Annotated in this window: 52 protein-coding genes, 1 tRNA gene and 3 pseudogenes; 28 read left to right on the forward strand and 28 right to left on the reverse strand. The window is 50.1% G+C overall.

Annotated features, from left to right (window positions below; genetic code table 11):
* The 3 genes and pseudogenes from ACTHUM_RS04105 to ACTHUM_RS04115 form a co-directional block, all read left to right on the forward strand.
* Positions 1–172: pseudogene (locus tag ACTHUM_RS04105) on the forward strand (PspA/IM30 family protein); the annotation flags it as partial.
* 212 nt (positions 173–384) lie between these two features.
* A complete protein-coding gene (locus ACTHUM_RS04110; protein ID WP_440361221.1) occupies positions 385–1,050 on the forward strand; it encodes a YqiJ family protein in 666 nt (221 codons plus the stop codon).
* Between the two features lie 212 nt (positions 1,051–1,262).
* Positions 1,263–2,975, forward strand: coding sequence for a flotillin family protein (locus ACTHUM_RS04115; protein ID WP_004519001.1), 1,713 nt, complete (start codon positions 1,263–1,265; stop codon positions 2,973–2,975).
* A 372-nt stretch (positions 2,976–3,347) separates the two neighbouring features.
* On the opposite strand, the gene ACTHUM_RS04120 is transcribed toward ACTHUM_RS04115, so the two are convergent.
* The 11 genes from ACTHUM_RS04120 to ACTHUM_RS04170 form a co-directional block, all read right to left on the reverse strand.
* Positions 3,348–3,773: a F0F1 ATP synthase subunit epsilon gene (locus tag ACTHUM_RS04120; protein WP_004519002.1), complete on the reverse strand. Its 426-nt coding sequence runs from the start codon at positions 3,771–3,773 to the stop codon at positions 3,348–3,350.
* Positions 3,774–3,783: 10 nt separating this feature from the next.
* The gene (gene atpD, locus ACTHUM_RS04125) at positions 3,784–5,181 is read right to left on the reverse strand and encodes a F0F1 ATP synthase subunit beta (protein WP_003748111.1); all 1,398 of its coding nucleotides are present in this window, start codon (positions 5,179–5,181) and stop codon (positions 3,784–3,786) included.
* Positions 5,182–5,219: 38 nt separating this feature from the next.
* On the reverse strand, positions 5,220–6,095 hold the full coding sequence (gene atpG / locus ACTHUM_RS04130; RefSeq protein WP_004519003.1) for a F0F1 ATP synthase subunit gamma: 876 nt from the start codon (positions 6,093–6,095) through the stop codon (positions 5,220–5,222).
* 24 nt (positions 6,096–6,119) lie between these two features.
* A complete protein-coding gene (atpA, locus tag ACTHUM_RS04135) occupies positions 6,120–7,667 on the reverse strand; it encodes a F0F1 ATP synthase subunit alpha (RefSeq protein ID WP_003676111.1) in 1,548 nt (515 codons plus the stop codon).
* 10 nt (positions 7,668–7,677) lie between these two features.
* Complete coding sequence (locus ACTHUM_RS04140) at positions 7,678–8,211, reverse strand: F0F1 ATP synthase subunit delta (protein ID WP_004519004.1); 534 nt, start codon at positions 8,209–8,211, stop codon at positions 7,678–7,680.
* Positions 8,212–8,215: 4 nt separating this feature from the next.
* Complete coding sequence (locus tag ACTHUM_RS04145) at positions 8,216–8,686, reverse strand: F0F1 ATP synthase subunit B (RefSeq protein ID WP_003708446.1); 471 nt, start codon at positions 8,684–8,686, stop codon at positions 8,216–8,218.
* Positions 8,687–8,759: 73 nt separating this feature from the next.
* The gene (gene atpE / locus ACTHUM_RS04150; RefSeq protein WP_004519005.1) at positions 8,760–8,996 is read right to left on the reverse strand and encodes a F0F1 ATP synthase subunit C; all 237 of its coding nucleotides are present in this window, start codon (positions 8,994–8,996) and stop codon (positions 8,760–8,762) included.
* Positions 8,997–9,060: 64 nt separating this feature from the next.
* Positions 9,061–9,927 (reverse strand): F0F1 ATP synthase subunit A, encoded by an 867-nt coding sequence (atpB, locus tag ACTHUM_RS04155; protein WP_003748099.1) that lies wholly within the window; start codon positions 9,925–9,927, stop codon positions 9,061–9,063.
* Entirely contained in the window at positions 9,917–10,270 is a 354-nt protein-coding gene (locus ACTHUM_RS04160; RefSeq protein WP_049336018.1) for an ATP synthase subunit I, read from the reverse strand. The genes atpB and ACTHUM_RS04160 overlap by 11 nt, the downstream gene beginning before the upstream one ends.
* Before the next feature lie 280 nt (positions 10,271–10,550).
* On the reverse strand, positions 10,551–11,411 hold the full coding sequence (locus tag ACTHUM_RS04165) for a ParB/RepB/Spo0J family partition protein (RefSeq protein ID WP_039861871.1): 861 nt from the start codon (positions 11,409–11,411) through the stop codon (positions 10,551–10,553).
* A 101-nt stretch (positions 11,412–11,512) separates the two neighbouring features.
* Positions 11,513–13,297: a bifunctional chorismate-binding protein/class IV aminotransferase gene (locus tag ACTHUM_RS04170; protein WP_004519009.1), complete on the reverse strand. Its 1,785-nt coding sequence runs from the start codon at positions 13,295–13,297 to the stop codon at positions 11,513–11,515.
* A 166-nt stretch (positions 13,298–13,463) separates the two neighbouring features.
* On the opposite strand from ACTHUM_RS04170, the gene ppk2 reads away from it, so the two are divergent.
* A complete protein-coding gene (gene ppk2 / locus ACTHUM_RS04175) occupies positions 13,464–14,393 on the forward strand; it encodes a polyphosphate kinase 2 (protein ID WP_004519010.1) in 930 nt (309 codons plus the stop codon).
* 53 nt (positions 14,394–14,446) lie between these two features.
* Here the strand turns inward: ppk2 and ACTHUM_RS04180 are convergent, their stop codons facing one another.
* The 5 genes from ACTHUM_RS04180 to tpiA all read right to left on the reverse strand — a co-directional run bounded on the left by ACTHUM_RS04180 (position 14,447) and on the right by tpiA (position 16,824).
* Positions 14,447–14,881 carry a pyridoxamine 5'-phosphate oxidase family protein gene (locus ACTHUM_RS04180; RefSeq protein ID WP_004519011.1) on the reverse strand — a complete coding sequence of 145 codons (435 nt, stop codon included), beginning with the start codon at positions 14,879–14,881 and terminating at the stop codon, positions 14,447–14,449.
* 53 nt (positions 14,882–14,934) lie between these two features.
* Positions 14,935–15,492 carry a UbiX family flavin prenyltransferase gene (locus tag ACTHUM_RS04185; protein ID WP_004519012.1) on the reverse strand — a complete coding sequence of 186 codons (558 nt, stop codon included), beginning with the start codon at positions 15,490–15,492 and terminating at the stop codon, positions 14,935–14,937.
* 90 nt (positions 15,493–15,582) lie between these two features.
* Positions 15,583–15,668: transfer RNA gene (locus ACTHUM_RS04190), tRNA-Leu, on the reverse strand.
* Between the two features lie 15 nt (positions 15,669–15,683).
* Positions 15,684–16,043 carry a preprotein translocase subunit SecG gene (gene secG, locus ACTHUM_RS04195; RefSeq protein ID WP_004519013.1) on the reverse strand — a complete coding sequence of 120 codons (360 nt, stop codon included), beginning with the start codon at positions 16,041–16,043 and terminating at the stop codon, positions 15,684–15,686.
* 7 nt (positions 16,044–16,050) lie between these two features.
* Positions 16,051–16,824, reverse strand: a complete 774-nt coding sequence (tpiA, locus tag ACTHUM_RS04200) for a triose-phosphate isomerase (RefSeq protein ID WP_004519014.1) — start codon at positions 16,822–16,824, stop codon at positions 16,051–16,053.
* A 183-nt stretch (positions 16,825–17,007) separates the two neighbouring features.
* Here tpiA and ACTHUM_RS04205 point away from each other — a divergent pair, with 183 nt between their 5' ends.
* Together ACTHUM_RS04205 and ACTHUM_RS04210 are read left to right on the forward strand one after the other, a co-directional pair.
* Positions 17,008–17,664 (forward strand): protein-L-isoaspartate O-methyltransferase family protein, encoded by a 657-nt coding sequence (locus tag ACTHUM_RS04205; protein WP_039861872.1) that lies wholly within the window; start codon positions 17,008–17,010, stop codon positions 17,662–17,664.
* Positions 17,665–17,714: 50 nt separating this feature from the next.
* Complete coding sequence (locus ACTHUM_RS04210) at positions 17,715–18,044, forward strand: rhodanese-like domain-containing protein (RefSeq protein ID WP_440361236.1); 330 nt, start codon at positions 17,715–17,717, stop codon at positions 18,042–18,044.
* A 66-nt stretch (positions 18,045–18,110) separates the two neighbouring features.
* Here ACTHUM_RS04210 and ACTHUM_RS04215 read toward each other — a convergent pair whose 3' ends face one another.
* The 5 genes from ACTHUM_RS04215 to acpP all read right to left on the reverse strand — a co-directional run bounded on the left by ACTHUM_RS04215 (position 18,111) and on the right by acpP (position 23,189).
* Positions 18,111–19,541 (reverse strand): basic amino acid/polyamine antiporter, encoded by a 1,431-nt coding sequence (locus ACTHUM_RS04215; protein WP_049336020.1) that lies wholly within the window; start codon positions 19,539–19,541, stop codon positions 18,111–18,113.
* Positions 19,542–19,639: 98 nt separating this feature from the next.
* A complete protein-coding gene (locus tag ACTHUM_RS04220) occupies positions 19,640–20,527 on the reverse strand; it encodes a homocysteine S-methyltransferase family protein (RefSeq protein ID WP_039861922.1) in 888 nt (295 codons plus the stop codon).
* 141 nt (positions 20,528–20,668) lie between these two features.
* Positions 20,669–21,361, reverse strand: coding sequence for a hypothetical protein (locus ACTHUM_RS04225; protein ID WP_039861873.1), 693 nt, complete (start codon positions 21,359–21,361; stop codon positions 20,669–20,671).
* Positions 21,362–21,542: 181 nt separating this feature from the next.
* A complete protein-coding gene (gene fabF / locus ACTHUM_RS04230; protein ID WP_049336023.1) occupies positions 21,543–22,790 on the reverse strand; it encodes a beta-ketoacyl-ACP synthase II in 1,248 nt (415 codons plus the stop codon).
* Between the two features lie 162 nt (positions 22,791–22,952).
* Entirely contained in the window at positions 22,953–23,189 is a 237-nt protein-coding gene (gene acpP, locus ACTHUM_RS04235) for an acyl carrier protein (protein WP_003679644.1), read from the reverse strand.
* A gap of 254 nt (positions 23,190–23,443) precedes the next feature.
* Between acpP and ACTHUM_RS04240 the strand changes: the two are divergent.
* Together ACTHUM_RS04240 and ACTHUM_RS04245 are read left to right on the forward strand one after the other, a co-directional pair.
* Positions 23,444–24,098: pseudogene (locus ACTHUM_RS04240) on the forward strand (IS1595 family transposase).
* A gap of 274 nt (positions 24,099–24,372) precedes the next feature.
* Positions 24,373–25,848, forward strand: coding sequence for a DUF389 domain-containing protein (locus ACTHUM_RS04245; protein WP_049344980.1), 1,476 nt, complete (start codon positions 24,373–24,375; stop codon positions 25,846–25,848).
* Between the two features lie 44 nt (positions 25,849–25,892).
* Here ACTHUM_RS04245 and ACTHUM_RS04250 read toward each other — a convergent pair.
* From ACTHUM_RS04250 to ppk1, 3 genes and pseudogenes are all read right to left on the reverse strand, one after another.
* A pseudogene (locus ACTHUM_RS04250) lies at positions 25,893–26,084 on the reverse strand (aminotransferase class IV); the annotation flags it as partial.
* A 444-nt stretch (positions 26,085–26,528) separates the two neighbouring features.
* Positions 26,529–28,544 (reverse strand): prolyl oligopeptidase family serine peptidase, encoded by a 2,016-nt coding sequence (locus ACTHUM_RS04255; RefSeq protein ID WP_440361264.1) that lies wholly within the window; start codon positions 28,542–28,544, stop codon positions 26,529–26,531.
* 102 nt (positions 28,545–28,646) lie between these two features.
* The gene (ppk1, locus tag ACTHUM_RS04260; protein ID WP_440361263.1) at positions 28,647–30,704 is read right to left on the reverse strand and encodes a polyphosphate kinase 1; all 2,058 of its coding nucleotides are present in this window, start codon (positions 30,702–30,704) and stop codon (positions 28,647–28,649) included.
* A gap of 208 nt (positions 30,705–30,912) precedes the next feature.
* Between ppk1 and fabI the strand changes: the two genes are divergently transcribed.
* Complete coding sequence (fabI, locus tag ACTHUM_RS04265) at positions 30,913–31,701, forward strand: enoyl-ACP reductase FabI (protein ID WP_049344977.1); 789 nt, start codon at positions 30,913–30,915, stop codon at positions 31,699–31,701.
* Between the two features lie 448 nt (positions 31,702–32,149).
* The gene (gene mscL / locus ACTHUM_RS04270; protein WP_004519029.1) at positions 32,150–32,593 is read left to right on the forward strand and encodes a large conductance mechanosensitive channel protein MscL; all 444 of its coding nucleotides are present in this window, start codon (positions 32,150–32,152) and stop codon (positions 32,591–32,593) included.
* A gap of 121 nt (positions 32,594–32,714) precedes the next feature.
* On the opposite strand, the gene ACTHUM_RS04275 is transcribed toward mscL, so the two are convergent.
* Complete coding sequence (locus ACTHUM_RS04275; RefSeq protein ID WP_199900426.1) at positions 32,715–33,434, reverse strand: hypothetical protein; 720 nt, start codon at positions 33,432–33,434, stop codon at positions 32,715–32,717.
* A gap of 233 nt (positions 33,435–33,667) precedes the next feature.
* Positions 33,668–36,565 carry an Rne/Rng family ribonuclease gene (locus ACTHUM_RS04280; protein WP_039861875.1) on the reverse strand — a complete coding sequence of 966 codons (2,898 nt, stop codon included), beginning with the start codon at positions 36,563–36,565 and terminating at the stop codon, positions 33,668–33,670.
* 515 nt (positions 36,566–37,080) lie between these two features.
* On the opposite strand from ACTHUM_RS04280, the gene ACTHUM_RS04285 reads away from it, so the two are divergent.
* Together ACTHUM_RS04285 and ACTHUM_RS04290 are read left to right on the forward strand one after the other, a co-directional pair.
* Complete coding sequence (locus ACTHUM_RS04285) at positions 37,081–38,067, forward strand: RluA family pseudouridine synthase (RefSeq protein WP_039861877.1); 987 nt, start codon at positions 37,081–37,083, stop codon at positions 38,065–38,067.
* Positions 38,068–38,077: 10 nt separating this feature from the next.
* A complete protein-coding gene (locus ACTHUM_RS04290; RefSeq protein WP_070646253.1) occupies positions 38,078–38,728 on the forward strand; it encodes an HAD-IA family hydrolase in 651 nt (216 codons plus the stop codon).
* A gap of 65 nt (positions 38,729–38,793) precedes the next feature.
* Here the strand turns inward: ACTHUM_RS04290 and ACTHUM_RS04295 are convergent, their stop codons facing one another.
* The gene (locus tag ACTHUM_RS04295; protein ID WP_070695298.1) at positions 38,794–39,600 is read right to left on the reverse strand and encodes a DNA ligase; all 807 of its coding nucleotides are present in this window, start codon (positions 39,598–39,600) and stop codon (positions 38,794–38,796) included.
* A gap of 119 nt (positions 39,601–39,719) precedes the next feature.
* Between ACTHUM_RS04295 and ACTHUM_RS04300 the strand changes: the two genes are divergently transcribed.
* From ACTHUM_RS04300 to ACTHUM_RS04340, 9 genes are all read left to right on the forward strand, one after another.
* The gene (locus ACTHUM_RS04300; RefSeq protein WP_070695256.1) at positions 39,720–40,358 is read left to right on the forward strand and encodes an MBL fold metallo-hydrolase; all 639 of its coding nucleotides are present in this window, start codon (positions 39,720–39,722) and stop codon (positions 40,356–40,358) included.
* Between the two features lie 459 nt (positions 40,359–40,817).
* Positions 40,818–41,333: an outer membrane protein assembly factor BamE gene (locus tag ACTHUM_RS04305; RefSeq protein ID WP_049332857.1), complete on the forward strand. Its 516-nt coding sequence runs from the start codon at positions 40,818–40,820 to the stop codon at positions 41,331–41,333.
* A gap of 8 nt (positions 41,334–41,341) precedes the next feature.
* Positions 41,342–41,770, forward strand: coding sequence for a hypothetical protein (locus ACTHUM_RS04310; RefSeq protein ID WP_049332858.1), 429 nt, complete (start codon positions 41,342–41,344; stop codon positions 41,768–41,770).
* Positions 41,771–42,071: 301 nt separating this feature from the next.
* Entirely contained in the window at positions 42,072–43,286 is a 1,215-nt protein-coding gene (locus ACTHUM_RS04315) for an MFS transporter (RefSeq protein WP_049344972.1), read from the forward strand.
* A 164-nt stretch (positions 43,287–43,450) separates the two neighbouring features.
* Positions 43,451–44,110 carry an amino acid ABC transporter permease gene (locus tag ACTHUM_RS04320; protein ID WP_003748035.1) on the forward strand — a complete coding sequence of 220 codons (660 nt, stop codon included), beginning with the start codon at positions 43,451–43,453 and terminating at the stop codon, positions 44,108–44,110.
* Positions 44,100–44,768, forward strand: coding sequence for an amino acid ABC transporter permease (locus tag ACTHUM_RS04325; protein ID WP_049344971.1), 669 nt, complete (start codon positions 44,100–44,102; stop codon positions 44,766–44,768). The genes ACTHUM_RS04320 and ACTHUM_RS04325 overlap by 11 nt, the downstream gene beginning before the upstream one ends.
* Position 44,769: 1 nt before the next feature.
* Entirely contained in the window at positions 44,770–45,501 is a 732-nt protein-coding gene (locus tag ACTHUM_RS04330; RefSeq protein ID WP_049344970.1) for an amino acid ABC transporter ATP-binding protein, read from the forward strand.
* A gap of 74 nt (positions 45,502–45,575) precedes the next feature.
* Complete coding sequence (locus ACTHUM_RS04335; RefSeq protein WP_036492138.1) at positions 45,576–46,430, forward strand: amino acid ABC transporter substrate-binding protein; 855 nt, start codon at positions 45,576–45,578, stop codon at positions 46,428–46,430.
* Positions 46,431–46,645: 215 nt separating this feature from the next.
* Entirely contained in the window at positions 46,646–47,101 is a 456-nt protein-coding gene (locus ACTHUM_RS04340; protein ID WP_049335818.1) for a four-helix bundle copper-binding protein, read from the forward strand.
* Between the two features lie 61 nt (positions 47,102–47,162).
* Here the strand turns inward: ACTHUM_RS04340 and ACTHUM_RS04345 are convergent, their stop codons facing one another.
* A complete protein-coding gene (locus tag ACTHUM_RS04345) occupies positions 47,163–47,696 on the reverse strand; it encodes an acyltransferase (RefSeq protein ID WP_049335816.1) in 534 nt (177 codons plus the stop codon).
* Between the two features lie 281 nt (positions 47,697–47,977).
* Here ACTHUM_RS04345 and rpmE point away from each other — a divergent pair, with 281 nt between their 5' ends.
* The 7 genes from rpmE (at position 47,978) to ACTHUM_RS04380 (ending at position 54,154) form a co-directional block, all read left to right on the forward strand.
* On the forward strand, positions 47,978–48,193 hold the full coding sequence (gene rpmE / locus ACTHUM_RS04350; RefSeq protein WP_003681847.1) for a 50S ribosomal protein L31: 216 nt from the start codon (positions 47,978–47,980) through the stop codon (positions 48,191–48,193).
* Positions 48,194–48,428: 235 nt separating this feature from the next.
* Complete coding sequence (locus tag ACTHUM_RS04355; protein WP_049335814.1) at positions 48,429–50,087, forward strand: ArnT family glycosyltransferase; 1,659 nt, start codon at positions 48,429–48,431, stop codon at positions 50,085–50,087.
* A 148-nt stretch (positions 50,088–50,235) separates the two neighbouring features.
* Positions 50,236–51,123: a hypothetical protein gene (locus tag ACTHUM_RS04360; RefSeq protein WP_224783382.1), complete on the forward strand. Its 888-nt coding sequence runs from the start codon at positions 50,236–50,238 to the stop codon at positions 51,121–51,123.
* 222 nt (positions 51,124–51,345) lie between these two features.
* A complete protein-coding gene (locus ACTHUM_RS04365; protein ID WP_049344969.1) occupies positions 51,346–52,146 on the forward strand; it encodes an ABC transporter ATP-binding protein in 801 nt (266 codons plus the stop codon).
* A gap of 64 nt (positions 52,147–52,210) precedes the next feature.
* Positions 52,211–52,987: a lipid asymmetry maintenance ABC transporter permease subunit MlaE gene (mlaE, locus tag ACTHUM_RS04370; protein ID WP_070695255.1), complete on the forward strand. Its 777-nt coding sequence runs from the start codon at positions 52,211–52,213 to the stop codon at positions 52,985–52,987.
* A 49-nt stretch (positions 52,988–53,036) separates the two neighbouring features.
* A complete protein-coding gene (gene mlaD, locus ACTHUM_RS04375) occupies positions 53,037–53,531 on the forward strand; it encodes an outer membrane lipid asymmetry maintenance protein MlaD (protein ID WP_003748012.1) in 495 nt (164 codons plus the stop codon).
* Between the two features lie 32 nt (positions 53,532–53,563).
* Complete coding sequence (locus tag ACTHUM_RS04380) at positions 53,564–54,154, forward strand: MlaC/ttg2D family ABC transporter substrate-binding protein (protein ID WP_003681817.1); 591 nt, start codon at positions 53,564–53,566, stop codon at positions 54,152–54,154.
* The last annotated feature ends 137 nt before the right edge of the window (positions 54,155–54,291 follow it).

Below are 54,291 nucleotides of genomic sequence, written 5' to 3' on the forward strand. Positions count from 1 at the left end.
TGCCCGTGATGCCGAAAAAAGCGGCAATGCCTTCGACCGTGTGATGGGTCGCCAAAACTCGGTACACAGCAGCACCGATGCGGCGCAGTTGGCCAAGCTGAAAGAACTGGAAGACTTAAGCCGCAACAACCGCATTGCCGAAAGATTGGCGGCATTGAAAGCGAAATCATAAGCCATATTGAGAAAATCGCAGTTTCAGACGGCCTCTATCTTCACGGAGCCGTCTGAAAAAAGAAAACCATACACACCTCAATAACAAAAAGATGACGGATTGGGAAAAATCCTGTCAGTTACGACAAATTAATAAAAACCCATATCCAATCTGCTTAACTTTAAAATAAAATATATGCTGTCTGAAAATTAAAAAGAATAAGGAAATGCAATATGTGGAATCTAATCAACGCCCCCGAAACTGAAATCTTCGGCATTGCCATTGCGCTGATGGTTTTGCTCGGTGTGTTGGAAGTCATTTCCATGCTGGCAGGCGGTATCAGCGACTGGTTGGACAACCTGTTGCCAGACAGCCTGACCGAAACTGCACACGCCGAGGTAGGATTGGATGTGGCGGATGCAGGCATATTCGTGCGTTTCCTGAGCTGGCTGTATGTCGGACGTATCCCGGTATTGATGTTGATGGTGGTGTTTCTTGCCGTATACGGACTGACGGGTTATCTGTTTCAGACGGCCTTTGCCACTGTATTCGGCAGTTATCTGAATGGCACGCTGGCAGCAGTCATCGTTTGGTTTCTTTCCCTGCCCTTGGTGCGCGTAACAGCTAGCAGTTTGTACAAAATTATGCCGAAAGATGAAACCACGGCCGTTTCTCAGGAAAGTTTAATCGGGCGCGTCGGCACGGTGGTGTTGGGCGAAGCTCGGCTAGGCAATGCGGCGCAGGCGCGCGTAAAAGATGCTTACGGCCAACAGCATTATGTGATGGTAGAGCCTGACTCTGAAGATGTATTGAAACAAGGCGATGCGGTATTGCTGGTGTCGTTGGATGGAAATACATTTAAAGCGATTTTGAATCCGAGCGGCAGCTTGGTAGATTAAGGCCGTCTGAAACCGCTGATTTATCGATACGGTAAAAATAGATACTTTACCGCCCTATCCTCACCATCTAGAAATCCGAAATAACAATATAGAAAAACAACCACTCTATTATTTCAACCCATATTTTTAACCCTTTCAGACGGCTTCCTTCCCTCAAAGCTTTCTGAATCCACCGCCCCCAAAGGCATATTAACAAGAAGAAAGGAAAAACCATGAATTTGGTCTCCATCGGCACTATCGCCGGCGTCATACTCGTCGCGCTGTTTGTACTCGGCCTCATCCTGACCCGTCTGTATCGCCGTGCCAGCAAAGAAGTCTCATTTGTCCGCACCGGTTTTGGTGGCGAAAAAGTCATCATGAACGGCGGTGCGATGGTGCTGCCTGTATTGCACGAAATCATCCCCGTCAACATGAATACACTGCGCCTTGAAGTGCGCCGCGCAGCCCAACAAGCGCTGATTACCCGCGACCGGATGCGCGTTGACGTGATGGCGGAATTTTACGTCCGCGTTAAACCCAGCGCCGAGAGCATTGCGACCGCCGCACAAACACTGGGTATGAAAACCATGTCTCCCGATGAGTTGAAAGACCTCGTCGAAGGTAAATTTGTTGACGCCCTACGCGCCGTTGCCGCCGAAATGGCGATGGAAGAACTGCATGAAAAACGTGTTGATTTCGTTCAGAAAGTACAACAAGTCGTGAGTGAAGACTTGTTCAAAAACGGTCTCGAACTCGAAACCGTTTCCCTGACCGGCCTCGACCAAACCAGCTTCGAATTTTTCAACCCGCAAAACGCCTTTGACGCGGAAGGTTTGACCAAACTGACCGAAACCATCGAAGGCCGCCGCAAAAAACGTAACGAAATCGAACAAGACACCGATTTGGCAATCAAAACCAAAAACCTCGAAGCCGAGCAGCAACGCCTGAAAATCTCGCGCGAAGAAGAATACGCCAAACTCGAACAAGAGCGTGAGATTGCCGTCCGCCGTGCCGAACAAGAGGCCAGCATTGCCGAACAAGAATCTCAGAAAAAACGTGAAGCGGAAGAAGCCAAAATTGCGGCTGAACGCGAAGTGGATTTGAAACGCATTGCCGCCGAACGCGACATTAAAAACGAAGACATTAGAAAAGCCCAAGCCGTTGAGCAGGCCGAGGTTGAACGCCGCAAAGCCATCGAATTGGCCGAGCAAGACCGCGCCATCGCCGTTGCCGAAAAATCGCGTGCTGAATCCGAAGCCAAAGCCGAAGCCGACAAAGCCCGCGCCGCCGCCGTTCGCGAAGAAGAGAGCGTGATTACCGTACGCGAAACCGAACGCGCCGAGCGTGCCAAAGCGGTTGAATTGATTGCCGCAGAAGAAGCCGCGCAAAAAGATGCGATTTCGCTCACTGTTGCTGCCGAAGCCGAAAAACAAGCCGCACAAGACCGCGCAGAAGCCGTGCGTATTGCCGCCGAAGCCGAAGCCGAAAAACACCGCCTGCAAGCCAAAGGTGAGGCAGATGCCAAAATTCTGTTGGCGCAAGCGCAAGAGCAACAATACAAGGTTGATGCAGAAGGTACCCGCGCTGTAAACGAGGCTGCCAACGTCCTGAGCGTTGAACAGGTTGAAATGCAAGTCCGCCTTGCCCTCTTAAAACACCTGCCGGACATCATCCGCGAATCCGTCCGCCCGATGGAAAAAATCGAAGACATCAAAATCTTGCAAGTCAATGGTCTGGGTGGCTTTGCCGGTGGTGCAAACGGTGCGGAAGGTGTTTCAGACGGCCAAACCACACAAGCCAGCCTTGCCGATCAAATGGTCAACAGCGCCCTGCGCTACCGCAGCCAAGCTCCGTTGGTTGACGGTCTATTGAAAGAGTTGGGACTGAATGGTGGCGACATCAACGGTCTGACCCAAGGACTGGATAAAACCATCGACCAATCATAAATGAATACCGTAATAATGGTTTAAAGGCCGTCTGAAAAGTTTCAGACGGCCTTTTGTTTATACAAGGGCTTCCGCAAATTCTAATATTTTCAATACTGATCAATTCAGATCTGTTGCGGTTGCAATAAATTAGGAATTATCCACCCTGCTTTTTGTGGTTAAAAAAGATTGAGTAGGCTATTCTTAGCCAAATAACAAGACTAACTGCTTTGAAAATGATCCGCCAACAATTGAGTCATAAAAACCGGTTCTACCGTTCCGATTTCAAGTTTGCCATCTACTCATCTATCGACATTTCAATACCAAGCTGCTTATCTTCAGGCAAATAAAAAAGCACAACATTTCGTTGTGCTTTTTCTTGATGAACCCACATTACTTGTTTTTTTGCGAACGAAGGTAATCCAAAGTTTTCAGCTGGGCAATGGCTGCTGCCAATGCTTTGTGCGCTTCGGCCAGAGATTTATCATCTTTGGCTGCAGAAACACCTGCCTCGGCTGCTTTTTTAGCTGCTTCAGCACGCGCCTGATCCATTTCGGTACTGCGGACGGCAACGTCTGCCAATACGGTAATCTTATCAGGCTGTACTTCTAAAACGCCACCGGAAACGGCAACCAGCACTTCTTCAGCTTCACCCGGAACAGTCAAACGCAATGCGCCGGGGCGTACCAAACTCATAATCGGCTCGTGTCGTGGATAAATACCAAGCTCACCTTGAACGGTCGGAACCACCACAAAGCTGGCTTCGCCCGAATAGATGTTTTGCTCGCTACTGACCACTTCAACTTGCATGACGCTCATGCCGACCTCCTTAGTTTAAGGTTTTCGCTTTCTCAACTGCTTCTTCGATGCCGCCTACCATGTAGAACGCTTGTTCAGGCAGATGGTCGTATTCGCCGTTCAAGATGGCTTTAAAGCCGGCAATGGTATCGCGCAGGGCGACATATTTGCCTGGAGAACCTGTAAACACTTCTGCAACGTGGAACGGTTGAGACAGGAAGCGTTGAATTTTACGGGCACGCATCACAGTCAGTTTGTCTTCGTCAGACAATTCGTCCATACCCAGAATGGCAATAATGTCGCGCAATTCTTTGTATTTTTGCAGAGTAGACTGTACACCGCGCGCTACGTCGTAATGCTCTTGACCCAATACCATCGGATCCAATTGGCGCGAAGTAGAGTCAAGCGGGTCAACTGCCGGGTAAATACCCAAAGATGCAATGTCACGGCTCAATACGACGGTCGCGTCCAAGTGGGCGAAAGTTGTCGCTGGAGACGGGTCAGTCAAGTCATCCGCAGGTACATATACGGCTTGGATGGAAGTGATGGAACCTGTTTGGGTAGAGGTAATACGCTCTTGCAAACGACCCATTTCTTCAGCCAATGTCGGTTGGTAACCCACTGCAGAAGGCATACGGCCCAACAGTGCAGATACTTCGGTACCGGCCAGAGTGTAACGGTAGATGTTGTCGACGAAGAACAATACGTCGCGACCTTTACCGTTTTCGTCTTTTTCGTCACGGAAGTATTCGGCCATAGTCAAACCGGTCAAAGCAACGCGCAGACGGTTGCCTGGAGGTTCGTTCATTTGGCCATACACCATGGCTACTTTATCCAATACGTTGGAATCTTTCATCTCGTGGTAGAAGTCGTTACCTTCACGGGTACGTTCACCCACACCTGCGAACACGGACAGACCGCTGTGCGCTTTGGCGATGTTGTTGATCAATTCCATCATGTTCACGGTTTTGCCCACACCGGCACCACCGAACAGACCTACTTTACCGCCCTTAGCAAACGGACACAGCAAATCGATCACTTTAATACCGGTTTCCAACAATTCGGTAGTTGAAGACAACTCGTCGAATTTCGGAGCAGTTTGGTGAATAGCACGGCTCTTGTCGGTATCGATCGGACCTGCTTCATCAACAGGCGTACCCAATACGTCGACAATACGACCCAATGTACCTTTACCTACCGGTACAGTGATTGGCGCACCAGTATTGCTTACAGACATACCGCGTTTCAGGCCGTCTGAACTACCCATTGCAATAGTACGGACAACGCCGTCACCCAGAAGCTGTTGAACTTCCAGAGTCAGACCGTTCTCGTCCAATTTCAGGGCATCGTAAACATGCGGGATAGCGTCGCGTGGAAATTCCACGTCAACCACCGCACCAATAACTTGTACGATTTTGCCTTGGCTCATTATCGTATCCTAATTTCCTGTTCAGGCTTCAGACGGCATTAAACTGCCGCTGCACCTGCTACAATTTCTGACAATTCTGTGGTAATCGCGGCTTGACGCGATTTGTTGTACACCAAGCGCAATTCTTTAATGGCATTACCTGCGTTATCGGTTGCGGCTTTCATCGCTACCATACGCGCGGCTTGTTCAGATGCCATGTTGTCGCTCAATGCCTGATAAACCACAGACTCTAAATAGCGGCGAACCAAATATTCCAATACGGCGATAGGACTCGGCTCGTAGAGGTATTCCCAAGTAAATGAAGAATGACCTGTTCCGTCGTCAATAACGTTTTCACCGATAGGCAGCAAAACTTCCATACGCGGCTCTTGGCGCATTGTATTGACGAAACGTGAGTAAACCATATGGATACGGTCTAATTCATGCTTCTCATAACGTTGGAAGATTTCGGTCAGAGGGCCGAGCAGCAATTCCATTTTTGGGGTATCACCCAAATTGGTTGCGCTGGCAATAACATTCAAACCGATGCTTTGGCATGCAGCCAAACCTTTACTACCCAGGCACACGACTTCGACTTCGATGCCTTGTTCCTGATACTCTTGAACTTGCGCCAAAAACTTTTTCAGTACGTTTGCGTTCAAGCCACCGCACAAACCTTTGTCCGAGGTAATCAAAATGAAACCGGCACGACGCACTTCGCGGTGCGGCTCCAACAATTTGATACCATGATCGGCATTAGTTTGTGCAAGATGGCTCATCACTGTACGCACTTTTTCGGCGTACGGACGCGCTAAGCGCATCCGGTCTTGAGTCTTCCGCATTTTAGAGGTCGACACCATTTGCATCGCTTTAGTGATCTTTTGGGTATTTTGAACACTACGGATTTTGGTGAGAATCTCTTTTCCGACTGCCATTTCAGACTCCTTTCATCTCAATACTTATGCTTGGTAAGCGTAAGAAGATTTGAAAGATTTCATGGCTTCGGTCAATGCTTTTTCGCTTTCGTCAGACATTGCGCCTGATGCATTAATCGCTTCCAGAACCTCAGGATGTTGCGTACGTACGAAACTCAAGAATTCTGCTTCGAAAGCCAAGGCTTTGGATACCGGAACATCTGCGTAAGAACCGTTGTTGATCGCCCACAAAGTCAATGCCATTTCGGCAGTGTTCAATGTGCTGAATTGTTTTTGTTTCATCAATTCAGTAACTACTTCACCGTGTTGCAGCTGTTTGCGCGTTGCTTCGTCCAAATCGGAAGCAAATTGCGAGAACGCTGCCAATTCACGGTACTGTGCCAACGCCAAACGGATACCGCCACCCAGTTTTTTGATGACTTTGGTTTGTGCTGCACCACCTACGCGCGATACGGAAATACCGGCATTGATTGCAGGACGGATACCGGCGTTGAACAAGTCGGTCTCCAAGAAGATTTGGCCGTCTGTAATCGAGATTACGTTGGTTGGTACGAATGCTGATACGTCACCGGCTTGGGTTTCAATAATTGGCAACGCAGTCAGAGAACCGGTTTTGCCTTTTACTTCGCCATTGGTCAGTTTTTCAACTTCGTTTTCGCTGACACGGGCTGCACGTTCCAACAGACGGGAGTGCAGATAGAATACGTCGCCAGGATATGCTTCACGGCCAGGAGGACGGCGTAACAGCAGAGAAATTTGACGGTATGCAACGGCTTGTTTAGACAAGTCATCGTATACGATCAACGCATCTTCACCACGGTCACGGAAGAATTCACCCATGGTACAACCGGAGTAAGGAGCGATGTATTGCAGTGCAGCGGCTTCAGAAGCAGTTGCAGCAACCACGATGGTATGCTCCATCGCGCCATGCTCTTCCAATTTGCGTACTACGTTGGCAATAGAAGATGCTTTTTGACCGATAGCCACATAAATACAGATAACGCCTGTACCTTTTTGGTTAACGATGGCATCCAGTGCCACGGCAGTTTTACCGGTTTGACGGTCACCAATGATCAACTCACGTTGACCACGACCAACCGGAACCATAGAGTCAATGGCTTTCAGGCCGGTTTGCATTGGTTGGTCAACCGATTTACGCGCAATCACACCCGGTGCAATTTTCTCGATTGGAGCAGTCAATGTTGTGTTGATTGGACCTTTACCATCGATAGGACGACCCAATGCATCAACCACACGGCCAACCAGTTCGCGACCGATCGGCACTTCCAAAATACGGCCGGTACAGGTAACTGTATCGCCTTCTTTAATGTGTTCGTACTCACCCAACACTACGGCACCGACGGAGTCACGCTCCAAGTTCATGGCCAGACCGAAAGTGTTACCGGGGAATTCGAGCATCTCACCTTGCATCGCGTCTGACAAGCCATGAATGCGCACAATGCCGTCTGTAACAGAAACAACGGTACCACGGGTACGCACTTCTGCATTGACGGACAGATTTTCGATTTTAGCTTTAATCAAATCGCTAATTTCAGCAGGATTAAGCTGCATGAAAACTCTCCTAATTTGTCATAGTCGCATACAAAGCATTCAGTTTGCCTTGTACGGACAAATCCAAGACCTGATCACCCACTTCTACTTTGATGCCGCCGATTAATTCAGGGGCAACTTTAGCTACCACATCCAATTTGCTGTTGAAGCGTTTTGTCAGGATATCGGTAACATCGGCCAGCTGCTGAGAACTGAGCTCATACGCGCTGTAAATTACTGCCGATTTCGTATTGTTGTGTATCAAGGTCAAATCTTGATATTGGGCATAAATTTCCGGCAATACCAGCAAACGCTTTTGCTCGGCCAAAACGGTAATAAAATTTGCCAATTCGACATTTTTGATACCGACAAGACCTTTGAGCGTTTCTGCCTTTTCGGAAGCTCCCGTTTCCGGCTGCTCGATGAAAGCAATGACTTTCTCATCCTGAACAACCGCTGCGAGTTCTTTCAGTTCGCCCAACCAAGACTCGATTTGGTTTTTTTCCTGAGCCAGACTAAACAATGCTTTCGCATAAGGTCTGGCAATCGTTGCGAACTCTGCCATAAGATTACAGCTCCTGTTTTAAGGCACTGAGCAGATCTGCATGTTTGGAAGCATCGACTTCTTTACGCAGGATAGATTCCGCACCTTTAACAGCCAATGAAGCGACCTGTTCGCGCAACACTTCGCGTGCACGGTTAACTTCTTGCTCTACATCAGCTTTTGCTTGGGCTGCAATGCGTGCTGCTTCATGAGAAGCTTGCTCTTTGGCTTCTTCTACAATTTTTGCAGCACGTTTTTCGGCGTTGGCAACCATTTCGGTTACCTGATTACGCCCTTCGGCCATAAGTTCTGCAACTTTTTTCTCTGCCTGCTCAAAATCGCTCTTACCGCGCTCGGCAGCAGCCAAGCCTTCGGCGATTTTTGCGGCACGCTCATCCAATGCTTTGGCGATCGGAGGCCATACGAATTTCATCGTAAACCATACCAAGCCAAAGAAAACTAGGATTTGCGCAAATAAGGTTGCATTAATATTCACGTTACTTAACCTTCGTATCTGGGTTAATCAAACAGACGGCAAGCCTGTATCTGAACGGATCGCTCCGTCTTGATTACGCACCACTAAACGGGTTAACGAAGGCGAACAACAGGGCAATAGCCACACCGATCAAGAAAGCCGCGTCGATCAGACCAGCGATCAAGAACAGTTTGGTTTGCAGAGGACCGATCAGCTCAGGTTGGCGAGCAGAAGATTCCAAGTATTTAGAACCAACCATTGCAATACCGATAGAGGCACCCAATGCGCCCAAGGCAACGATCAAACCACATGCGATAGCAATCAAACCCATTTTTAAACTCCTTAAAATAGTAAAGGTTAAACTACAAAAAACAAACTACAAAAAAACTACTTGATTAGTGTGCATCATGCGCCTGTCCGATATATACGAACGCCAACGCCATGAAAATAAATGCCTGCAAGGTGATGACCAAAATGTGGAAAATCGCCCAAGCCAAACCGGCAATCAGGTGGAACACAAATAAAATCGGATCCAAAGTTTCGACACTGCCGGTTGACGCCCATGCACCGCCCAACAGAGCGATCAACAGGAACACCAGCTCGCCAGCATACATATTACCAAACAACCGCATACCGTGGGATACGGTTTTGGACAAGAACTCTACCAAGTTCAGCAGGAAGTTGGCCGGAGCAAGCCACGGACCGAAAGGTGCGCAGAACAACTCGTGAATCCAACCGCCAAGGCCTTTGATTTTGACATTGTAGTAAATACAGATCAGCAATACGCCAATCGCCAGAGCCAAAGTCGTATTCAAGTCAGCTGTCGGCACGACGCGCAACAGGGCATGATGATTACCGGTAATGCCTTGCCATGCCATCGGCAGCAAATCAACCGGCAGCATATCCATGGCGTTCATCAAGAGAATCCAGACAAATAAGGTCAGACCCAACGGGGCAACGGCTTTACGCGATTGTTCGTTATGGATAATGCTTTTACACATGTCATCCACGAATTCGAACAGAATTTCAACAGCCGCTTGGAAACGACCGGGAACACCGGCCGTCGCTTTTTTGGCACCGCGCCACAAAAGGAAGCTGCCGATTACGCCCAACAGAACGGCAAAAAAGATTGCATCAAGGTTAATGAACGAAAAATCAGCAATGTTTTTCAGTCCTTGACCCTGAGTAACATCCGACATACTGGTCAAGCTTTGCAAGTGGTGCTTGATGTAGTCGGCAGCGGTCATAGTTTCACCTGCCATAGTGTTTCACTCTCAACAATACTAAAAAAACCAAATGACTGACGCCAAGAAACGCCAATAAAAATGGGTAAAATACCAGTGATCGATGCCATATCGCAAAAACGACCAACATAGATACCAGCGACAGCACTACTTTTAAAACCTCTCCGCCGATAAACATCGAACTTTGCAGATCAGGATTTCGTCGGGAAAACTTTAAAAGTAAAACTGCAACTAGGGTAGGCAAAATGTACGAAAATCCTCCCGCAAAAGCAGAGAGGAAGCCGGGCAATCCGGAAAATAACGCACAAACAACTGAAATTATTAACAATACAATCACTTGCAATGGGACTATCTGATTCATTGTACTTCACACCCCAAAACGCAAGGTAAATTAATATAATCAAGAAGTTTATTAACGTCAAGCAATATGTTAATCTTTGTGAACCTTTCACAGATAAATGATTAACACATATAAAACAAATCTTTGCAGGAACGGAGTTTAACACAAATTACATGTTGCTACACAGATTTTACAGAAGATTTTGATTTGTATTGTAAACATTTATACGCTCTACGCTTTTTCAAAAATTGAGGCCGTCTGAAAAGCTTTTTTCAGACGGCCCGTTCTGTTTATAAAGCCGTTAGAACGCTTGATTGATGCCTAACTGCTTCAGCAAATATTCGAATGTTTCCGGCGTATCAAAATGCAGCACGATTTTGCCTTTTTTCTGATTACTGGTTTTGACTTCGGCATTAACGCCCAAATGCTCGGTCAATGCATCATTGATGCGGCGGATATCCGGGTTAATGGTTTTGGTTGCTTCCGGTTTGGCTTTTTGATGTGCCAACTGGCTGCGGCGCTCTACCTCGCGTACCGACCAACCGTTTTTGACGGCTTTTTGTGCCAACTCCAATTGGTCAACCACATGCAAGGTCAGCAACGCGCGGGCATGACCCATTTCCAGACGGCGTTGGTAAAGCATTTCCTGAACCGGCTCAGGCAGGCTCAACAGACGCAGGCTGTTGGAGATGGCACTACGGCTTTTACCGACGGCTTTTGCGATGGTTTCATGAGTCAGGCCGAATTCATCGGCAAGGCGTTTCAAACCTTGCGCTTCTTCAATCGGATTCAGGTTTTCACGTTGTAAGTTTTCAATCAAACCCATGGCCAACGCAGTTTCGTCGCTGATGGTTTTAATGACGACGGGAATTTCGGTCAAACCGGCCAACTGGGAAGCGCGCCAACGGCGTTCTCCGGCAATCAATTCATATTGAGACAAACCACGTTCGCGTACGATAACCGGCTGGATAATGCCTTGCGCTTTAATGGAATCGGCCAATTCCTGCAAAGCTTCGTCATCAATTTGCACACGCGCCTGATAACGGCCGGGCTGAATATCGGCGATGGCAACCGTTGTCAGGCGGTCGCTACTGCTGCTGTCCACTGCATTGGAAATCAGCGAATCCAAACCGCGTCCCAATCCACCTTTTGCTTTTGCCATATTGTTTTCCCTTTCAGACGACCTCATTGTTGAAATGACGTATTCTATCGGATATTGCCGCTTTACGACAATTTGAATCACGATGATTTGACTATTGCCATTTATTTACGGAGCGAAACCGCAAACACGCCCCTTAAAGCGTTACTCAAACGGATTTCTTCCGCATTTTCCAATATAGCGCGCGTGATGTGGGCTTCCTTGATTGTATCTGCACCTAAATATAGCTGAGACTGCTTCAATACCGCTTGGCGCATTACCCCGTTCAAAATATCCAAATCCAAAGACGGCGTGAGCCATTGTCCTTGATATTTGACGAACACATTGCTTCTTCCACCCTCTAACAAAAGGCCGTCTGAATTGAAAAACAGACTGTCAAATGCACCCTGCCCTTCTGCCGTTTTCCATGCTTGGTCAAAAATTTCACGGCGTGTGGTTTTGAAACGGCGTAGATAATCGCGTTGGTTTAATGTGTGTTCACTCAGGATGACGTATTGCTGCCCATCCAATTCAGAAACAGCCCCATGGCTCAATGAAAGGCCGTCTGAAAACAAAGCTGCTTTGACTCTAAATAACCCACTTGGCAACTCATCTATATAATGTTGAATTTGCTCTATTGCATTTTGAGGCCAAGACAGGTTGAGCGCTTGTGCCGATCTGTTCAGACGGCCTAAGTGCAAATCGAGCAAACGGCATTGTTTGTATTCCACGCGCATGGTTTCAAAAATACCGAAATCAGGCCGCAAGTCATTCAGAAAACGCGCCTTCCAACCGCACTCGCGATATTCGGCTTCAGGGTCGCTATCAATCACAATCCCCGAACCCACGCCATAAACACCTTGATAAAGGCCGTCTGAAACGGGCTTCAGGGATAAGGTGCGGATCACAACATTAAACACACCTTCAAACCCCAAACCTGTATCGCACGGATGCAAAAAGCCAATGCTGCCTGTGTACAAACCACGCGGTTCGGACTCAAGAGACTCAATAATGTGCATACTCATGCGTTTGGGCGCACCAGTAATACTGCCGCACGGGAAGGCTGCGCGGAGAATATCGGCAACCGAAACATCAGGCAGCGCCTGCGCTTCGATGGCACTGGTCATCTGCCAAACACTGCCGAAACGGGAAACTTTAAACGGTTCAGGCACGCGTACTTTGCCTGTTTGCGCGATTTTGCCGAGGTCATTGCGCAACAAATCGACAATCATCACATTTTCGGCGCGGTTTTTCGGGTCGTTTTGCAATTCAACGGCGCGGCGTTCATCTTGCCCATCGTGAAGAATCGGCGCAGTGCCCTTCATCGGCTCGGTTGTAATCAGGCCGTTTGAATCGATTTTGAGGAAAAGTTCGGGAGAAAAACACAAAGTCCACGCTTCCTGCCCTGCCCCGTCGGGCAGACAAGACAAAACAGCATACGGCACAGGCTGGCGCAAACGGCGGTAAAGCTGAATCGGATTGCCGTAAGTTTGCAGGTGCAGGCGTGCGGTGTAATTGATTTGATAGGTATCGCCACGGCGGATGGCCTCGTGGATTTGGCGGATATGCTCGAGATAATCGGCTTCGGATATGGAGAATCGGGGAGTGGAGATGCCTGCCGCCAGGCCGTCTAAATGATTGGCCAGCCAGCTTTCGGCATCGATTTCGGAACAATCGGCAAACCAGTGCAAACGCAAATTGCCACTGTGCGCGGATGAAATATCCATCAGTGGCAATCCGAATTCGTAGTCTGCAAACAACACTGCATGCAAACCCTTTTTCCAGCCGGCTTGCAAAATACTTGTTAACGAATCCAGTTCGTTATGATAAAACCGATGGCTTTCTACATGATTTTGATAGAGTTTTGCTCGGCCGCTCACGGCATCGTCAAACAGGGCGAAATAAGGCATGATTGCTGTACAAATAGGCTGATTATACGCTGCTTTTACATAAGTTAGCAGACAAATTCAAAAAAAGCACTCGAATGTAATTTTATGTAGTCGAACGAAGTATAAAAGGGTAGAATCAAACCATACCACACCATATCATTTAAAACTTAATCGATAAGGAGACTTTATGGCAGACCACCAATTAGAACCGTTCGAGAATGTTGAACTGGGCGAGAAACAAGACCAGCTGCAAGTATTCGAAAAGGCTGTTTTGGAACACGAAGGACGCGGCACTGACGAAGATTCCAGCAGCGCACCGCTTCCTGCCAACTACCCATACAAACAACGTATGCGCCGCTCTGTTTACGAAAAAGAAAAACAGAAGCTGCAAATCGAATTGTTGAAAGTACAAAGCTGGGTTAAAGATTCCGGTCAGCGTATTGTCAGCCTGTTTGAAGGCCGCGACGCAGCCGGTAAAGGCGGTACCATCAAACGCTTCATGGAACACCTGAATCCGCGTGGCGCGCGCGTGGTTGCTTTGGAAAAACCAACCACTACCGAACGCGGCCAATGGTATTTCCAACGCTACATCCAAAACCTGCCGACCGCAGGCGAAATGGTATTCTTCGACCGCTCATGGTACAACCGTGCAGGCGTAGAACGCGTAATGGGCTTCTGCGAACCTAACGAATACCTGCTCTTCATGCGTCAAACTCCTGAATTGGAACGTATGCTTGTTGCCAGCGGTATCCATCTGTTCAAATTCTGGTTCTCCGTATCCCGTGAAGAACAACTCCGCCGCTTCATCTCCCGTCGTGACGACCCACTGAAACACTGGAAACTGTCCCCTGTGGATATCCAGTCGCTCGACCGCTGGGACGACTACACCGAAGCCAAAAACGCCATGTTCTTCCACACCCATACCGGCGACGCGCCTTGGGTCATCATCCGCTCCGACGACAAAAAACGTGCACGTTTGAACTGTATCCGCTACTTCCTGCACCAGCTGGACTATCCGGGCAAAGACGTGAAAGCCATCGGCAAAGTGGACGAGAAAATCGTTTTGGTTCCTGATACACGTTACAAAGACAAAACTGTCGAGCTCGGACACGATTAATTTGTAACCTTACCAAAGGCCGTCTGAAATTTCATCTTTCAGACGGCCTTTTCTTAATCCTCGCGATTCCAGTACGTTTTTTGTGCGAATACCAATTTATTGTCAGTGAATTTTACATTATCCAAATTCAACGCCCAGACATCACTTTTCATCACTCGAGCAGCAGGATGCGCTTTGTAAAATAAAGACTGCGCCGCTTTCAAATCCGCTTCATTCTCAATCAAAGCGGCAGTCGCCGCAAACTGAATGCCGCTGATTTTTGTGATACTGTCAGGCTGACCGGCAATGGTACCGGCTACTTTGGCAGAACGGCTCATCATTCCGCCATGTTTCGTTTTCAAAGAAGTCAACACAATCAATCGGGCATTCGCCTCATCAAACACATAAAAACAACAAGCCGCCCAAACTTCGCCGTCTGCCGCAGCGGCAATACTGACGACATGATGATTGCTCAAAAATTTAACGATATTGGTAGGAATCGCTTGCATGATTTTATCCTCTTTCTCAGTGTATTCAATTTATTTTCAGGCCGTCTGAAACATCAGCCCTGCCAGCGCGGCGCATCGGTTTGAAAAATACCGAACAAGTCCAAAGCATGAGAGACACTGTGTGTAATCATATCTTCGATGGATTCTGGCTTCTGATACAGAGCCGGAACGGGAGGAAACACAATGCCGCCCATCTCTGTTACACGGCGCATATTGTCGATGTGTGCCAAGTTTAACGGCGCTTCACGCACCATCAACACCAGCCTGCGCCGCTCTTTCAATGTTACATCCGCCGCACGGCTGAGCAAATTATCGGCAAACCCGTGAGCAACCGAAGCCAAGGTTTTCATTGAACACGGCGCAATCAACATTCCATCCGTCAAAAACGATCCGCTGGCAATACTTGCCCCGACATTACGGACGGAATGCACGACATCCGCCAAAGCATAAACGTCTTCTTTAGTGTAATCCGTTTCCAAAGCACGGGTCATCTCCGCCCCTTGCGAAACCACCAAATGCGTTTCTACCTGATGCTCACGCAAAAGCTGCAAAGCCTTCACGCCATACTGAAAACCGCTGGCACCGCTGATGCCGACAACCAAACGCTTCATTGTATTTCCCTGTCTTGGCCTAAAGATAAATGAAAGGCAGATTCTCAAGACGAAAAAATAACCGCTAAAAAGCGGTTAGATTTCCTAATGTGGTGCCGACAGCGAGATTTGAACTCGCACAGCCTATGGCCACTACCCCCTCAAGATAGCGTGTCTACCAATTCCACCATGTCGGCATAAATTAAATTGTCTTACTGCTGCTGAGGATTCGGAGCAACAGGAGTTGTATTGTTTTGTGCAGGCGTTGCAGGCTTAGGAGCTTGCTGGGTCTGCTTCACATCGCTGAAGTCTAAACCATGCTTACTGGAGTGAGTGTGAATATACACCATCGCCATGCAAGTCGCAAAGAAAAATGTTGCAGCAACGGCAGTCGAGCGGCTGAGGAAGTTGGCATTACCGGCAGAACCGAATACGCCTTGCGCGCTACCGCTGCCGGAACCGAATGTTGCGCCGGCATCCGCGCCTTTACCGTGTTGCAGCAATACTAACACGATTACGAATAGAGCGGAAATAATATTAATAATCCAGATAAGGGTTTTAAAGGCTTCCATATGTTTTCTACGAGGCTTGTGCTGCGTTGATGATGGCGGTAAAGGAGTCATATGATAATGACGCGCCACCAACCAATGCGCCGTCTACATGAGGTACTGCGAAGATGTCGGCCGCGTTATCCGCTTTCACACTTCCGCCGTAAAGAACGCGGATTTTAACATCGCTTCCGCACAAAGACAAGATTTCTTTGTAGATAAATGCGTGCATGTCGGCGATTTGTTCGACGGTGGCGACTTTGCCTGTACCGATCGCCCAAACCGGCTCGTAGGCAACGGCGATGTTTTTGGTGTTCAAACCTTGCAGGATGGAAAGCTGGTGGGCAATGACTTCGTGTTCTTTACCGGCTTCGCGTTCTTCCAAACTTTCGCCGACGCACAACAATGGAATCAGGCCGACGTTGAGGACGTTTTCCATTTTGCGGCGTTGGATTTCGTTTTTCTCGCCAAAATAAAGGCTGCGCTCGGAGTGGCCGATGAGGACGATATCTGTACCGATGTCGGCAAGCATTTCAGCGGACACTTCGCCAGTGTACGCGCCATTATTTGGGAAACGGCTCACGTCTTGCGCACAGGTCAAGATGCGGTTGTTCAAAACAATCTGCATGGCGTTGTGCAGTTGCAACAGATAAACGGTCGGAGCAGCCAGGCCGATTAACACGCGTTCTGCGGTTGGCATGACACGGAAGCGGTGCATAAGTGCATTGTTGTTTTGGAGTCGGCCGTTCATTTTCCAGTTGCCGATAACCCATTTTTGGTCCCACATTCCGATTTGGTGATACATCTTTATTGCTCCGTGTGTTGGTTGTTGCTTGCTGTAGCGTCGTGTAATGTGAAAGTTTAGTGGATATATGTGCGCTTGGCAATTATTAACGGGCCTCCGGGGCCGTCTGAAAGATGGCACACTCTCCGACAAGGATTTATAATGTATGCTTCGATAAAATTAAGAATTGAACGGAGCACAAATATGGACTTTGAAAAAGCGCGTTTCAATATGGTTGAACAGCAGATTCGTCCGTGGGATGTCTTGGACTTCGACATTTTGGATGCTTTAGAGGAGATCGAGCGCGAACATTTTGTCGGCGAGGCTTTTCAAGGTTTGGCCTATGCAGATATGGAGCTGCCGCTGACCAACGGCCATAAGATGTTGGAACCCAAAGTCGTTGCCCGCCTGGCTCAAGGCTTGAAACTGAAAAAAGACGAAACTGTCTTAGAAATCGGTACAGGCTCAGGCTATGCAACCGCCCTGCTGTCCAAACTGGCCGGCAAAGTCGTGACCGACGACATCGACGCCGAGCAGCAGCAACGCGCCAAAAAAGTTTTGGACGAATTGGGCTTTACCAACGTCGATTATGTGCAAAACAACGGCCTGACCGAAGCATCGCAAGGCGCTCCTTTTGATGCGATTTATGTGGGCGGCGCAGTAGACAGCGTACCTGAAATCTTAAAAGAGCAATTGAAAGATGGCGGCCGCATGGTGGTCATTGTCGGTCGCAAACCGGTACAACGCGTGCTTTTGCTGACGCGTAACGGCAATGAGTTTTCCGAAAAAGTATTATTTGACACCGTCGTGGCACACTTGGAAGACAAATCGGCCAATCCGTTTGGCGATTTCGATTTTTAAACAACAGGCCGTCTGAAAATTCAGACGGCCTCATGCTTTTACCCAACCCTATGACCGACATCATCCAACTCTCGCCCACCGAATTGAAACAATGGCAGGACGAAGGCCGCGCATTTCATCTGCTCGACGTCCGCACCGATGAAGAACGCGCCATCTGCACCATGCCCGCCGCCATTCATATCCCGATGAACCTCATCCCCCTGCGCCAAAACGAGCTGCCCGACGATGATTTACCCATTGTTGTCTATTGCCACCACGGCATCCGCAGCCTGCACACGGCAATGTATTTGGAAGACGCCGGATTTGAAAACCTCTACAACCTGCAAGGCGGTATTGATGCTTGGGCAATGCAGGTAGACAGCAAAATGATGCGATATTGAATCGGTTTTATCAATAAAAGGCCGTCTGAAACTGGATTTCAGACGGCCTTTTTCAAACCTTTCTGCTTACACTTGTAAGCTAGCGACAAACTGCTGTACGGCCGGCACAGCCAAAATCAACAGCAATACCAATACGGCTTTTTCCATACGGTTGAACTGACAATTTCCGTAGTGTTTCTTTTGCGAATAGAAAAACAGTAATACGCCGGGCAAATAGAGCAAGACTGAAAGCAGCAAATATTCCGTGCCTGCCGCATAGACAATCCAAGCCGCATAAAGCGTTGCTGCCGCGCCGATAAGACGGTATTTCGCCGCGGCCTTTTGTGTCAGCGATAATTTGAGCAGATATGCACCAATTAACAAATATGGTATCAAAATCATGGAAGTCGATACCATCAGCAAGGCAGAATAATCCTCGCCTTTTAACCACACCAGCAATAGGCAAAACTGCACGGTCAAGGTGGTAAACATCAATGAACCCTGCGGCACTTCGTTTTTATTCAACGGGATAAACGATTTTGGAAATGCGCCGTTTCTCGCACCCATGTGCGGAATCTCGGTCGCATACAGCGTCCAGCTTAAATAAGACGACAGCACAGACACAATCAGGCAGGAAGAAATCAACACTTTACCCCAAGAGCCGACCATGTGCGCCAACACGCCCGCCATAGACGGATTAGCCATTGCTGCAATATCCGCACGAGGCAAAATGCCTTGAGCCAAGACGGTAATTGCCACATACATGGCCAGCGTCAAGCTGACGCCGATAATGGTTGCTCGACCGACATCAGCACGACTTCGCGCATGCTTGGACAAAACCGCCGCACCCTCAATACCGGTAAACACCCACAGCGTAATCAGCATTGTGTTTTTCACCTGCGTCATCAGGCTGACATCAGGATTTTCAGGCGTAGCAAGGCTCGCCCCTGTCCAATCGGACATAAACACTTCGGTTTGAAAGAAATAGGCTGCCATACCAATAAATAAAATCAGCGGAAATACTTTGACTGCCATCGCAATCAGGTTCACTCCTGCCGCTTCTTTAATACCGCGCACCACCAACCAGTAAATCAGCCACACAATTACTGATTCTCCAACAAAAGCAGCAAATGTGTTGCCTTTGCCGAAAATCACGTTGTCCGGCGTATCGACAAATCCGCCTACTGCTTCAAACGCAACCACCAAATAGCCGACAATACCGACCGTGGTGCAAAGCCAATAGCCCCACGCCGAGAAAAAACCCATCAAATCGCCGAAGCCGTCGCGGGCGTACGTATAAATACCGCCATCCAATTCGGGCTTAAGTTTGGACAAGGCCGAAAATGACAGGCCGAGGAAGATAATGCCCACACCGGTAATCAGCCAACCCAACAGCAAAGCCTGCGAACCTGCAACGGCAGCCATATTCTGCGGCAGGCTGAAAATACCCGAACCAATCATGGAACTGATAACCAAGGCCGTCAGCGCGGCCAAGCCGATTTGAGATTTTTGCGACATGTTTATTCCTGATTTTTATCATTATGTGTTTGTGAAGCGACGGCATTACCGGCTTTTTTAGCCTGTTCTAACCGTATCAAAATATTATGCAGCTGCTTTCAGACGGCCTTAAATCCTTGCGCCAACGCACGGATATGTTCAGGTGCGATACCGCAGCACCCGCCGATGATTTCAGCACCCAAATCCGCCCATTGTCTCGCCCATGCCAAATAATTTTTCGGCGTGGCATCGGAGCGAATCGGATCCAAACCGTCGTTGGCCTCGTTCATCTGACCTTGTACCGGTTCAAATGCATTGGCGTACACACCCAGTTTCAGACGGCCTTGGGCTTCATGTGCCACTTTCAAAGCTTCTGCCATTACTTCAGGCTGACTGCAATTGAACAACATTGCCGCCGCACCTATTTCTACCGCGAAATCCGCCGCCTCGTGCACGGTTTCTCCCGAACGCAACACCGGTACATCATGCGGCATCGTATCTTCCAAAGTAAACGATACCCAAAACGGCTTACCGTCATCAGGCAGACTGCTGCGCCAGAAACGCGCTTCTTCCAAGCTGGATACGGTTTCTGCCAACCAAATATCAGCAAACGGCATCAAACCCGATATTAAAGGGCGCGCCAAAGCAGGTGCGACTTGTTTGTCAAACAAGTCAGGGCGGTAAGAACCGAATAACGGCGGCAGGCTTGCGGCTACTTTTGCAGTAGTCCCGCTTTGTTCCACCGCTTCACGCGCTAAACGGCCGGAAAGCCTTGCCCATTCGGCAGCTTGAGCATCAAAGCGCTCCTGCCCGATATGAAACGGAACAAGCGCATAACTGTTGGTCGTAATCACCTGTGCGCCTGCGCGAAGAAAGTCCAAATGCGTTTCGCGTACAATCTCCGGTGTTTCCATCAAAGCCAAAGCAGACCATTCCGGCTGACGAAACGGTGCGCCACGCCGATGCAGTTCACGCCCCATTCCGCCGTCTAAAATCGTTACCGTCATGATCGACCTCCAATGATGAATTTTTAAAATCGCCATTCTACGCTTTTTTAACTCCTTACCTTTAATCTATGAAAAACTAAACTTATGCAGTTTCGTTATATAAAAGGCCGTCTGAAGCAGGATTTCAGACGGCCTTTACGATTATTTCACAAACCGTGCATCTGCCATAAACGGCCGTGTAGCGGCTGGTTTAGCGGAATAGAAGCGGGAGAACGTGCTGTCGATTTTGGTCTGTATCGGCTTACCGTCCAATGTTGCCGATGCTTCCAATTTCACACCACCGCCACTGGTTTCGCCTAATTTCATATTTGGCAACGTCAGTTTGGCAATATTGAGTTTCACATTTCCCACTTTGGTATCGGGGGACATCAGCTGCTTACCGACCGGACGGATTTTTTCACCCTCATCATGAGGCGCGGCACCACCGTTGTCGTCAACCACGCCGATATTAATCAATCTGGCAGACGCCAAATCCATCTTGCCGTTTTTGACCGGAATACCGACAAACAGTTTTACGCCGCGATGAATGAACGTATTGTCCCGCCACTGAGTTTGGCCCTCTTTCGGCGGTTTGGTTTCTGCCGCCACCGAATAAGTGCGGCCCATAATCATCAATTTATAACCTGGAATTTTTTTCGAACCGAATCCATCAGTGATATCTTCGACCAGTTGCGGCGCAGTCAGGGTTTCGTTTGCCAAAATACGGGCTGAAGTTTCTGCCAAATGGGCAGGCTTACCGTCTATAGTCAATGCCTGTTCATGGCCAAAATCAGATGCAAATGCAGGCACGGCGGCTAGCGCGGCGGCCAATGCCAGAATACGGATGGTTTTCATTGCAGACTCCTGATAAAAATGTAATTGGGTTGATTACCCGATAAAATCCGGGCGATATTGATAGGAATCAGTATTTTTATACAAATGATACAGATTATCAAGAGTATTTAGTTTTCAAAATAAAAAAAGGCCGTCTGAAATCCAGTTTCAGACGGCCTTTTCAATCTACTTAAACCTTCTATCAGCCTGTAAAGCGTTTGAATACCAATGTGCCGTTGGTACCGCCAAAGCCGAAGGAATTGGAGATGGCAACGTCGATTTTCGCATCGCGTGCTTCGTTGGCGCAGTAGTCCAAATCGCAACCGGCTTCAACGTCTTGTTCAAAGATGTTGATGGTCGGTGGAGATTTCTGCTCGTGTACCGCCAACACGCTATACAACGCTTCCACGCCGCCGGCCGCGCCGAGCAAGTGGCCGGTCATGGATTTGGTGGAGTTAACGATGACTTTGCGCGCATGATCGCCCAAAGCGCGTTTAATGGCTTTGGTTTCGTTGGCATCGCCCAAAGGAGTCGATGTACCGTGTGCGTTGACGTAATCAACGTCTTCAGGATTCAGGCCGGCATCTTTCAGGGCGCGGGTAACGGCCAATGCAGGGCCTTCTTCGTTAGGCGCGGTAATGTGGTAAGCATCGGAGCTCATACCGAAGCCGACGATTTCGGCGTAAATTTTCGCACCGCGTTTTTTCGCGTGTTCCAATTCTTCCAACACCAGCACGCCAGCGCCTTCGCCAATAACGAAACCGTCACGGCCTTTGTCCCACGGACGGGAAGCGGTAGCAGGGTCGTCGTTGCGGGTGGAAAGTGCCTTCATGGCGGCAAAACCGCCGACGCCCAAAGTGCTGATCGCGCCTTCTGCGCCACCGGCAATCATAACGTCTGCGTCGCCGTATTTAATCAATCGTGCAGAGTCGCCGATGGAGTGTGCGCCGGTTGTACAGGCAGAAACCATGCCGTAACTCGGGCCGCGGTAGCCTTTGAGAATGGTGACATGGCCGGAAATCAGGTTAATCAGCGAGCCTGGGATAAAGAAAGGATTGATTTTGCGCGCGCCGCCTTCGATGACGGCTTTACCGGTCGCTTCAATGCTCGGTAGGCCGCCGATACCGGAGCCGATATTGACACCGACGCGGTCTTTGTCGAGGGTTTCCAAATCGTCCAAGCCTGAATCATTAATGGCCTGCAGGGCGGCGGCAATACCGTAGTGGATGAACACGTCCATACGGCGCGCTTCTTTCGCGCTGATGTATTGGCCGATGTCGAAATCGCGCACTTCGCCGGCGATTTGGCTGTTGATGTCGGATGCGTCAAAGCGGGTAATCCGTCCGATGCCGCTTTTGCCTGCGAGCAGATTGCTCCATGCGGTGGCGACGTCGTTGCCGACCGGTGATACTTGGCCAAGACCTGTGATGACTACTCTTCTCTGACTCATGATAATCTCGCTGTTGGTTGTCGGGATTTTCGCGGCAGCCTTGCTCTTTTTCTTCGTGAAAACGGGCAAAACTCATGCCGTCTGAAATTTCAGGGGTTTAATAATAAGGTAAAAGCCTCTATTGCGATGGCGCAGCAGAGGCTGGATGTTTGGTGCGACCGATTAGCCTTGGTGGGCGTTGATGTAGTCGATAGCCAATTGTACGGTAGTGATTTTTTCAGCGTCTTCGTCAGGGATTTCGCAGCCGAAAGCTTCTTCCAAAGCCATCACCAGTTCTACGGTGTCCAGAGAGTCAGCACCCAAATCGTCTTGGAAAGAAGATTCGTTTTTCACTTCGGCTTCGTTTACGCCCAGTTGTTCAGCAACAATTTTTTTAACTTGTTGTTCGATGTTTGACATGTCAGTCGTTCCTTTTCGCCTTGCGGCAGGTTGTTTAAGGGAAATAATTCGTCGGTATTGTACCGAATTTGGATAGAGTTTTCCATCTAATCCTGCATTTTAGCACAGATTATTCTGGAAAAACCTGTTGTTGCGCATATTAGCATATGCTGATTTTAACCTACAAGCAGGAATTTGTTTTTGTTACGTATCAACATTAACATTATTAAAAACAAGGGGCTGTACTAGATTAGCAGATATGTTACCCTCGAAATATGAAGATAACTCACTGCAAATTAAAGAAAAAAAGTACAGAAAGAACTGCTTCGTTTTTTTGTACTCGAAGTTACCGCCCGTTCTGCCGCCGATATTTTGGGTATCCATCCCAATTCGGCAGCACTGTTCTACCGTAAAATCCGCATGGTTATCAACTATCATTTGGCCTTGGCTGCCGATGAGGTTTTTGAGGGCTCTGTCGAACTGGACGAAAGCTATTTCGGCGGACGGCGTAAAGGCAGACGTGGTCGCGGTGCGGCAGGAAAAGTGGTTGTCTTCGGCATTCTGAAACGCAACGGACGGGTCTATACCGTTGTGGTGGATAATGCCAAGTCTGAAACGTTACTCCCTGTCATCAAAAAGAAAATCATGCCGGACAGTATTGTTTATACCGATAGTCTGAGTAGCTACGACAAGTTGGACGTGAGCGGTTTCATCCATTACCGCATCAACCATTCCAAGGAATTTGCCGACCGTCAGAACCACATTAACGGCATTGAGAATTTTTGGAATCAGGCAAAACGTGTCTTGCGAAAATACAACGGAATCGATCGCAAATCTTTCCCGTTGTTCTTGAAAGAATGCGAATTTCGATTTAACTTCGGCACACCGTCCCGGCAGCTAAAAATCCTGCAAAAATGGTGTGAAATTTAGGGCTAATCTACTAGTACAGCCCCTTAAAAAATTTTGATGGCGGTTGCTGCTGAAAAAGTAGAAATTGGATTTGAGAGAAGGTTTTTGCATATGCTGGTTTCGTGAAGGCCTACGCAGGATCAGCGTTGTCAGCGTTTTCATGTGTATGCTAACCTTCTGCAAGGTATCTGCTTAATCATATTTGAAATCAGTATTAAAGCATAATTATCAGTATCCGAAATTCCAGTTAATTAAATATTCAGAGACAATCGTTAAGATTGATTTAAGGATGAAAATGCAAGACCAAGAAAACATTAAAAACCAAGAAGAACAAGAAAATCAGCCAAAAGAAGACAATGGTGCCATGACCAAGTTGCAAGATGTGTTCAATCTTGCGCATGACCAGGCCCATCCCGATAAAATTGATGCCGTCATCCGCGCCAATACTCGGGTGTCCGGAACCAATATGTGGGTATTGATGTTTGCCATTGCCGTGGCGAGTATCGGTCTAAATGTAAACAGCACGGCGGTAGTGATCGGCGCGATGTTGATTTCGCCGTTGATGGGGCCGATTGTAGGTATGGGTTACGGTTTGGCGGTAGGGGATACTGCGCTGATCCGTCAAGCCGTGCGCAATATTATTATATTCGTCGTCATCAGCTTGATTACCGCTACGTTGTATTTCCTGTTAACCCCGCTTAAAGAGGCGCAAAGCGAGCTTTTGGCGCGTACTCAGCCGACCCTTTGGGATGTGTTGATTGCCTTCTTCGGCGGTAGTGCGGGTATTGTGGCGCTGACTCGAAAAGAAGGAGGCAATGCCATACCGGGTGTGGCGATTGCTACCGCATTGATGCCGCCCCTGTGTACTGCGGGCTACGGACTGGCACATGGCAACTGGCACTACTTTCTCGGTGCTTCATATCTTTTTGCCATCAACTGCGTGTTCATCGCTTTTTCGACCTTGTTGTTTTCCAAGCTGCTCAAGCTGCCGCGCAGGGGGTTGGTAACGGAATCCAAACGCCGGTTGCAAAGCATCATTATTACTGCCGTCGTGTTGGCTGTGATGATTCCGAGCGGCTATATGGCATCAGGACTGGTGCGTCAGGAGATCTTCAACACCAGAGCCAATGCTGCCATTGCCACTGCGAAGCAACAGGAAGGTTTTTTCGTGCTGCGTAAGATGTTGAACCATAGAGAAAATAAAGTCAGTCTGGTTGTCAATGGAACGGGCAATGCCGAGAAAATTTCCGCCTTGCTCGTGAAAAGCCTTGAAGCGTCAGGTGTGAAAGAGCCGAAGGTCAACGTGGTCTATGCGGGAGGGGACAATGCCAAAATCGAAGAATTGCTGGCAAGCCAAAACAACCCGGTTCAGCAGCAAAATGAGCTGAAAGAGCAACAGGCCTATATCGATACCGTACTGGCAGGCAAAGCCTCCGATATCGACGATGCAGCGGTACTTAAGGAATTAAAAGCCCAATATCCGGAAGCGGAAAAAATCGTTGTCGGACGCGGCTTGGCTTGGGATAAAGCGCAAACAACGCCTGTTTCCGAACAGTCTGAAAGCCAAAAAAACGCAGAACCGAAGACAGATACATATGACGATATCGTCGTTGTCTCTCTCGAATTGGAGCAGCCACTACCTGCCAAAGATTACGAGCGGATACAGGCGTGGTTACGCCAGCGTTATGAGGGTAAGGTAGTGAGCATATTGCAAACGCACAAGTCTCAGACAGATAAACCGTCTCAGACAGATAAACCGTCTAACGAATAATCGCCTTCAGGCTTTATCCATTTCCGAGAAATCATTGATTGTTCCTAGTACACCAAATCCGCCTCAAACACGCCTCTCAAGGCGTTGGAGAGGCGGATTTTTTCTGCGCGTTCGAGCATATCGCGGGTGATGTGTGTTTCGATGATGGTGTCCGCGCCCAAGTAGGTTTGCAGCTGCTGCAACACGGCTTGGCGCATGATGCCGTTGAGGATATCCAAATCCAGAGACGGGGTGAGACGGGTGTTTTTGTGCATGTTCATGTTTCAGTATTCTCCTAGAAATACTGTAAACAACGCTACTAGTTTCTACAGCATCGAGTTGATAACGTTCGCCCACACCGGCAAGGTTTTCTGCGCCAAGGACAAGTTTGAGTTTCTCAAAGTCGATTTGGTCTTCGCAAAAGACTTCGGGAAAGATTTGTTTAAGTTTTAATATATTGTTTTGTTTGAAATTATTTTCTAAATCGTGTATAATTTTTCGGTTCGGTTGCCATAATTGCGTCTTCCATCAATGATCACTTACAAAGTGTCCATTTTATCGGGATATGTTGAAAGTTAAAAGAAAAGAAGGCCGTCTGAAAAACTTTAATATTCGTTTTTCAGACGGCCTTCTTTTCACTTGCCGAAACAAGAGTATTTTGTTTCTCAACTTTACAAAACAGTCAATCCTGCTGCTTGCTTCTACCCTAAAAACTCTTTCAAAAACAGCAAGACACAGGCAAGTTCGTCGGCGGATTCGCGTTGGGTGCCGTTGCCGGTATGGCCGCCGCCGTCAGGCGAGTAGAGCCAAGATTGCGGCGAGGTTTCGCGCAGTTTGGCGTAGAACTTGAGCGCGTGGGCGGGATGGACGCGGTCGTCGCTGAGGCTGGTAGTGATGAGTGCGGGCGGATAATCGATGCTGTCTGAAAGATTGTGATACGGAGACAATTCGCCCAGCCAGCGTTTGCAGACTTCATATTTCTGCGGATTGCCGTATTCGTCCGTCCAGCTTGAACCGGCGGACAGCAGCGGATAACGGATCATGTCGGTCAGCGGCACTTCGCACACCAGCGCGCCGATACTTTGCGGCTCGCGCACGAAGGCGGCAGCGGTAATCAGGCCGCCGTTGCTGCCGCCCTGCAAACCGATGTGTTTGGGCGAACTCATGCCGCGTTCGGACAAATCGCGCACGACTGCCAATAAATCATCAACGCTTTTGTGTTTGCTGATTCCCTGCGCCGCCTGATGCCAGCGCGGGCCAAATTCGCCGCCGCCGCGGATGTTCGCCAACACAAAGGCATTGCCCTCTTCCAGCCAATATTTGCCAACGCTGCCGAGATAATGCGGCAATTCGGGAATGCCAAAACCGCCGTAGGCATAAACCAAAGTCGGCGTGTCGGGCGTGGCGTTTTTACCGACGTGGAAATAAGGAATGCGCTCGCCGTCGGCCGAAGTCGTCCAAAACTGCTGCACGTTGATGCCGTCTGAATCGAACTGCTGCGGCTGACGGCGCATGACGGTCAGTTCCATCACGTTCAAATCCAGCGCAAACAGCGTCAGCGGCGTGGTGAAATCGCTGGCGGCAAGGTAAACCACGTCTCCGCCCCACGGTTGGTCGGTCATTTCCAATGCACCCGAAGGCAGGCGCGGCAGTTCGACTTCCTGCCATTTGCCGTCGCTAAAGCGCCATGCTTTCAGACGGCCTTGTACGTTTTCCAGCAGGCTCACCACGACAAAACGCTTGGTCGTTTCCACGCTTTCCAATGCCTGCGTTTCATCGGGCGCAAACAAAAGCTGCGTCGCCCCGAGTTCGCCCCGATTCAGCTTCACCGCTACCAATGCGCCGCTCGGATAGCTTTGGTTCGCGCGGTTCCAGTCTTTGCGCAGCGTCAGCAAAAGATGACCCGCCAAATAGCCGACTACGTCGCAATCGTTGGGCAGGTTTAACGGTTTCGCCTCACCTTCGGCCGACACCTGCAAATAAGTTTTGGTGTAAAAACCGTCCGACGCTTCAATCAAATCAATCGGCGAACCCTGCGGATCGAGGTAACGCCACGCGTTTACCATCATGCCGTCTTTGGCAATTTGATACACCGGCAGGCTTTCCTCGAAACTCTTGCCGCGTTCCACTAGCCATACTTCGCGCGGATAGCCCGATTCGGTCAACTGGCGTTCATCCCAAGCCGGACACACCCACACGCTGTTTTCATCGCGCCACGACACATGGTTTTTGCCTGCCGGAAAGTGAAAACCACCTTCTACCAACTCCCCTGCTTCCAAATCCACTTCCAGCGTGTACGCCGTATCGCCGCCCGATTTGCTCAGTGTTAACAACGCGCGGTTGGGCTTTTCCACCAAGTGCGACACGCCGCCCAAATATACATCGTCGCCGAGCAATTCATCGAAATCCGCCACTGAAAACAGGATTTTCCACTCGGGATAGCCGGAACGGTACGTCGCCGCGGTACATACGCGGTACACGCCCTTCGGATATTCTGCGTCCTGATGGAAATGGTACATCCGCGCGCGGTGTTCCTGACAAAACGGAATCTGCCGCGTGTCCTGCAACTGCGCCAAAATGCCGTCGGACAATGCGCGCGCTTTGTCGTTTTCTAAAAAACGCGCACGCGTTTCGGCATGGGCCGCGGCGGCAAAATCTTGCGTTTCGGGAGATTCGAGGTTTTCAAAATGGAGATAGGAATCGGGGTAAGATTTCATAGGAAAAGGCCGTCTGAAAGATTGGGAAACGGAATTATAACGGCAAAATCAAAAAAGGCCGTCTGAAACCTGCGTTTCAGACGGCCTGAGACATTATTCAACTCAACGTCCGTATATTTTCCACAAACCTTCCTGCAAACCAAACGCAGGCTCGCCGTCTTGCGGCTGGGTGCGGACATAACTGCCGTCAGGCTGCATCAGCCAAGCCTGGGTATTGTCTTCCAAGGCCATTTCCAAACCTTCGCGGATCACGCGTTCTTTGAGTTCGGGCGTGGTAATCGGCGTGGCGACTTCAATGCGGCGAAAGAAGTTGCGACCCATCCAGTCGGCGCTGGAGATAAAGGTATCGTCTGCGCCGTTGTTATGGAAGCAATACACGCGCGAGTGTTCGAGTTGGCGGCCGATAATGGAGCGGACGCGGATGTTTTCGGACAAGCCTTTTACCCCCGGGCGCAAAGTACACATACCGCGCACAATCAGGTCGATTTGCACGCCTGCCGCGCTGGCCTGATACAGCGCATCAATTACGCTCGGCTCGATGAGGGAGTTCATCTTGGCGGTAATCCGTGCCGGTTTGCCTGCTTTGGCGTGTTCGGTTTCCTGCTTGATGCGGTCGATGACCATTTTGTGTAGGGTAAACGGGCTTTGATAGAGCTTGTTCAGACGGCCCGGCTTGCCCAAGCCTGTGATTTCCATAAACAACGTGTTCACATCAGCAGTAATTTGTTCGTCAGCGGTGATGATGCCGAAGTCGGTGTAAATGCGCGATGTGCCTTGGTGGTAGTTGCCGGTACCGAGGTGGGCATAACGCTTGAGCACGCCGTCTTCACGGCGGATAACCAAAGCCATTTTGGCGTGGACTTTGTAGCCGAATACGCCGTACACGACGTGCGCACCCGCCTCTTCGAGCTGTTTCGCCCAGTTGACGTTGTTGGCTTCGTCAAAACGCGCCATCAGTTCAACCACGACGGTAACTTGCTTGCCCGCCAGTGCAGCCTTCATCAATGCGCGCACAAGCTCGGAATTGCTGCCGGTACGATAAATGGTCATTTTGACGGCCAACACATCCGGATCGGCAGCAGCCTCGCGTATCATTTGGACAACCGGATCGAAAGACTGATACGGGTGGTGCAGCAAAATCGGCGACTGTTTGACCAGTTTGAACACTGAGCCGTTTTTGCGTAAGGCTTTCAGACGGCCTGCGTTGCGCGGCGGAAACTTCAAATCCGGCCTGTCCACCAAATCCGGGACGGCATTGAGGCGCACCAAATTAACCGGACCTTTGACCTGATACAGCTCGGCAGAAGTCAGCTTGAACTGGGCAAGCAGGAAGTCGTGAATATGCGCCGGACAAGTGTCCGCCACTTCCAAGCGCACGCCGTCGCCGTATTCGCGGTCGTGCAACTCGTTTTGAATCGCGGCACGCAGGTTTTTCAAATCTTCTTCATCAACCGTCAAATCGCTGTCACGCGTGAGGCGGAACTGATGGCAGTCTTTCACCTTCATGCCGGGAAAGAGTTTGCCGACATGGGCGTGCAAAATCGAAGACAAGAACACAAAGCCTGCATCGCCGCCGCAAATTTCAGACGGCATGGGGACGACGCGCGGCAAAATGCGCGGAGCCTGCACAATCGCCATACCAGACGGCCGGCCGAACGCATCCGTGCCTTCGAGTTCGACGGCGAAGTTGAGCGATTTATTTAACGGGCGAGGAAACGGGTGTGACGGATCAAGGCCGATGGGCGTGAGAATGGGCAACAGCTCATTGTCGAAATAGTTTTCGATCCATTTTTTCTGCGCGGCCATCCATTTGTGGCGGCGATAGAAATGAATGCCGGCGCGGCCGAGTGCAGGCTGCAATACTTTGTTAAACAGATCGTACTGCTCGCGAATCAAGGCCTGCGCCTCTTTCGCCACCGCTTCGATGGTTTCGGCCGCGGTTTTTCCGTTGTCGAGCAGCTGATGCGGGCGCAATTTGTTTTCGCGTTTCAACCACGCCATGCGCACTTCAAAAAATTCGTCCAAATTGGAAGACACGATACACAGGAAACGCAAACGTTCCAACAAGGGAACTTTCGTATCCTGCGCCTGAGCCAATACACGACGGTTAAACGCCAACAGGCTGAGTTCTCGGCAGAGAATGCGGTTTTGCTCGGGCATGGTTCACTCCTGAAACATCGGTCATTAAGACTATCAAGTATAACGTTTTGCCGCCGTTCCGTCAGGTTTCAGACGGCCTTGGCAGACAACCTTATCCCTATTTGAGGCAAGACAAAGGGTTATCCGTTTTTTTCTATGCCGAAACAGCGGTTTTTGCTATAATGCGCAGTTTAATGCAACCGCAATACCACTGCTAAAGGATAAGAAAATGGGCTTTTTGCAAGGCAAAAAAATTCTGATTACCGGCATGATCTCCGAGCGTTCCATCGCTTACGGCATCGCCAAAGCCTGCCGCGAACAAGGCGCGGAATTGGCATTCACTTATGTTGTCGACAAACTGGAAGAGCGCGTCCGTAAAATGGCGGCCGAACTCGGCTCCGAACTCGTGTTCCGCTGCGACGTTGCCAGCGACGACGAAATCAACCAAGTTTTCGTTGACTTGGGCAAACACTGGGACGGCCTCGACGGTTTGGTGCACGCCATCGCGTTTGCCCCGAAAGAAGCTTTGAGCGGCGACTTCCTCGACAGCATCAGCCGCGAAGCGTTCAACACTGCTCACGAAATCTCCGCATACAGCCTGCCTGCGCTGGCAAAAGCCGCCCGTCCGATGATGCAGGGCCGCAACGCCGCAATCGTTGCCCTGAGCTACTTAGGCGCCGTTCGTGCCATTCCTAACTACAACGTTATGGGCATGGCCAAAGCCAGCCTCGAAGCCGGCATCCGCTTCACTGCCGCCTGCCTGGGCAAAGAAGGCATCCGCTGCAACGGCATCTCCGCAGGCCCGATCAAAACCCTGGCTGCTTCCGGCATCGCCGATTTAAGCAAACTCTTAGGCCACGTCGCTTCCCACAACCCATTGGGCCGCAACGTGACCACCGAAGAAGTCGGCAACACCGCCGCCTTCCTCTTGTCCAACCTCGCTTCCGGCATTACCGGCGAGATTACCTACGTTGACGGCGGTTACAGCATCAATGCGCTGAACGACGAAGAGAACTAAACAGTTTTCACGCCAAACGCACTTTCATGCTGAAAGTGCGTTTTTTATGGCCGTTACATTATGGTTTGAATAACTGCATGACAAAAAAGGCCGTCTGAAAGTCAAATACGAATTCGAAACATTATCTTTACAGGCTTTCAATGATTATGTTTTCAGCATTATTATATTATCATTCTACCTCAATTTGAAATTCCGATAGAGCATTGATTCTAAAGATAACATTCATGTTATCTGATACTTAGCTACTGATAAAAAGTGGTGTAAAAAAGTAACAGAAAAAATTCAGACGGCCTGTTTTTCATACAGAAGGCATAGAAGCAGGGCATTTTTGGCATAAAATACAAAATTTAACATTATTGAATTTTTCTTAACTAATAAAGCGTTAAGATGCCTGCCGATTAATTGAATCACATCTGATTTTGACTCAAACACATACAGGAGATTAATTATGTCAATCGCTTCAGAATTTAAAGAATTTATTATGCGTGGCAACGTTGTCGACCTCGCAGTCGGTATGGTTGTCGGTACAGCATTCAGCGGCATCGTCAAATCATTGGTTGACGATGTAATCATGCCTCCTATCGGTCTACTAATCGGCGGCGTTGATTTCTCCAACCTGTTCATCACCCTGAAAAACGGCGCACAAGCCGCTCCTGCTGAAGGTTACGCCAACCTGGCAGCCGCTCAAGCAGCCGGTGCCGTTACCCTGAACATCGGTCTGTTCATCAACACTGTGATCAGCTTCCTGATCGTTGCCGCTGCCATCTTCTGCGTGGTTAAAGCCATCAACTCCTTGAAAAAAACCGACGCTCCTGCTGAAGAAGCACCGGCAGAGCCTAGCGAAGAAGTTCTGTTGTTGCGCGAAATCCGTGACTCTCTGAACAAAAAATAATCACAATACCTAAACATACACACACAAACCAAGGCCGTCTGAAACCATTTCAGACGGCCTTTTCTAACTCCATCGCTCTGACATAGTTGGCTGTTTAAGAAAAACTACAAGCAGCTATCCTTCATTTATTTATAGAAACCTTGCTTACGACCTCATTATTTTTACCCAATAGATAAAGGAAATTATCATTTACCTCTAATTTACCAAGGTAAACGCCATAATCCATTTCATGAGCAGGACAGGTTTTAATCAAATGACGAATACTCTTGTCTTTATTTTCAATATTCCAAAACAAGTCAACTTTATCGATCTGATGTTCCACTTGAATGGAAAAAGTGGTGGATTGAATCTTCTTCTTTTTCCATACCCAACTATTTTCATAATGGTTTCTCTCTATTTCATTCACTACATCCCCAAGTAAGCAGAATGGAATAGAAAGCTTATGAAATACACGGTTTGCCCCTTCGACTAAGGCAGCCAAGAGCATCTTTTTCTTATCAACAGGATCTAAAGCTTCATAGGTACAAAAATCAAATGGAACCTGAACAGTATAGACACCAAGTAAGTTTATGATACAAGGATTGCAGACCTTATCCATGCATTCTATGATGATTTTCCAACAATCCTTAGTTGGAACAGGCTTGAAGAGTCGCTCCAACATAGATGTCATACACTTCGATTCATATACAAACGCTTTTCTACGGCATTTCCAATTTTGATTGTAGTCCTCTATCCTGGCCTCCTCGTATCTTAATGAAGCTGAGTCCATCAACTCCTCGATCCTTTGGCGATTTTCCACATAAGGTCTATCTAATTCAAAATATCTTAACTTCATATTCATACTTCCATGATCTTATTTTTTATACAGGACCAACCCTATGTAAAGGCTAAGTCTTTCAAGGTAGCAATGATTCTGACCTTTAAATATCGATAACTCCAACTTCTTGATGCTTCATACTTCTCACTCTCCTCAAAAGAAATTTCCTTTTCTTAACTATTCCCTATAGTCGTAGCACTTCTCCTGTAAAAAAGCCCGATGCGTTCAACATCGGGCTTTTAACTGGAAAACCAATCTTAGTCTTTGCGTGTTTCCACCAAAATCATTTCGACTGCTGTGTCTTCCACTTCTACTTTAGGCACATCCGAACGGCGTGTTTTAGCAACCGGTTCAGGTTGTGGCTGCGCGGCAAAAGCGGCAACGGCTTGCGGATCGGTTTCAACGAAGATCAAATCGCCCAAGCTCTCAGGCACAACGATTGCGACAGGCGCTGCTTCAGCTACGGCTTCAGTTTGTGTGACAACAGTTTCGGCTGGTGCTTCAACCGATGCAACAGTAGCCGTTGCATTTGGAGACAATACCGCAGCAATGGCTTCTTTGACATTGCTGACTGCAGAAGCAAGCAGGGCTTGTTCGGCATCAGCGCCTTCAGTTTGCGCTACGGCAGGCTCGTCTTCGCTTTCAATCGCAAATACGAATGGCTCTGCGCTGGTCACTTCAGGCTCGGATACTACAATCACCAGCGGCTCGGCTTGATCGCTTTCAGAAGACAATGTCGCATTTGCAGCTTCAACCGTTTCGTTCAAACCCAAAACATGCGCCACAGCAAAGAGAACTTTGTCGGCGGTATCGGTAATGTTCAGGTATTGCTCGATTTTTGCTGAAGACGGAATATTGCGTTTTTTGCTGTTAGAACGGCGGTCGTTGCGGTTGTTGCGCTGACGGTTGTTGCGCTGACGGTTGTTGCAGTCGCGTCCTTGACGGCCGTTGTTTTTCACACCCTCTTCGCTGCGGGCGTTGTCGTCCGCTTCGACTTGCGCCTGTTCGCCATCGGCTTGAACGTTCACGTCCTCAACACGGTTTTCCGCAGGTTGATGACGGTTGCGCTCGTTGCGACTGTTGTTGCGGCGGCGTTTATTGCCGTTTTGTTCCGCTTGGTTTTCAGACGGCATCTCAGCCAGTGCAGCCACTTCCTGAACGTTTACGTCTTCAACCACTTCCTCAACACGATTGCGCTCGTTGTTGCGATCATCGCGGCGGTTGTTACGGTTGCGGTTGCGGCGGGTGTCTTTACGCTCGTCGTTGCGGCTTTCGTTTGATTTGTTTTCTTCAAACTTACTGTCGACAGCTTCGGCATTCACTTCGCGCACTTCGACTTTGCTGCCGTCGTTTTTGTTGTTGCGGCGTGGATTTTGACGGCGGCTGTTTGAACGGCGGTTACTGTTTTGGCTGCGGTTGTTTGTAGTGCGTTTTTCGGCAGGCTCTTGAGCAACTGCGACAGGTGCAGGCTCGCCGCCGAAAATGCGTTTCAACCAAGCTTTGAAGCTGTCCCACCAAGAGGCTTTTTTCTCAGGGGCGACAGTCGGTGCAGGCTGGGTATGGCGTACGCCTTTGACAGCTGGCTCAGGACGGGAAGCTTTGGCTTTTTCGCTGCCGAAAGGTTTGGCGGATTCGTCTTCTTCCGGCTCGGCAACGCGTTTGTAGCTCGGTTCGCCGTCTTCTTCTACGTCATCAATGCGGATGCGGTTGATTTCGTAGTGCGGATTTTCCAAGTGGATGTTTGGAATCAGGACGACGTTCACATCCAAGCGCTCTTCCATCGCAAACAGCTCGGCGCGTTTTTCGTTCAACAGGAAGGTGGCAACATCGACAGGCACTTGTGCGTGTACTTCGCCGGTGTTGTCTTTCATTGCTTCTTCTTGAATGATGCGCAAAACGTGCAGGGCGGTGGATTCGATGCCGCGGATGACGCCTGTACCGGCACAGCGCGGACACGCAACATGGCTGCTTTCTCCCAGAGCCGGTTTCAAACGTTGGCGGCTCAACTCCAAAAGGCCGAAACGCGAAAGTTTGCCCATTTGCACGCGTGCGCGGTCTTTTTTGAGCGCGTCGCGCAGGACGTTTTCAACATCGCGTTGGTGTTTCGGATTTTCCATATCGATGAAGTCGATGACGACCAAACCGCCCAAGTCGCGCAGGCGCATTTGACGGGCGACCTCTTCGGCGGCTTCCATATTGGTTTTGAACGCGGTGTCTTCAATATCCGAGCCGCGTGTGGCACGCGCAGAGTTGACGTCGATGGAAACCAGGGCTTCGGTATGGTCGATCACAATCGCGCCGCCGGAAGGCAGGCTGACGCTGCGTGAGAACGCACTTTCGATTTGGTGTTCGATTTGGAAACGGGAGAACAGCGGCGTGTGGTCTTGATAGAGTTTCAGACGGCCTACATTGCTCGGCATGACGTAGCTCATGAATTCGGCAACTTGGTCGTAAACTTCTTGATTGTCCACCAAAATCTCGCCGATATCGGGACGGAAATAGTCGCGAATCGCACGAATCAGCAGCGAGCTTTCCATAAAGAGCAGGTAAGGGTCATGGTGTGCTTTGCCTGCTTCTTCAATGGCTTGCCAGAGCTGTTTGAGGTAGTTCAAGTCCCATTCCAACTCTTCCGCGCTGCGGCCGATGCCGGCGGTGCGGGCGATGATGCTCATACCGTTCGGAATGTCGAGTTCGGCCATGGCGGCTTTCAACTCTTGGCGCTCTTCGCCTTCAATACGGCGGGATACGCCGCCGCCGCGCGGGTTGTTCGGCATCAATACCAAATAGCGGCCGGCCAGGCTGATGAAGGTGGTCAGTGCCGCGCCTTTGTTGCCGCGCTCATCTTTTTCGACTTGGACGATAACTTCCATGCCCTCTTTGAGCACGTCCTGAATACGCGCCCTGCCGCCTTCGTAGTCGCGGAAATATGAACGCGATACTTCCTTAAACGGCAAAAAGCCGTGGCGGTCGGTTCCGTAATCGACGAAACACGCTTCCAGCGACGGCTCGATGCGGGTAATGATACCTTTGTAGATATTGCCTTTACGCTGTTCTTTGCCCAGCGTTTCGATGTCCAAGTCCAAAAGGTTTTGGCCATCGACAATGGCAACGCGCAGCTCTTCGGCCTGCGTTGCGTTGAATAACATTCTTTTCATAGTCACCTCGTGAACAGCGGCCGTTTGATTTGTGAATATCTTTTTCAGACGGCCTGTCTGTCCGGTTGGCACTCTTCAAAGGCAAGATGGGAAAATCCCCGTGTAACCAGTATTTGATTTGAAATCCGCAAGGTTGCATGCTTGAACTCAAGCCATGTGCGGACGGATTCGGATAAAGAAGGAAATAAAGAACAATGCGGCGGAAAGGTTGATGGTTCCGCTGCCGTCCGAATGCTGATGCTTCGGACAAAATTAAGGCAGCCTACATCTTCTTATTATCGTAGCGCCGGTAATTTCGGACGGTGCTGCGCGGACTGCGTCTTACGCCCGGCCGGACGGCAGGTTCAATTCAAACTTAATTACGGGATTGCGTTTGCCGGCTTTGAACAAACACAAGGAAATGCTTTGCGGAGTGCGTTTTTAATATAAAATCTCGTTTTAACAATAAATCCGTTTCAGACGGCCTGCGACGGCAGGTTCGAGTCCCGAAACGGACGTTTGGGATTATAGAGAAAATGCACGCAATACGCAAAGATTCAGTCAGCCTGATTGCCGTTGCCGAACACGAGGAAGGCCAACGCCTTGATAACTATCTGATAAAAATCCTCAAAGGCGTCCCGAAAAGCCATATCCACCGCATTATCCGCGCCGGCGAAGTGCGGCTGAACAAAAAACGCTGCAAACCCGACAACCGCATTCAGGCAGGCGATACTATTCGCATTCCGCCGATACGCATCGCAGAAAAACAAAGGCCGGCTGAAAACCAGGCCGCGCCAGCACGCGAGTTTGACATCGTTTACGAAGACGATGCGCTTTTGGTCATCAACAAACCGTCCGGCGTTGCCGTCCACGGCGGCAGCGGCGTGAGCTTCGGCGTCATCGAACAAATCCGCCGCGCCCGTCCCGAAGCGCGTTATCTCGAACTCGTCCACCGCCTCGACAAAGACACCAGCGGCCTTTTGATGATAGCCAAAAAACGCAGCGCCTTGGTGAAACTGCACGAAGCCATCCGCAACGACCATCCGAAAAAAATCTATCTCGCGCTGGGTGTCGGCAGGCTGCCGAACGACCGCTTCCACGTCAAGCTTCCCCTGTTCAAATACACCGGCGCACAAGGTGAAAAAATGGTGCGCGTCAGCGAAGACGGCCAATCCGCCCACACCATCTTCCGCGTGTTAAACCGTTTTTCAGACGGCCTTTTGCACCAAGTCGGCCTGTCCGACCTGACCTTTGTCGAAGCCACCCTGAAAACCGGCCGCACCCACCAAATCCGCGTCCACCTACAATCGCAAGACTGCCCCATTGCCGGCGACGAACGCTACGGCGACTATCAGGCCAACAAACGCCTGCAGAAACTCGGTTTGAAAAGAATGTTCCTGCACGCTTCCGAGCTGCACCTCGCCCATCCGCTGACCGGCGAAAAACTAATCCTGAAAGCCCACCTGCCGCAAGAATTAGCGCAATTTGTTTTAATGCTGGAAAATCAGGAAAAGGCCGTCTGAAAGGAAACCCATGAAACCCAAACTCATTATTTTCGACTGGGACGGCACGCTTGCCGACACCACCAACCCCATCATCCACACCTTTCAACAAAGCTTTGCCGATTGTGGCCTGCCCGTTCCCGAAGCCGACCAAATCCGTCCGCTCATCGGATACAGCCTGTCCGGCATCATCCGCCGCCTTGCCCACAACGTCAGCGAACACGTTCAGGAAACCCTGATTGAGACCTATGCCGCGCACTACCTCAATCCCAACAACCGCAACATGACCCTGTTCACCGAAGCCCTGCCCTGCCTGCAACGCTTGAAACAACAAGGCTATTGGCTTGCAGTAGCGACCGGCAAAGGCCGGAGCGGCTTGGACAAAGCCATTGCACAAACCGACACCCAAGCCTTTTGGCTGGAAACCGCCTGCGCCAGCGAATATCCGTCCAAACCCGCGCCCGACATGGTACTCGCCCTCTGCGACCGACTGGGTGTTGAGCCGGAAGAGGCCGTCGTCGTCGGCGACACCACCCACGACCTAGAAATGGCTGCCAATGCCAAAATCCGCGCCATCGCTGTCACCACCGGCGCACACACTGCCCAACAACTTTCCGCCCTGCCCCATATCGCCATGCTCAAAAGCTTGGCCGAATTGCCCGATGTATTGGAAACCTTATAAAAGACTATGCAACATCTATATTAAAGGCCGTCTGAAACCTATTTTCAGACGGCCTTTAATTTGTTTTATCGATCCGAGCGCACCCTGACAAATGTTGCAAATTTCGGCGTTCCCTTTTGCGTAAAACCACGATAACGGTAAGTAATCAGCGCACCGATTTTCGGCGGATGGTCGCGGTCTTTATCCTTAAAACCGCTGCCGATACGAAACTCGCCATATTGGTTTTTGCATCCTACCGCACCCAAACGCCCGACATTTCGCCCTTTGCCCTCATAATGACGCGTCACTGTACATTCATCATCATATTCACTTTTCAGCTTCAACAGCTGCCCATTTCTACCGCTTGCATAACGGGCTTCAGGTTGACGCAGCATCACACCTTCCCCACCCAGCGCTTCGACTTGTTTCAAAAAATCCAAAGCATGCTGTTTGTCGCGCACCTTGACTTGCGGAATAACCGTAAACCGTGCCGACGGGTGTGATTTCAGCCATTTCGAAGCCGTTTCCAGCCGCTGATACAGATTGCCCTGCGCCTGCGGCACATCAAAAACATGCAAACGGATGCCGTCCCAATTTCCCGAGGCAGAACGCACCGTCGCGGAAATTTGCTCAAACCGCCCTCGTCCGCTGTACAACTCGCCATCCATCGGAAACGGCGGAAAACCTGCTGTAAAACCTTTGGGCGGTGTAAACGCATAGCCCTGACGACTGACCAGCTGCCTGCCGTCCCAATACGCGCGTACGCCATCCAACTTTTCACTCATGGCCCAACCGGCAATATCTTGATTTTTATATTCCTGCGCCAACAACAAATCTGCACCAAACGCCGCAGAGATGAAAGAAGCCGCAAAAATCGGTATCATGGTTCGCATTACATTATTCATATTCATAAGACACTTTTCCATACTTGCTTTTGTTATTATATATGCATAATAACAAAAGACCGTCTGAAACGTAAACAACATTAAATAAGCATTTCCTAGGAACACCCATGGCACTCCAATTTGAAATCAACGCCGTTACCCCCTTCCGTCAAAACTGCACGCTGATTTGGGACGATGAAACCAAAGAAGCCGTGTTGGCCGATGTCGGCGGCGACGTCCCTTATTTATTGCAACAAGTCCAAAGCAAAGGCCTCAAGCTGACCGCCATTTGGCTGACCCACGGCCATCTTGACCACGCAGGCGGCGTGGTTGAACTTTTGAAAACCTGCGACGTACCCGTTCTCGGTCCGCACAAAGACGACGAATTCCTGCTCCAAGCCCTTCCGCAAACAACGGCGCAATACGGCTTCCCTGTTTCTCCGTCATTCACGCCGACACGCTGGCTGGAAGAAGGGGAAACGCTCAAAGTCGGCAACCATAGCTTCCAAGTCCTCCACATTCCCGGCCACACTCCCGGCCAAGTCGTTTTTTACAACGCCGAAAACAGTCTTTTAGTCGCAGGCGATGTTTTATTTTATGAGACCGTTGGTCGCACAGATTTTCCGCGCGGCAATCATGATGACCTCATAAACAATATCCGCGCTAAACTATTAACCCTGCCCGAAACCACGCAAGTTATAGCCGGGCACGGTCGCATGACCAGTATCGAGCATGAGAAAAGGTACAATCCGTTTCTGGTTCGTTAATATGAATGTTGTATAAAGCCAACATTCTGGCATACACAGATTATGCGTATAAAGGAAAACTGGCATACAATTTGCAGGGATAACATCCGAAAGATTAAGTACCTAATCTCCGGCAAATGCCAAAATGAACTAAAGCACAAAGATAACAAGGTATTACGCAATACAACCTGATTTATCGAAAACTGGACATCTCTAAACCCCAAGCCTTACTCGCAGTGAAATTGTTACAAAGTGACAATAAATGTCAGTCAGGCCGTCTGAACGGTTCTGCCGATTCAGGCGGATACAACGGAGATGAGGCGCAATGCCCTGCCGGAATGTGCCGATGTTCTGTTTGTCAAACCGTCGGGTACATCTTTAAGAAGCACAACATTATTTGGGTAAACCGGCAAACTCGCTGCCGGCACTAACAGGCCGTCTGAAAAGTTCGGCTGGTAAAATCAATAAAAGGATTATCAAATGAAAAAAATCGCAAAAGTGGGCTTCGTCCTGCTGGCTACCGGCCTGCTGGCCGCCTGTGCTACTAAGAGCAAAATCACTCCTGAAGGCACTACCGACGAGCCACGCTTCCCTAAACCTTACTCTCTGACCTTCAACAAAGACCGTGGTACATTCCCGACTTTTGACGAGTTGGATCAAATGCGTCCTGGTCTGACCAAAGACGACATCTACAAAATCCTCGGCCGTCCTCACTACGACGAAGGCATGGTTGGCGTGCGTGAATGGGACTACCTGTTCCACTTCTACACCCCAGGCGTAGGAGTTGACCCTGAAAACACTTCCGGCGTTGAAGGCATCACTACTTGTCAATACAAAGTGATCTTCGACAAAGACAAATTTGCACGCAGCTTCTTCTGGAATCCAGTATTCCCTAAAGATGCTGTATGTCCTCCTCCAGCACCTACACCTAAACAAGAGCCTCAAGTGATCATCCGCGAGATCATTAAAGAAGCTCCTAAACGCATCCGTCAATAAGGACAAATTTGAAACGGATCCTATTGGGTATAGCCTTGGCAGCAGGTCTGAATTCTTTGGCTGCTGCCGATGCTGTCAGTGACTATATCCAGCGTAAAAAAGTTGTGGTCAATACAGCTAAGGCGGAGCTTTGCTTTGCCGATGACGGTCAGTGCCATCCGGTACTGATTGGCAAGACCACGCCGAAAGGCAAATTCAATATGACGCCGATGATGACCAGCAAACCGGGTTACGGTGGCGAGGTTATCGGCTTCAAAGAAGAAAATGACTTTCTGTTTGCGTTACACAGGGTATGGACGCTCAAGCCGCAGGAAAGACGCATGGAACGCATCGCTTCTCCTCATGTGGCCGACCGCATCATAACCAATGGTTGTATCAACGTACAAAATAATGTGTACGAAAAACTGCGTCAGTATTTCATTCTGGAAATCATCTGATGTAAGTCAGTCAAACAAAGGCCGTCTGAAACTTTTCAGACGGCCTTTCTTCTCAAACGAAAATTCAACGGCAATTTGCTTGCTCCGTCAGTACCAAACGAAGAATATTTGACCGCTTCATCCTCAATTCATCCTCAAACCATATCACTTTTTACCATATCCAAAGAACCAACGGTTATTTATGCCGTTTCCCGCCCAATGCTAGAATCGCGCGTTTATATATCGGCTCGCCGAGAAATCAAATAAATAATATAGTGGCAGGAATAGCTTTTATTCCCTGCCCCTTACATACACAAACATCATGACCGATTCTTCTGCCAAATTACCCAATTTGTGGCTGCTGATCGCCGCTGCCGCCTCCATCCTGCTGATTACCATCGGCATGAGGATGACTTTAGGGCTTTTTGTCCTGCCCGTCGTCAACTCGACCGAATTGAGCATGACCCAGTTCAGCCTGATTATTGCCGTTTTCCAATTGATGTGGGGCATATCGCAACCCTTGTCCGGCGCGTTGGCCGACCGTTTCGGCGCGTTTAAGGTTTTAGCCGGCGGGACGGTTCTATTGATTGCCGCCTGTCTGATGGTGCCGCAAATGCCGACTTATTGGGGGCTGATGCTGGGTATCGGTTTATTGTTGGCATTCGGTACGGGTTCGGGCGGATTTTCCATCATTATGGGACAGGTCGCCGCCAAAACGCCGCCTCATCGGCGCGGCTTGGCTTCCGGCCTGGTCAATGCAGGCGGGTCCGCAGGGCAATTTTTGTTCGCGCCGCTGGTTCAAGGTTTGATTGCCCTCCCCCACGTCGGCTGGACGGGGACATTTTACGTTTGGGCAGTCATTGCCATCTTGATTTTGCCGATTTCTTGGTGGCTGGCCGGCGGCAAACATGCTGCTCATACCGTCCATACCGACGACGGCCAAACCCTGAAGCAGGCCGTCTGCAAGGCTTTCGCCAACCGCAGCTATATCTTGCTGCATTTGGGTTTCTTTACCTGCGGTTTCCACATCGCCTTTTTGGTTACCCACCTGCCAACCGAAATTTCACTTTGCGGCCTCCCTGCTACGGTCGCTTCGACCTCCATTGCCATTATTGGTTTGGCAAACATCGCTGGCTGTATTTTTTCAGGCTGGTGTACCGGCAGATTTTTGGGCAAATACGTCCTCTTCGGTTTATATGCTTCGCGTGTCGCCATGATATTGATTTATCTGGCCGCCCCTAAAACCGATTTGAACTTCTATCTTTTCGCCGCCGGACTCGGTTTCACTTGGCTGGCAACCGTCGCCCCCACCGCCGCCATTACCGGCAAACTTTTCGGTACGCGCTACTTGGCCACCCTCTTCGGGTTGACCATGTTGAGCCACCAAATCGGCGGCTTTTTGGGTTCGTACATCGGCGGCATCGTCATCACGCGCTTCAACGATTACGGCTGGATGTGGTACGCCGACGCAGTCTTGGCAGGCACGGCCGCCCTGTTGAATTTACTGATTCATGAACGGAAAGCGGCTGCCGCCTGACGCGGAAACCTTGACATTCTAAGGCCGTCTGAAACGTTTCAGACGGCCTTTGCCTTATTCCATTTTTTATGTTTTATCCACAATCGATATTCCTATCCATTATTTAACACTCTCTTACAAACCCGTTAAAATACTGCCTTTATCATGCTGATTGTCTGACTCTGATGAACTGGTCTTATCTGATCGATGCCATCCCTAAATTTGTCGATGCGGCAAAGCTGACGCTGGAATTGTCGGTATATGGCGTCGTTTTGTCGTTGCTGTTCGGCCTGCCCGTTGCCGTGGTTACGGCATACCGCATCCGCCCCTTCTACGCATTGGCACGCGCCTATATCGAGCTGTCGCGCAATACGCCCCTGCTGATCCAATTGTTTTTCCTGTATTACGGCCTGCCGAAAATGGGCATTAAATGGGACGGTTTCACCTGCGGCGTGATCGCACTGGTTTTCTTGGGCGCAAGCTATATGGCGGAAGCCATCCGCGCCGGTATTTTGGCCGTCCCCAAAGGACAGATCGAAGCGGGCAAGGCCATCGGTTTGAGCCGCTTTCAAGTGTTCCGCTATGTCGAATTGCCTCAGGCATGGGCGGTCGCCGTTCCCGCCATCGGCGCAAACGTATTGTTTTTGATGAAAGAAACATCTATCGTCAGCGCGGTCGGCATTGCAGAATTGTTGTTCGTTACCAAAGACATCATCGGCATGGACTACAAAACCAACGAAGCCTTGTTCCTGCTGTTTGCCAGCTACCTGATCATCCTTCTGCCCGTTTCGCTTCTGGCGCGCTGGGCCGAAAACCGCGTACGGAGTGCAAAATATGGTGTTTGACTGGCTGTTTGAAGGACAAAACGCGGCACGCTTGGGCGAAGGCCTGTTGTTAACGGCGCAGATTTCCCTGGCCTCCGTTGCCGCTTCCTGCGTATTGGGTACGCTGTTCGGCTTGGTTTTGCGTTCGCGCAACCGGCTCATCCGCTTTATCGGACGGTTTTATCTCGAAACCATCCGAATCGTGCCGATTTTGGTGTGGCTGTTCGGCCTGTATTTCGGCCTATCCGTCTGGACAGGCATCCACATCGACGGATTTTGGGTCTGTGTCTGGGTATTTACCATGTGGGGTATCGCCGAAATGGGCGATTTGGTCCGCGGCGCATTGGAATCGATTGAAAAACACCAGGTCGAATCAGGCCTGGCACTCGGCTTGAGCCGCGGGCAGGTATTCCGCTACATCGAGCTGCCGCAAAGCATCCGCCGCGTATTGCCCGGCGCCGTCAATCTGTTTACGCGCATGATCAAAACCAGCTCGCTCGCCTCCCTTATCGGCGTCATCGAAGTCGTCAAAGTCGGCCAGCAAATCATCGAAAACTCGCTGCTGACGCAACCCAATGCTTCATTTTGGGTTTACGGCCTGATTTTTATGCTGTATTTCTTCTGTTGCTGGCCGCTGTCGCTGCTGGCGGCAAAACTTGAACAAAAATGGGAACACTGACATGGCTTTACTGAGCATCCGCAACCTGCACAAACAATACGGCAACGTAACCGCCATTCAATCCTTAGACTTGGACTTGGAAAAAGGCGAAGTCATCGTACTGCTGGGCCCGTCCGGCTGCGGCAAATCCACCCTCCTGCGCTGCGTCAACGGTTTGGAGCCGCACCAAGGCGGCAGCATCGTGATGGACGGGGTCGGCGAATTCGGCAAAGACGTTTCCTGGCAAACCGCCCGGCAAAAAGTCGGCATGGTCTTTCAAAGCTATGAACTGTTTGCCCACATGACCGTCATCGAAAACATCCTCTTAGGCCCGGTGAAAGTACAAAACCGCAACCGCGCCGAAGCAGAGGCACAAGCCGACAAACTGTTGGAACGCGTCGGCCTGATCGACCGCAAAAACGCCTATCCGCGCGAACTCTCCGGCGGCCAGAAACAACGCATCGCCATTGTCCGCGCCCTGTGCCTGAATCCGGAAGTCATCCTGCTGGACGAAATCACCGCCGCACTCGACCCCGAAATGGTGCGCGAGGTTTTGGAAGTGGTTTTAGAACTCGCCCGCGAAGGCATGAGCATGCTCATCGTAACCCATGAAATGGGGTTTGCCCGCAAAGTTGCCGACCGCATCGTCTTCATGGACAAAGGCGGCATCGTCGAATCGACCGACCCCGAAACCTTCTTCTCCGCCCCGAAAAGCGAACGCGCCCGCCAATTCTTGGCAGGCATGGACTACTGATTTTATTTTCAGGCCGTCCAACCCTTTTTCAGACGGCCTCCACTTTCAACCAAACATTTGAAAAGGAAACACTCATGCAATTGAACGCCAAATTCAAAGCCCTCCTCGCCTCCGCCGCCATCGCCGTCGGCCTGACTGCTTGCGGAGGCGGCTCCGGCGATGCCCAATCTTCACAAAGCAGCGGCGCAGCAACCGTTGCCGCCATCAAAGAAAAAGGCGTCATCCGTATCGGCGTATTCGGCGACAAGCCTCCGTTCGGCTATGTTGACGCCAACGGCAAAAACCAAGGCTTTGACGTTGAAATCGCCAAAGACCTGGCCAAAGACCTGCTCGGCAGCCCCGACAAAGTCGAATTCGTCCTGACCGAGGCCGCAAACCGCGTCGAATACGTCCGTTCCGGCAAAGTCGACCTCATCCTCGCCAACTTCACCAAAACACCCGAACGCGCCGAAGCCGTCGATTTCGCCGATCCTTACATGAAAGTGGCCTTGGGCGTAGTTTCCCCCAAAGACAAACCGATTACCGACGTTGCACAATTGAAAGACCAAACCCTTCTGGTCAACAAAGGCACCACCGCCGACGCCTTCTTCACCAAAAGCCATCCTGAAGTCAAACTGCTGAAATTCGACCAAAATACCGAAACCTTCGACGCGCTGAAAGACGGCCGCGGCGTAGCACTCGCCCACGACAACGCCCTGCTGTGGGCATGGGCAAAAGAAAACCCGAATTTTGAAGTCGCCATCGGCAACCTCGGCCCTGCCGAATTCATCGCCCCGGCTGTTCAAAAAGGCAACACCGACCTCCTGAACTGGGTCAACGGCGAAATCGCCGCCATGAAAAAAGACGGCCGTCTGAAAGCCGCCTATGAAAAAACCCTCTTACCCGTGTATGGCGAGAAAGTCAAACCGGAAGAATTGTTGGCGGAATAAACCGACTATTTTCTCGGCAAAAAGTCACTTGGCCGTATTTCAGCTATCCGATTTGTGATTAATTTAAACAAATATCATATCCAACAACAGGCCGTCTGAACGTGTTATCGATACCTTCAGACGGCCCATTGTTTAAAAACGAATAACATGATAACCTTTTAATAACGGATGAAATAATTCGTCCGATATTTCTACAAAGCAAAAAGGAAACTATGATGAACCGTCGTCAATTTATCGGCAGCGCCGCTGCTGTCTCTCTCACCGCCGCCGCTTCTTTTGCCCGTGCTCACGACCATGCACACCACGCCGGTCATGCTGGTCACGCGCACTCTGCACCGCGCGCCTACGAAGCTGCGCGCAAAGCGGCCGCACATTGCGTTGAAGCCGGTCAAATCTGTTTGGCGCACTGCATTGCCCTGTTGAGCGAAGGCGATACCTCCATGAAAGACTGCGCAGCCGGCGTTAACCAAATGCTGGCACTGTGCGGCACCTTGCAAAACCTCGCCGCCCAAAATTCACGCCTGACTCCGTCTTTGGCAAAAGTGTGCATCGAAGCCTGCAAACAATGTTCTGCCGCCTGCAAAGAACACGCCGGCCACCACGCTGAATGCAAAGCCTGCTACGAATCTTGCTTGGCTTGCATTAAAGAATGCGAAAAAATTGCTGCTTAATCAATATTAAAAAAGGCCGGCTGAATTTCAGACGGCCTTTTATTTTGCTATTTTGTTTACGCTATTCGGCTGCAAGCTCTTGCTCATCAAGCAGATTTTTCCGAACAATCGCAGGATTGCCCGCTGCCACGCAATAAGGCGGCACATCTTTAGTAACCACCGAACCTGCGCCGATTACCGCACCCTTACCGATGGTAACGCCGCCCATGATAATCGCACGTCTACCAATCCAAACATCGTCTTCAATCACAATCGGGCGAATGTCCGTATAGCCTTCAAAGCGGCGGGTTTCAGGGTTGAATTTGTGGTTGGTTGAATAAAACAGGCATTCCGGTCCCATCATCACGTTCTTGCCGAGGGTCAGGCCGTGGCAGATTTCGCAATTGACGCCGATACCCGAATTGTCGCCGATTACCGTATCCGGAAAAACATATCCGCCTTTTTCAATATTGACGTTTCTTCCGATGTTTGGGGAAATGCACGCAGCCAAAGCGGCGCGGAATTTTTGCGCAATTCTGCCGAATGGTTTGCAATAAGACGGAGGCAACATTCCTCCCCAGACACGCAAAATACGCGTCAATATCCTTTTTTGCATGGATTCCGTCTCCTGTTCGTAAAAGCGTAAATATTAATCAGACTATTATTTTTCTTAAAGTTTCACATCTAAAAGAGGTTTTACATCCTCTTTTCAGTTGAATTACAGCCCGATTACACAATATTTGGTTTGAAACTCTATTCTAAACTGTTCTCGCCTGTTGCGAAACTGCCCGCTACGCAAAATATCCGCTTGACGAAACAGCCAAAAATAGCGAAAATCCCACGCTTAACTGAAGTACAGGCAAAACCCCTGTGCCCGCTTAATCGAAAGGAAATCAAATGAAACAAGGTATTCACCCGAACTACCACGAAATCAACGTTACCTGCTCTTGCGGCAACAAATTCGTGACCAAATCCGCAATGGAAAAAGACAGCTTCAACGTTGAGGTTTGCTCCCTGTGCCACCCTTTCTACACCGGTACTCAAAAAATCGTCGACACTACCGGTCGTGTGGACAAATTCAACAACAAATTCGGCAACCTGTTCAAACGCTAATTGCCGCTTTGTCAAAAAGACTGCTTCGTGCAGTCTTTTTTGCATTCAGGCCGTCTGAAATATTTCTTTCAGACGGCCTGAGCTTTTTGTCGTCAACCGAATACCATATCATTCCAAACACCCGATAAAAACGAGCCATAAGCATTATTTTACAAAGCTCTCCGGTCCGGCATATCGCGCAAACCTGTCAAACCCTGTACCATTACTATTCAAACTAACCGTTTTTTGACCTTCCATGCTGACTTACACACCGCCCGATCCGCGCCGCCCCCAAAAAACCCATGAAAAACCATGGCTTCTGCTGCTGATGGCCTTTGCCTGGCTGTGGCCGGGCGTGTTCTCGCATGACTTGTGGAACCCTGCCGAACCCTCCCTCTTTACCGCCTCCGAATCCATGAAAAACGGCGGCAGCCTGTTGGTTGCACAAATCTTCGGCCAACCCGACTTCACCATCTCCCCTGCTTTTTTGTGGGTGGCAACCGCATTCCAAACCCTGTTTTCGCCTTGGGCGGCCGATGCCTATGATGCCGCGCGTTTTGCCGGCGTGGTATTCACCACCATCGGACTGACGGCCTGCGGATTTGCTGGTTTCAACTTTCTCGGCAGACATCACGGCCGCAGCGTTGTCTTAATCCTTATCGGCAGCATCGGTTTGCTGCCCATCGCCCACTTCCTCAATCCCATGTCGGCCGCTTTTGCCGCGTTTGGATTGATTCTGTGCGGCTTTTCACTGGCACACCGCCGCGTCATTATCGCCATTTTGTTGTTGTGCGGCGGTTGGGTTTTACTCTCCCTTTCCTCAGGCTATCTGCTGACCGCGGCCATGATGTTTTTGGCACTTGCCCTATCGTTCCATTCTACTTGGCAAAGCAAACGCTATCTGCTGACCCTGATTGGCGCCATCGTCGTTTCCCTGCCCCTACTGATTCTGTATCCGCTGGTTTTATCAAAAACCAATCCCGAATGGTTTGATATTTGGTTCAACCATTATTCCTTAGGCGTATTCGGCGGCTTCCATCAGATTCAGACGGCCTTCAACCTGCCCTATTATCTGAAAAACCTGCTGTGGTTTGCCCTGCCTGCCTGGCCGCTGGCAGCATGGACGCTCAGCCGCACGCGTATCCACGATAAAAATTGGGGCATTCTGAGCCTGTCGTGGCTGGTTATCATGACAGCCCTGCTCGCCATCAATCCTCAACGCCTGCAAGACAACCTCGTTTGGCTGTTGCCGCCGCTTGCCCTGCTCGGCGCGGCACAACTGGACGGCCTGCGTCGCGGTGCAGTGGCATTTATCAACTGGTTCGGCATCATGGCATTTGGTCTGATTGCCGTCTTCCTGTGGCTGGGCTTCTTCGCCATGAACTACGGCTGGCCTACCAAACTGGCCGAACGCGCCGCCTATTTTAGCCCGTATTACATCCCCGACATCGACCCGATTCCGATGGCAGTCGCCCTGCTGTTTACCCCATTGTGGCTTTGGGCGATTACGCGTAAAAACATCCGCGGCCGCCAAGCCGTCACCAACTGGGCGGCCGGCGTGACCTTGGCTTGGGCTTTGCTGATGACCCTGTTTTTACCGTGGCTCAACGCCGCCAAAAGCCATGCGCCGGTGGTACACCAAATGGAAGCCGCGCTTTCTTTCGAATTGAAACAGAAACTTTCAGACGGCCTCGAATGTATCAGCATCGACGGCCAAGACCAGCGCACACGCATCGCGTGGACACAATACAGCCATATTAAAACCACGACCGACAACGCCTCCTGCCGCTACCGCCTCATCCGTCAAGCCGCCAACATCGGCGCACCTTCGGGTTGGCAGACCTTGTGGCAAGGCGCAAGACCGCGCAACAAAGCCGAGACTTTCCTATTCTTAGAGAAAACTTCAGCGCAATAAATCCGTGACACTAGCCATAAAGCTGAATATTCCTGCTACATTCAAATAAAAGGCCGTCTGAAAGAACTTTTATCCTTTCAGACGGTCTTTGACTTACTTTAACACCGCTTCCCGTACAATGGCCCTTTTCCCTTATCTGCCTAAAAATATGAAACCCAACCGCCTTTTGCCCTTCGTCCTCTTATTGACTGCCCTCTCCGCCCATGCCAAAGATTTCATTATCTACGACCGCATGGACTATGTCGGCAAACCCGACCTTACTGCCGACAAACTCTCCAAAGTGTTCTTGGTTTACGAAAGCGAGCTGGTCAAACCCGATCCGACGGGCAAACTCAAACACGGCGTACTCAACGAAGCGCGCATCCGTGAATTGGCCAAACAATCGCGCCGCGAAGGCTACCGCACCATTTCCACCGACATCGAAAGCTGGTTTGCCGAAAAAGACGGCCAACTGCTGACCCCCGACGAATTGAAAACCGACTTCGCGCGAATGTACCAAATCTTCAGAGAAGAAAACCCGCGCGCCGTCATCAGCAACTACGGCATGCCTTCCGAACACCTGCACGGCATCCGCCACTACCGCCCCAACGTTGACAACGAAACCATCTTGGCCAAATGGCGGCAAGTCAGTAAACGCCGTGCACCCACCGCCGCCATCAGCGACTATGCCAATCCCGTGTTCTACATCACTTCCCCCGATTTGGTGCAATGGGAAAAAGACGTGAAAACCGCCGTTGACGACATCCACCAACGCTTTCCCAACAAAAAAATCATCGGCTACATTTGGCCGCAATATTATTCGGCCACCAACAGCCCTTATTTCAAGCAATTCATCGACCCCGCCCGCTGGCGCAAAATGCTCGAAATCAGCAAAAAATACACCGACGGCGTGATTATTTGGTCGGACAAGCGCGATGAAAACAACCAAATCGTGCGCTGGAACGATCCGCGCATCCAAGCCACGATGAAGGCGACCCAAGCCTTCATAAATGCCAATGCCAAAGAAATCAAGGTAGAAGGTTTGCAAAAATATTAAAAACAAGGCGGGCATGTTTGCCCGCCTCTTTATATACCTACACAGCTGTCTGTATGTTTGACACAACACGCTGCAAAACGACCGTACCACCAACGCTTCTGCATTCTTTCACACGTTTTTACCCGTTATTCTTAAGCACAGGCCGTCTGAAAATTGCCCGAATATCCAATACCCTTTACAATACCCGTAATTAAAATACATTTTTCGACACCCCTCTCCTGCATGAGTTCCACACCCTTCATCGAAATGAAAGACGTTGCCTTCGCATATGGCGACCGTCCTATTCTGAACAACATCAACTTCAGCATTCCACAAGGCAATTTCGCCGCCGTAATGGGTGGTTCGGGCAGCGGTAAAACCACGCTGATGCGCCTGATTACGGGTCAAATTCACCCACAATCGGGAAAAGTGCTGATTGAAGGGCGAGATTTGGCCGCATTTTCGGCGCAGGAGCTGTACGAACACCGCCGCCGCATGGGCGTTTTGTTCCAACACGGCGCATTGTTCACCGACTTATCCGTCTTCGACAACATCGCCTTCCCCATGCGCGAGCTGACGGATTTGCCCGAAGCAGTCATCCGCGATTTGGTGGTGTTGAAACTGAATGCAGTCGGTTTGCGCGGTGTTGAAAACCTGATGCCTTCCGAGCTTTCCGGCGGTATGTCGCGCCGCGTCGCCCTTGCGCGTACGATTGCGCTCGACCCTGAAATCATGTTGTATGACGAGCCTTTCACCGGCCTCGATCCGATTTCGCTGGGCGTTATCGCCCACCTCATCAGCCGTGCCAACAAAGCCCTGCGCTCGACCAGCGTCATGGTAACACATGATATTGAAAGGTCACTGGAAATTGTCGATCAAGTCATTTTCTTGGCACACGGCGAAATCATGTTCTCCGGCTCGCCCGAAGAAATGCGCGAACTCGACTCGCCTTGGGTACGCCAGTTTGTCGGCGGTTTGGCAGACGGCCCCGTCGCCTACCGCTATCCGGCGCAAACGACTTTAAAACAAGACTTGCTGGGCTGATGTTCAGACGGCCTGAAACTTAAACAAGGCCGTCTGAAACCATTTAACCAATCAACTGAAACCTATGAATTTTATCCGTTTCGTCGGGGCAAAAACCCTCGGCTTCATCCAATCGCTGGGCAGCATTACGCTGTTTTTCCTGCACATCCTGGCCAAATCAGGTACGGCATTTACCCGCCCACGCCTGAGCATCCGCCAGGTTTACTTTGCAGGCGTGTTGTCTGTCCTGATTGTTGCTGTGTCCGGCCTGTTTGTCGGCATGGTATTGGGCTTGCAGGGCTATACGCAGCTGGCAAAATTCAAATCCGCCGATATTTTGGGCTATATGGTTGCCGCTTCCCTGTTGCGCGAATTAGGTCCCGTATTGGCGGCCATCCTGTTTGCCAGCAGCGCGGGCGGTGCCATGACCAGCGAAATCGGCTTGATGAAAACCACCGAACAGCTTGAAGCAATGAACGTGATGGCGGTCGATCCTGTGGCACGCGTGGTTGCGCCACGCTTTTGGGCGGGGGTGTTTTCCATGCCTTTGCTGGCATCAATTTTCAATGTTGCCGGCATTTACGGCGCGTATTTGGTTGGCGTCGAATGGCTGGGTTTGGACGGCGGTATTTTCTGGTCGCAAATGCAAAACAACATTACCTTTCATTACGACGTCCTCAACGGCTTAATCAAATCCGCCGCCTTCGGCGTAGCCGTTACGCTGATCGCCGTACATCAGGGTTTCCACTGCGTACCGACTTCCGAAGGTATTTTGCGCGCTAGTACACGCACCGTAGTGTCTTCCGCCCTGACCATCCTCGCCGTCGACTTCATGTTGACTGCATGGATGTTTACCGACTAAAGGCCGTCTGAAACGACACTTAAAAAGAATGAAACAAGGACAATAGCACATGAAAAAAAATGCTTTGGAATTTTGGGTAGGACTGTTTGTCTTATTGGGCGCGGCCGCCATCGGCTTTCTCGCCTTCCGCGCCGCCGGTGGACAATCGTTCGGCAAATCATCACAAACCTACACCGTCTATGCCGATTTCAGCGACATCGGCGGCTTAAAAACCAACGCTCCGGTCAAATCCGCAGGCGTACTAGTGGGCCGCGTTGCCTCTATTCAGCTCGACCCTAAATCCTATCAGGCAAAAGTCGCCCTCAATCTGGACAGCCAATATCAGTTCAGCAGCGACGTTTCCGCACAAATCCTGACTTCAGGCTTGTTGGGCGAACAATACATCGGCCTGCAACAAGGCGGTGATACCGATTCTTTGGCAGCAGGCGACACCATTACCGTCACCAGCTCCGCCATGGTTTTGGAAAATCTTATCGGCAAATTCATGACCAGCTTTGCCGAGAAAAACGCAGATGGTGAATCTGCCGGTCAAAACAAACAATAAACACATATCCACTCAATATTCAGGACACTATCATGAAAAAAACTTCTTTCATCAGCGCATTGAGCATCGGCGTATTGAGCATCAGCATGGCATTTGCCTCTCCTGCCGACGCAGTCAACCAAGTCCGTGAAAACTCCGTTCAAGTGCTGAAAATCCTCAACAGCGGCGACGCCAACACTGCACGCCAAAAAGCCGAAGCCTACGCCATCCCTTACTTCGACTTCCAACGCATGACCGCTTTGGCCGTCGGCAACCCATGGCGTACTGCGACTGACGCACAAAAACAAGCGTTGACTAAAGAGTTCCAAACCCTGCTGATCCGCACCTACTCCGGCACCATGCTGAAATTCAAAAACGCCAAGGTCAACATCAAAGACAACCCGGTCGTAAACAAAGGCGGTAAAGAAATCGTCGTCCGCGCCGAAATCAACGTTTCCGGCCAAAAACCGGTCAACATGGACTTCACCACCTACCAAAGCGGCAGCAAATACCGCGCATATAATGTCGCAGTAGAAGGCGCAAGCTTGGTTACCGTATACCGCAACCAATTCGGCGAAACCATCAAAGCCAAAGGCATCGACGGCCTGATTGCCGACTTGAAAGCCAAAAACGGCGGTAAATAATCCACCCCCGCACCATGCCGCCTGATGTTCAGACGGCATGGTGCCTTACATCATAAAGACACCATGCAAACAGAAATCCGCAACGGCACGCTCTACATCAGCGGCGACGTTACCGTCAAAACCCTGACTGCCTCCGC

This window comes from Neisseria sp. P0021.S006, from assembly GCF_051956895.1.

Bases quoted from the DNA above. Each gene is read 5' to 3' on its own strand.
- ACTHUM_RS04110 (WP_440361221.1), top strand. From the start codon at position 385: ATGTGGAATCTAATCAACGCCCCCGAAACTGAAATCTTCGGCATTGCC.
- ACTHUM_RS04115 (WP_004519001.1), top strand. From the start codon at position 1,263: ATGAATTTGGTCTCCATCGGCACTATCGCCGGCGTCATACTCGTCGCG.
- ACTHUM_RS04120 (WP_004519002.1), bottom strand. From the start codon at position 3,773: ATGAGCGTCATGCAAGTTGAAGTGGTCAGTAGCGAGCAAAACATCTAT.
- atpD (WP_003748111.1), bottom strand. From the start codon at position 5,181: ATGAGCCAAGGCAAAATCGTACAAGTTATTGGTGCGGTGGTTGACGTG.
- atpG (WP_004519003.1), bottom strand. From the start codon at position 6,095: ATGGCAGTCGGAAAAGAGATTCTCACCAAAATCCGTAGTGTTCAAAAT.
- atpA (WP_003676111.1), bottom strand. From the start codon at position 7,667: ATGCAGCTTAATCCTGCTGAAATTAGCGATTTGATTAAAGCTAAAATC.
- ACTHUM_RS04140 (WP_004519004.1), bottom strand. From the start codon at position 8,211: ATGGCAGAGTTCGCAACGATTGCCAGACCTTATGCGAAAGCATTGTTT.
- atpE (WP_004519005.1), bottom strand. From the start codon at position 8,996: ATGGGTTTGATTGCTATCGCATGTGGTTTGATCGTTGCCTTGGGCGCA.
- atpB (WP_003748099.1), bottom strand. From the start codon at position 9,927: ATGGCAGGTGAAACTATGACCGCTGCCGACTACATCAAGCACCACTTG.
- ACTHUM_RS04160 (WP_049336018.1), bottom strand. From the start codon at position 10,270: ATGAATCAGATAGTCCCATTGCAAGTGATTGTATTGTTAATAATTTCA.
- ACTHUM_RS04165 (WP_039861871.1), bottom strand. From the start codon at position 11,411: ATGGCAAAAGCAAAAGGTGGATTGGGACGCGGTTTGGATTCGCTGATT.
- ACTHUM_RS04170 (WP_004519009.1), bottom strand. From the start codon at position 13,297: ATGCCTTATTTCGCCCTGTTTGACGATGCCGTGAGCGGCCGAGCAAAA.
- ppk2 (WP_004519010.1), top strand. From the start codon at position 13,464: ATGGCAGACCACCAATTAGAACCGTTCGAGAATGTTGAACTGGGCGAG.
- ACTHUM_RS04180 (WP_004519011.1), bottom strand. From the start codon at position 14,881: ATGCAAGCGATTCCTACCAATATCGTTAAATTTTTGAGCAATCATCAT.
- ACTHUM_RS04185 (WP_004519012.1), bottom strand. From the start codon at position 15,492: ATGAAGCGTTTGGTTGTCGGCATCAGCGGTGCCAGCGGTTTTCAGTAT.
- secG (WP_004519013.1), bottom strand. From the start codon at position 16,043: ATGGAAGCCTTTAAAACCCTTATCTGGATTATTAATATTATTTCCGCT.
- tpiA (WP_004519014.1), bottom strand. From the start codon at position 16,824: ATGTATCACCAAATCGGAATGTGGGACCAAAAATGGGTTATCGGCAAC.
- ACTHUM_RS04205 (WP_039861872.1), top strand. From the start codon at position 17,008: ATGGACTTTGAAAAAGCGCGTTTCAATATGGTTGAACAGCAGATTCGT.
- ACTHUM_RS04210 (WP_440361236.1), top strand. From the start codon at position 17,715: ATGACCGACATCATCCAACTCTCGCCCACCGAATTGAAACAATGGCAG.
- ACTHUM_RS04215 (WP_049336020.1), bottom strand. From the start codon at position 19,541: ATGTCGCAAAAATCTCAAATCGGCTTGGCCGCGCTGACGGCCTTGGTT.
- ACTHUM_RS04220 (WP_039861922.1), bottom strand. From the start codon at position 20,527: ATGACGGTAACGATTTTAGACGGCGGAATGGGGCGTGAACTGCATCGG.
- ACTHUM_RS04225 (WP_039861873.1), bottom strand. From the start codon at position 21,361: ATGAAAACCATCCGTATTCTGGCATTGGCCGCCGCGCTAGCCGCCGTG.
- fabF (WP_049336023.1), bottom strand. From the start codon at position 22,790: ATGAGTCAGAGAAGAGTAGTCATCACAGGTCTTGGCCAAGTATCACCG.
- acpP (WP_003679644.1), bottom strand. From the start codon at position 23,189: ATGTCAAACATCGAACAACAAGTTAAAAAAATTGTTGCTGAACAACTG.
- ACTHUM_RS04245 (WP_049344980.1), top strand. From the start codon at position 24,373: ATGCAAGACCAAGAAAACATTAAAAACCAAGAAGAACAAGAAAATCAG.
- ACTHUM_RS04255 (WP_440361264.1), bottom strand. From the start codon at position 28,544: ATGAAATCTTACCCCGATTCCTATCTCCATTTTGAAAACCTCGAATCT.
- ppk1 (WP_440361263.1), bottom strand. From the start codon at position 30,704: ATGCCCGAGCAAAACCGCATTCTCTGCCGAGAACTCAGCCTGTTGGCG.
- fabI (WP_049344977.1), top strand. From the start codon at position 30,913: ATGGGCTTTTTGCAAGGCAAAAAAATTCTGATTACCGGCATGATCTCC.
- mscL (WP_004519029.1), top strand. From the start codon at position 32,150: ATGTCAATCGCTTCAGAATTTAAAGAATTTATTATGCGTGGCAACGTT.
- ACTHUM_RS04275 (WP_199900426.1), bottom strand. From the start codon at position 33,434: ATGAATATGAAGTTAAGATATTTTGAATTAGATAGACCTTATGTGGAA.
- ACTHUM_RS04280 (WP_039861875.1), bottom strand. From the start codon at position 36,565: ATGAAAAGAATGTTATTCAACGCAACGCAGGCCGAAGAGCTGCGCGTT.
- ACTHUM_RS04285 (WP_039861877.1), top strand. From the start codon at position 37,081: ATGCACGCAATACGCAAAGATTCAGTCAGCCTGATTGCCGTTGCCGAA.
- ACTHUM_RS04290 (WP_070646253.1), top strand. From the start codon at position 38,078: ATGAAACCCAAACTCATTATTTTCGACTGGGACGGCACGCTTGCCGAC.
- ACTHUM_RS04295 (WP_070695298.1), bottom strand. From the start codon at position 39,600: ATGCGAACCATGATACCGATTTTTGCGGCTTCTTTCATCTCTGCGGCG.
- ACTHUM_RS04300 (WP_070695256.1), top strand. From the start codon at position 39,720: ATGGCACTCCAATTTGAAATCAACGCCGTTACCCCCTTCCGTCAAAAC.
- ACTHUM_RS04305 (WP_049332857.1), top strand. From the start codon at position 40,818: ATGAAAAAAATCGCAAAAGTGGGCTTCGTCCTGCTGGCTACCGGCCTG.
- ACTHUM_RS04315 (WP_049344972.1), top strand. From the start codon at position 42,072: ATGACCGATTCTTCTGCCAAATTACCCAATTTGTGGCTGCTGATCGCC.
- ACTHUM_RS04320 (WP_003748035.1), top strand. From the start codon at position 43,451: ATGAACTGGTCTTATCTGATCGATGCCATCCCTAAATTTGTCGATGCG.
- ACTHUM_RS04325 (WP_049344971.1), top strand. From the start codon at position 44,100: ATGGTGTTTGACTGGCTGTTTGAAGGACAAAACGCGGCACGCTTGGGC.
- ACTHUM_RS04330 (WP_049344970.1), top strand. From the start codon at position 44,770: ATGGCTTTACTGAGCATCCGCAACCTGCACAAACAATACGGCAACGTA.
- ACTHUM_RS04335 (WP_036492138.1), top strand. From the start codon at position 45,576: ATGCAATTGAACGCCAAATTCAAAGCCCTCCTCGCCTCCGCCGCCATC.
- ACTHUM_RS04340 (WP_049335818.1), top strand. From the start codon at position 46,646: ATGAACCGTCGTCAATTTATCGGCAGCGCCGCTGCTGTCTCTCTCACC.
- ACTHUM_RS04345 (WP_049335816.1), bottom strand. From the start codon at position 47,696: ATGCAAAAAAGGATATTGACGCGTATTTTGCGTGTCTGGGGAGGAATG.
- rpmE (WP_003681847.1), top strand. From the start codon at position 47,978: ATGAAACAAGGTATTCACCCGAACTACCACGAAATCAACGTTACCTGC.
- ACTHUM_RS04355 (WP_049335814.1), top strand. From the start codon at position 48,429: ATGCTGACTTACACACCGCCCGATCCGCGCCGCCCCCAAAAAACCCAT.
- ACTHUM_RS04360 (WP_224783382.1), top strand. From the start codon at position 50,236: ATGAAACCCAACCGCCTTTTGCCCTTCGTCCTCTTATTGACTGCCCTC.
- ACTHUM_RS04365 (WP_049344969.1), top strand. From the start codon at position 51,346: ATGAGTTCCACACCCTTCATCGAAATGAAAGACGTTGCCTTCGCATAT.
- mlaE (WP_070695255.1), top strand. From the start codon at position 52,211: ATGAATTTTATCCGTTTCGTCGGGGCAAAAACCCTCGGCTTCATCCAA.
- mlaD (WP_003748012.1), top strand. From the start codon at position 53,037: ATGAAAAAAAATGCTTTGGAATTTTGGGTAGGACTGTTTGTCTTATTG.
- ACTHUM_RS04380 (WP_003681817.1), top strand. From the start codon at position 53,564: ATGAAAAAAACTTCTTTCATCAGCGCATTGAGCATCGGCGTATTGAGC.